The sequence below is a fragment of the Aliarcobacter cibarius genome, assembly GCF_013372265.1.
Taxonomy (GTDB): domain Bacteria; phylum Campylobacterota; class Campylobacteria; order Campylobacterales; family Arcobacteraceae; genus Aliarcobacter; species Aliarcobacter cibarius.
The window spans coordinates 1,441,788-1,499,458 of the sequence record NZ_CP054051.1 but is presented as its reverse complement, the minus strand read 5'-3'; the positions used below and the strand labels follow the sequence as shown (position 1 = coordinate 1,499,458).

Below are 57,671 nucleotides of genomic sequence, written 5' to 3'. Positions count from 1 at the left end.
ATTTAAGACCATCGCTCCAATAAGCTGAACATCGTATGGTCTCATATTTAAAACTCTTTTTGAAGCTTCTCTTGTAATTGCAAATGATTCATTTAAAACATCGTCTAATGATTTTTCTTTGTTTTGTACAGAAGTTTTTAATTTATTAAATTCACTTTTTAGTTCATCATCACTTAGTTCTTGATACCTTTTCTCTAAAAGAGTTATTTCATTTGCTCTTTTTCTATATTTGTTTACTATTCTATCATTTCTTGTGCCAAAAACTTTTGAAAAAACATTTAACATAAAATTAGTTCCTTTTCGTTATAATGAGAAAGATTATATAGAAAAAAAGGTTAAAAATGTTTTATAGAGTTTTTTTTGTTTTTAGTTTTTTAGCATTAGCTTTATTAAATGCAAGTGATATTAAAAATTTGGATAGTTTTTTTGGAAATTTTAAACAGACTATAACATCTGATTCAAAAAGCGTTATTGAGTACAACGGTAAGGTTTTTATCAAAAAAAGTGGAAAAATATTATGGCAATATGAAACACCAATTAAAAAGAATGTATACATTGATAATAATATGGCTATTGTAGATGAACCTGAGTTAGAGCAAGCTATTTTTACAAAACTTGATAATGAAATTAATATTATTAAACTTTTAAATGAAGCAAAAAAAATTGATAATGAAAATTATGTTTCTACAATAAATGGAATAAAATATAATATCAAAGCAAGTGCTGATAAAGTTTCAAAAATTACATACAAAGATGAGTTAGATAATCAGGTTGCAATTAATTTCTTAAATATTGTTCAAAATGGTGAAATTTCTGATGAAATATTTAAATTTATAATTCCTAGCAATTATGATGTTATTAGAAAGTAAAAAGTAGTTTAAGAAAAAGTAGCTATAATTTTAGCTTAGGTAAACAAGACAATAGCTTGATATTTCAAGAGGAAAGTCCGGGCTGCTGTGAAGTGTGGTTCCATTTAAATAATGGCTAGAGTAATCTAAGGGATAGTGCAACAGAGAGTAGACAGCCAATTTTATTGGTGATGGTGAAACGGTGAGGTAAGAGCTCACCAGCAAAAAAAGTAACTTTTTTGGCTTTGTAAACCCAACCTGCAGCAAGAAGATCTGGTATTTACTTCACATTTTTTGGTCTTCGCAAGAGCGTTAAAGTGATTTAACGCCTAGATAAATTATTGTCCTTGACAAAACGCGGCTTATTGTTTACCTATTATATTATAAAACTTTTCGATGATTTTTTTCTCTAATTCTTCAACACTGTTTAAAGCATCGTTATAATTTGAGAATCCCCAATTTACTAGAATACCTTCAATACCTGCATTTGTTGCAGCCATGATATCTTTATTTGAATCACCTACAAGTTGAGCATTTTGTTTTTTTATACTATATTTATCTAATAATATATTTACCATATCAGGATTTGGTTTTGGTTTTTCAACATCGTTGTATCCTACAATTGAAGAAAAATAGTTTTCAATTTCTAAATGATTTAACATTTTTCTAGCATATTCAGAGTTTGCATTTGTTGCAATACAATATTTAAAATCGCTTTTAAAATTATCTAAAAGTTTTTTAATACCATCATAAATATGTAAGTCTACCAAACAATTTTTACTATAATAATCTTCAAATAACTCTTTTATTTCAGGAGTAAAAACTTTTCTATTATAAAAAAATTCTGCACTGTTTACATTTATGTCATTTATATTTTCTAAAATAAAATCTCTCTCTAATGTTTCTAAACCCAAATTTTCTCTTACATAATTTACGGTGTTTGCTATTGCATAACCACTATTTATAAGAGTTCCATCCATATCAAAAATAATCATATTCATAAAAAAATGCCTTTAAAAAATTAATATTAGAATTATATAATTTTAAAATTAGCAAAAAGTTAATTAAAATAAGACAAATTTTATCTTATTTTAAAGTTAGATAATTTATAATTTCACTCATAGGATATTTGTATTGAATCCTCCTACTACTAAATACAATTTTTAATAGTATCCTATACTTTTTTTGAAATAAATTAATTATACGGGCTTTACAGTTTTTCCCTCTGTAAAGCCTTTTTTTATGCCAAAAAAGATACAATCTGTCTTTATTTTGGAGAATATAATATGAAAAAACTTTTACCAATATTAACTATAGTTTTAATAGCTTCAATTATTTTAATAATATTTATATCTATGGCAAAACAACAAAAAATGGTTGTTGTTAAAGAAGGAAATATTTCTCAAGTACCTTTAGAAATAGTTTTAGGAAAATATCAAGATAGTGATTGTGGAATGGTTATAAATGATTTAACTTTTGCTTCACAAGTTGTATCTATTGATGGAAAAACTTGGTTTTTTCATGATCATGGAGGGCTAGGAAATTGGTTAAATTCTAAAGATAATAAATTTAAAAATAGTATTAAAATTTTTGTTATGACGAAAGATAGTAAAAGATATATTGAAGCAAAAGATGCTTTTTTTAGTACAAACGAAGAAACACCAATGAAATTCGGGTTTGGTGCTTATGAAAATAGTAGTGAAAATTTTATAAGTTTTGATGAGATGCTTTTAAAAGTTTTAAGAAAAGAGACTTTAGCTAATCCAAATTTTAAACAACACAATCATGATAATCATAGTGAGCATAAATAGTGGAAGCAATTAGTGTAATTTCAATTATAACTATTGCGCTTTTAGGTTCTTTTGGACACTGTATAGGAATGTGTGGAGGAATTGTTGTAGCGTATTCAAGCACAAAAATAAAAAGTGAATATAACAAAGTTACACAAAGTGTAGCTCATCTTTTATATTCATTTGGGAGAGTTACAACTTATACACTTTTAGGAGCAATATTTGGTTTTGTTGGAGGAGTTGTTAGTTTTTCCAATATAACAAGTGGTGTAATGCTTTTAATTACTGGTCTTATGATGATTCTAGTTGGATTTTCTCTTTTGGGAAAAGTTAAATTTTTATCATTTTTAGAGCAAACTTGTTCAAAATCAAGTTTTTATCAAAAAAATTTTAAAGCTCTTTTGGGTAGTAATTCTTTATTTAGTTTTTATCTTTTGGGACTTTTAAATGGTCTTTTACCATGTGGTTTTGTGTATGTTTTTGCAATTACAGCTGCTAGTACAGGAAGTGCTTTTTGGGGTGCTGTTGTTATGTTTATTTTTGGAATTAGTACAATCCCAGCACTATTCTTTTTAGGATTTTTTATAGGTTTGTTCAAACAATCAAATCTTAGAGATACTTTTATAAGAATTGCTTCTATTTTAGTGATTATTTTTGGAATATATATAGCTTATCAAGGTTATGAATATATAGTTGATCCAACAAAATCAATATTGAATTGTCACATATAATAAAAATTATTAATTAAATTTTGTAAAGGAGGAAAAAATGAAAAGATATTTTAGCTTTTTTGGTATTTTAATGGCAACATCAAATGCAAAACTTAATATGTTTTACTCAAAATTTGAGAACTATTTAGAAAAATTACCAGATATAAAAAATAGTTTAATAAAAACTGAACTAAAACCAATCAAACAATATTCAACAAACAATTTATAAAATATAAGGTCAAAAATGAAAAAAACAAAAATAAGCTTAGTTGCAAGCTTTTTAATAGCAACAAATTTATACTCACAAACTACTTTAGAAGAAATTTCTATTACAAGTGCTACAAAATCTGAACAAAAATTACGAGATGTAACGGCCAATGTTGATGTTATAACTGCTCAAGAAATTGAAGATAGAAAATTTAAGACAGTTTCTGAAGCTTTACAGACAATTCCTGGAATTCAAGTATCACCAAGTGGTGGAATAGGTCAACAAACTTCTCTTTTTCTAAGAGGAATGGATTCTCATAGAACTTTAGTTTTAATAGATGGTGTAAGATATAATGATATTACAAGTCCTAATGGAACTGCAAATTTTGAGCATCTTATGATAAATGATATAGAAAGAATTGAAGTTATAAAAGGAGCTCAAAGTAGTATTTGGGGAGCAGATGCAAGTGCAGGTGTTATAAATATTATTACAAAATCTGCAAAAGATGGAACACATGGAAATGCAACTGTTGAATATGGAAGATATAATAGTAAAACTGCAAAAGCAAATATATCACACAAAGATAAAAATTTTGATGCAAAATTAAGTGCAACTAGAGTTGATACAGATGGTTTTTCAGCTAAAGTTCCAAAAGATGAGAAGTTAAGCAAATATGAAGATGATGGATATGAAAATACAACTGCAAATCTTAAATTAGGATATAACTTTGATGAAAATAATAGAGTTTCAACTTCTTATGAAATAATTGATACAAAAGTTGATTATGACAATTTTCCAGATGATAAAGCTAGTCAAGCTAAAACTAAAACATATCTAGCAAATCTTACCTATGAAAATAAAAATGATATAGCCCTTACAAAAGTTTATACAAATTATACAGATATAAAAAGAGAATATTCCTTTGGAGAATATGAAGGTAATGTAGAAGAGTATGGAGTAAATACAAGTATTGATTATTTAAACTCTTCAAATTTAACTATTGGTGGAGATTATAAAAAGTTTGAAACTAAAAAAGATGTGTTGGATGAATATAATAACAAAGGTATTTTTATAACAAATACAAATAAGTTTTTTGATGATAATACTATATTCACACAAGCTTTAAGGTATGATAAGTACAGTGATTTTGAAAATAAAACTACTGGAAAAATAGGAATTAAACAATACATTATTGATGAATTAAATGTTAGTTCAAATTATGGAACAGGTTATAATGTGCCAACTATCAGTCAACTTTTTGGTCAATGGGGTGCTAATCCTGATTTAAATCCAGAAAAAACAAAATCTTATGATTTAGGAATTGAGTATAAAGGTTTATCTATTACTTATTTCAATAATAAAGTTGAAAATATGATAGACTGGGTAACTATACCACAATCTTGGGATGGAGCTTACAATAATATAGAAGGAAAAAGTAAGATTAAAGGTGTTGAGATTGCTTATAAAAACTATATTACACAAGATGTTCTACTAAATTTTAATTATACAAATTTAAGTGCTAAAAATGATAAAGATGAATATTTAGCAAAAAGAGCTAAAAATAAAGTTGGTTTTGGAGTTGATTATTATGGTCTAAAAGATTTCCATTTTAATGTAAATGGTGAATATGTAGGTACAAGATATGATAGAATTGATCAACAAGGTGCAAAAACTGGAAATTACACAATATGGAATGCAGTTGTTGATTATGATATAAATAAAACTTTTTCAACTTATGTAAAACTTGATAATATTTTTGACAAAGATTATCAAGTTGTTGATGGTTATGCAACAAGTCAAAGAGCTGCATATTTAGGTTTAAAGGCTAGTTTCTAAAATGAAAAAACTACTATATTTTCTACTTTTTATAAATTTTTTAAATGCAAATGAGAGAATTATAACTTTAAGTCCAGCAATAAATGAGATAGCTTTTGCTCTTAATCTAGGTGATAAAATTATTGCAAATACAGAGTTTTGTGATTTTCCTGTTGAATCAAAAAATATCCAAAAAGTAGGGGGATATGGTAGTGTTAGTTTGGAAAAAGTTGTAAATTTGAATCCAACAATTATATTGAATCAAGATTATGATAAAAAATTAAACCAAAGTTTAAAAGATTTAAATTTTAAAACTTTGGTTTATAAGACAAATAGTTTAGAAGATATTAAATGCACAATAGAAGATTTAGGTGATGTTTTTAATAAAAATGAAGAAGCAAAAAAACTAAATAATGAAATAGAACATAGTTTAGAATCTTTAAAAAATATTGTAGAAAATAAAAAGGTTTTAATAGTTATTAGTCCACAAAATAGTTTATCAAATCAGATTTTTGTAGCAGGAAATTTTGTATATTTTGAAGATATTATAAAAGCTAGTAACAACATAAATGCATATCAATCAAGTTTAAAATCTCAACCTTCAATTAATAGTGAGAAATTAATTACTTTAAATCCTGATATTATTATATTATTGGCTCCGTTTTTAGAAAATGATAAAATAACTCAAGAAAAGTATATAAATATGTGGGAAAAACTTCCAACAAATGCAAGTAAGCAAAAAAACATTTATATAATAGATAAACTGTACTCAGGTATTCCAAGTCATAGAATAAGATATTTTATAGATGATTTTAAAGGTATTTTAGAAGATGTTAGAGCTAAAAAATTATAATAATTTTATTTTAAAAGATATTTCTTTTGTTTTAGAAGAAAAAGAAAATTTGCTTATTTTAGGTGAAAATGGTGCAGGTAAATCTACATTAGCAAAAGTTTTATCAAATTTAATAGATAGTTCTAATTTATTTTTTAGAAAACAGAATATAAAAGAACTTGATTCTTTTAAAAGAGCAAAATTAATAAACTATATTCCTAGTCGTTTTGAAGTTTTTGATGATTATTTAACTGTTTTTGAATTTTTGAAACTCTCTTGTATTGAAGAAAAAAACAATAAAGAGATAAAAAGTATTATATCTTTGTTAAAATTTGAAGATTTAAAAGATAGTTATTGTTCTAATCTTAGTTCAGGAGAACAACAACTTTTACAATTGGCTAGTGCAATTTTACATGATGCACAAATTACAATATTTGATGAACTAACAGCAAATTTAGATTTAAACAGATTAAAAGAGGTTTTTGGCATTTTAAATTCAAACTTTTTAAAACAAAAAATTATTATCACTCATAATTTAGATTTTGCTTATGCTTTAAAAGATTTTAAAGTACTATTTTTAGAGAAAGGTAATTTAAAGTTTTTTGATTCTCATGATAAATTTTTTACTCAAGAAAATTTAAATAAATACTACAATGAAAGTGTAAAACTTATAAATTCACATTTGGTACTTGATTTATGAAAATATTTATATATATTTTATCTTTTCTAATTATATTTATATCTCCTTTTCTAGGAGAAATAAATATATCTTTAAATCAAATATTTAGTTTAGATGATAGTATGTCTATGGTTTTTTGGGATTTGAGAGTTCCTAGAGTTATTTTGGCTTTTTTTGTTGGTTCAATTTTAGCAATTAGTGGTTTGGTATTTCAAATAGTTTTTAAAAATGAGTTAATCACTCCTTATACTTTAGGAATTGCAAGTGGAACGACTCTTTTTTCAGCTATTTCAATAGTTTTTTTTCCTCTTATTCCTCTTTTCTTTTCATCTATTCTAGGTTCATTAATAACAATATTAATATTATTTTTGATTTCAAAGAGGCTAAATAAGAAATCACTCATAAATTCTACAAATTCAATGCTTTTAATAGGTATCGCATTATCATATTTTTACAGTTCAGCTTTGATGTTAATATTTTTTATTAGTAATCTACAAGAAAATTATAGTATTGTAAGATTTACTCTAGGAAGCTTGGATACTGTTGGATTTATTCCAACTTTAATTGTTGGATTTACAGTTTTTTTTGTGTTTATATTTATTTTTAGGATTAAAAATAGCATAAATTTACTTCTTATTTCAAATGATGTTGCATTTTTAAAAGGTTTGAATGTTGATAAAACAATTTTAACTATTTTGATATTTATTACAATTTGTGTTGGAATTTGTATAAGTTTTACAGGTCCTATAGGTTTTGTAGGGTTAGTAATACCTCATATAGTAAAACTAATTTATAAAAAGAGTGCAACAAAGTTATTTATTCCGACACTATTTTTTGGAGGGGTATTTTTAGCAGCTTGTGATTTGATTTCAAGAATTTTACCAACGGCTTCAGCTCTTCCAATAGGAGTTGTAACTTCTTTTATAGGCGCACCGTTTTTTGTTTATTTATTGATAAGAAAAAAAGAGGTTTAACCTCTTTTTGTAACTTTTCTTTTTTTAGTAGATTTTGAAGCTTTTGGTTTATCTTCTGTTTGTCTTTTTTTTGATAGGATTTTTTTATCTTTAAGCGATTTTGGTTTTGGTTGTTTTGCTCTTGGTTTTTTCTCTTTTGTTTCAAAACCTTTTAATTCTTCTCTTGGAATTTTAAGCATTAATTCTTTTTCAATTTCGCTCATAAATTTATAATCTTTTACACTTAAAAGAGTAATAGCAGTTCCATCATTTCCAGCTCTAGCTGTTCTTCCAACTCTATGCGTAAAATCATTTATTGTTTCAGGTAAAGCAAAATTTATTACACAAGGAAGATTTTCTATATCAATTCCTCTAGCTGCAATATCTGTACAAACTAAAACTCTTAATTCTTTCTCTTTAAATTTTCTTAAAGCTAATGCACGGCTACTTTGTCTTATGTCACCATGAATACAAGAAGCTTTTAATCCATCAAGATTCAAGTTTTCTACTAAGCTATCAGCTTCTAATTTTTTATTTACAAAAACTAAGGCTTGAGATATATTTTTTGAACCAATTAAAAAAGATAAAAGCTCAGTTTTTTTATCTTCATCTACAAGTATTATTTGGTGTTCGATTTTTTCTACATGATCTCTTTGATTTGTAACTTCAATAACAACAGGATCTGTTAAAAATTCTTTAGCTAATTTTTTTACAGTTGAATTTATAGTTGCACTAAACATTGAAATTTGTCTATTTTTCCCAATATGTGGTAATATTTTCTCAACTTCTTCTAGAAAACCCATATCAAGCATAGTATCAAGTTCGTCAATAACAACACTTGAAACACTCGATAAATTTATAGTATTATTTTTTAAATGTTCTAATAATCTTCCTGTTGTAGCAACAACGATATCAACTCCATTTGCTAGTTTTTTTTCTTGTTCTTTACTTGAAATTCCACCAAATATAGCAACTCTTTTAATATCTAAATATTTAGAATAATCATCTATGGCATTTACTATTTGTTTTGCTAATTCTCTTGTTGGAACTAAAATTAAAGCTCTTAAAACACTATTTTTATTTTTCTCTTTTACTAAATCTTCTAGAATAGGAATTAAAAATGCACAACTTTTTCCTGTTCCACTTTTAGCAACTCCTATTATGTCTCTTCTTTTTAAAGCAATTGGTATTGCTTTTTCCTGAATAGGTGTAGGATTTACGTATCCTAAATCATTAATTGCTTTTAAAATATTTTCATCTAATTTTAAGTTCTGAAAAGTTTTTATGAAAAATCCTTTTGTTTAAATATGTTTAAATTATATCTAAATTGAAATTAGATTTGAATTTCATTATAATGTTAAAAATTTTATAAGAAAGTTTATTATGGAAAGAGAATTTTTTATTTCATTTACTTTTATATTTATAATAGTTATTATAATTTTAATTTGCTGGATAATTAAATTAAAAGATGAAACTAAGAAGAAAAATGATGTACAAGAAAAACTTGAATTAAGTGAAGAAAAATATAGAGTTCTTTTTGATATTGCACCAGTTTTATTAGATGCTTTTGATGAAAATGGAAAAGTTATTTTGTGGAATAAAGAGTGTGAAAAGGTTTTTGGTTGGACACTTAATGAGTTACAAGAACATAAAAAGCCAATTTCTTTATTTTATGATGATGAAAATATACAAAATCAAGTTCTTGAAGATTTAACGAAAGAGAGTAAAGAATATAAAGTATGGTTTCCAAAAAGAAAAGATGGTAAAAATCTTGTTGTAAAATGGGCAAATATAAGATTACCAAATGGAGAGTTAATTCATATGGGATACGATATTACAGAACAAAAAGAAAATGAAAAATTATTAGAACAGAATACTTTAACTCTAGAATTTGCAAAAAACGAATTAGAAATTTTAAATAATAGTTTGGAAAAAAGAATAAAAAGTGAAATAGAAAAAAGTACAAAACAACAAGCATTGATAATGGAACAGAGTAAGCTTGTTCAAATGGGAGAAATGATACAAAATATTGCACATCAATGGAGGCAACCACTCTCTCAAATAAACTCTACGCTAATGCTTTTAGATGTATACTTGAATAAAAAAAATTGTATGAATGATGTTGTTGAAGAAAAAATATCTGAAATAGAAGAACTTACAAGTTATTTATCCCATACAATAGATGATTTTCAGAACTTTTTTAAACCAAATAAACATAAAACACTTTTCAAGATATCCGATGCATTGCATAAATCTTTAAATATTGTAAAAGGGCAAATAGATTTTCATAAAATAGAAATTGTTGATAATATAAATAAAGATTTAGAAATAAATGGACAAAAAGAGGAGTTACAACAAGTTCTTTTAGTTTTAATAAATAATGCAATTGATGCATTGGTTTTAAACAAAATATCAAATCCAAAAATAGTTTTTGGTAACATATTGGAAAATAACATTTTAACAATTATAGTAGAAGATAATGCATTAGGAATAAAAGAAGAAAATATAAAAAGAATATTTGAACCTTACTTTACAACAAAGTATAAATCAAAAGGAACAGGAGTAGGTCTTTACATAGCAAAAATGATTTTACAAAATAGTTTGTATGGAGATCTAAGTGTAGAAAATATAAATGATGGTGCAAGATTTAAAATAAAATTAGAAGGGGTACTATGAATAATAAATATCCATATAATATATTAGTAGTAGAAGATGAAGAACAATCAAGAGAAAATTTTGTTTCGTATTTATTAATGTTTTATGAAAATGTTTTTGAAGCAAGTAATGGAGAAAGAGCACTAGAAGTATATAAAAGAGAAAAACCACACATTATATTACTTGATATAAATATTCCTAAAGTAAGTGGTTTGGAAGTTGCTAGACAAATTAGAGAAAAAGATTTGATGACAAAAATAATAATTTTAACAGCTCATAGTGAAAAATCTTTTTTACTCGAAGCCATGAGTCTTAGACTTACTAAATATCTTTTTAAACCTGTTAATAGAAAAGATTTAAAACAAGCATTGGATTTGGCAATTACTGAATTAGAAAAATTTGATATTATAGTTAATGATGAAATAGAAGTAAATGAATTTTATACATATTCATTTAATAAGAAATCTTTGAAATATAAAGGTAATGAAATAAGCCTAACTCAAAAAGAGCAACTTTTTTTTGAATATTTGTTAAAGAATAGAAATAAAGTTTGTTCTTATCATGAACTACTATCTTATACTGAAGTAGCTACTCTAGATGGTTTAAAGAATTTAGTAAAAAGATTAAAAAAGAAGTTAAATGATGAATTAATAACAAATATTTCAGGAATAGGTTATAAAAAAAGTTAATTTGTATTTATTTTAGGATTAATATAGAGTTATAAAAGTCTTTATAAACAGTCTTTTTAGGAAATGAATTAAGTGAATAAGAACAATTTCCAAAATTTAAGCGACATTTAAGCGTATAGCTCTTGACAACTGAGAAAAATCCTATTATAATTCCCGTCCAATTTGACCGAGAGAGGTTAAGTTAAGATCTTTAAAAAATGAAGTAAGTTTGTAAAGATAATAATCTTTGTAAACCGAATATGTTAATCTTAAATATTCAATACAAAAAAATAATGAACAAGAAGTCAAATTCTTGTCTATAAATTTGAGTGATAATTTTGTAATTTAGTAATAAAAAACAAAAATGTCAGTTTCATACACTACATAATGATTAATTAGATTAATCAATAATTTATGGAGAGTTTGATCCTGGCTCAGAGTGAACGCTGGCGGCGTGCTTAACACATGCAAGTCGAACGAGAACGGGTTATAGCTTGCTATAATTGTCAGCTAAGTGGCGCACGGGTGAGTAATGTATAGGTAATATGCCTCTTACTAAGGGATAACAAATGGAAACGTTTGCTAATACCTTATACTCCTTACTAACTAAAGTTAGTAAGGGAAAGATTTATTGGTAAGAGATTAGCCTGTATTGTATCAGTTAGTTGGTGGGGTAATGGCCTACCAAGACAATGACGCATAACTGGTTTGAGAGGATGATCAGTCACACTGGAACTGAGACACGGTCCAGACTCCTACGGGAGGCAGCAGTGGGGAATATTGCACAATGGACGAAAGTCTGATGCAGCAACGCCGCGTGGAGGATGACACATTTCGGTGCGTAAACTCCTTTTATATAAGAAGATAATGACGGTATTATATGAATAAGCACCGGCTAACTCCGTGCCAGCAGCCGCGGTAATACGGGGGGTGCAAGCGTTACTCGGAATCACTGGGCGTAAAGAGCATGTAGGCGGATTAATAAGTTTGAAGTGAAATCCTATAGCTTAACTATAGAACTGCTTTGAAAACTGTTAGTCTAGAATGTGGGAGAGGTAGATGGAATTTCTGGTGTAGGGGTAAAATCCGTAGAGATCAGAAGGAATACCGATTGCGAAGGCGATCTACTGGAACATTATTGACGCTGAGATGCGAAAGCGTGGGGAGCAAACAGGATTAGATACCCTGGTAGTCCACGCCCTAAACGATGTACACTAGTTGTTGTGAGACTTGATCTTGCAGTAATGCAGTTAACACATTAAGTGTACCGCCTGGGGAGTACGGTCGCAAGATTAAAACTCAAAGGAATAGACGGGGACCCGCACAAGCGGTGGAGCATGTGGTTTAATTCGACGATACACGAAGAACCTTACCTGGACTTGACATAGTAAGAACTTTCTAGAGATAGATTGGTGTCTGCTTGCAGAAACTTATATACAGGTGCTGCACGGCTGTCGTCAGCTCGTGTCGTGAGATGTTGGGTTAAGTCCCGCAACGAGCGCAACCCTCGTCCTTAGTTGCTAACAGTTCGGCTGAGAACTCTAAGGAGACTGCCTACGCAAGTAGGAGGAAGGTGAGGACGACGTCAAGTCATCATGGCCCTTACGTCCAGGGCTACACACGTGCTACAATGGGATATACAATGAGCCGCAATACGGTGACGTGGAGCAAATCTTATAAAATATCTCCCAGTTCGGATTGTAGTCTGCAACTCGACTACATGAAGTTGGAATCGCTAGTAATCGTAGATCAGCTATGCTACGGTGAATACGTTCCCGGGTCTTGTACTCACCGCCCGTCACACCATGGGAGTTGAACTCATTCGAAGCGGGGATGCTAAAGTAGCTACCTTCCACAGTGGATTCAGCGACTGGGGTGAAGTCGTAACAAGGTAACCGTAGGAGAACCTGCGGTTGGATCACCTCCTTTCAGAGAAATAAGTTAAGATTTGTTTCTTAACTATTCAGAAAAACAAAGAATATTTAAGATAATATGTTCGGTTTATAAAGATTATTTGAAAAAATAGGTGAAGGGGCCTATAGCTCAGCTGGCTAGAGCGCTCGACTGATAATCGTGAGGTCTCAGGTTCAAGTCCTGATAGGCCCACCATAAATAATCTGGGGAATTAGCTCAGCTGGGAGAGCGCCTGCTTTGCACGCAGGAGGTCAGCGGTTCGATCCCGCTATTCTCCACCATCTATTAAACTTAAGAGTGTAAGAGCTTTTAAAGTTTTAATATAAGTTTTATAATATGATTATAAGATTTATATTAGAACTTAATAAAATAGGTTTCTAAATGATATTTAAAAATATAATGTTAAAGTCTTTAAAATTTTTTCGTAAATTTGAATAGCGATATTTAAATTTAAATAAAAAAATTTCATATCTAAAAAATTTAATAGAGATATTAAATATAACTATAGATAACACAACTATATTATTGAACAATATGTTTAATAAGATAGTAGCCAAAGAATATTATCAAATTTAGAAGTTTTAGTTAAACTAGAATTTTTAGGCAAGAAAAAAGGAACCTGAATAAAATCGTAAGATTTTTTTAGGCTCCGTTTATAAGCTATTAAGGGCTAATGGTGGATGCCTTGACTGTAAGAGGCGATGAAAGACGTATTAGGCTGCGATAAGCCTCGGGGAGCTGCCAAAGAGCTTTGATCCGGGGATTTCTGAATGGGGCAACCCAATATAATGAGAATTATATTACCCTACGGGGAGCGAACCTGGTGAAGTGAAACATCTCAGTAGCCAGAGGAAGAGAAATCAATTGAGATTCCGTCAGTAGCGGCGAGCGAACGCGGATTAGGACAAACCCAATGCTTGCATTGGGGGTTGTAGGACTATAATGTGTAGTTAAAGAGAATAGATGAATTAGTTGGAAAGCTAGAGCATAGAAGGTGATACTCCTGTAATTAAAATTCTCAATAACGCTAATAGTATCCTGAGTAGGTCGGAACACGTGATATTTTGACTGAAGCTGGGGGGACCACCCTCCAATCCTAAATACTACTTACAGATCGATAGTGAACAAGTACCGTGAGGGAAAGGTGAAAAGTACTGCAGCGAGCAGAGTGAAATAGAACCTGAAACCATTAGCTTACAATCATTCAGAGCCCTATGATTTATCAGGGTGATGGACTGCCTTTTGCATAATGAGCCTGCGAGTTGTGGTGTCTGGCAAGGTTAAGCCAAGTGCGAAGCCGTAGCGAAAGCGAGTCTTAATAGGGCGACATAGTCAGATGCTGCAGACCCGAAACGAAGTGATCTATCCATGAGCAGGTTGAAGCTGGTGTAAGAGCCAGTGGAGGACCGAACCCGCTGACGTTGAAAAGTCTTGGGATGACTTGTGGATAGGGGTGAAAGGCCAATCAAACTTCGTGATAGCTGGTTCTCTCCGAAATATATTTAGGTATAGCCTTGTGTTGTAGCATATAGGGGTAGAGCACTGAATGGGCTAGGGCTGCTTACCGCGGTACCAAACCCTATCAAACTATGAATACTATATGTGGAATCACAGGAGTCAGGCGGTGGGTGATAAAATCCGTCGTCAAGAGGGGAACAACCCAGACTAACAGCTAAGGTCCCTAAGTTACATCTAAGTGGAAAACGATGTGGAGTTACTGTGACAACCAGGAGGTTGGCTTAGAAGCAGCCATCCTTTAAAGAAAGCGTAACAGCTCACTGGTCTAGTGATTCTGCGCGGAAAATATAACGGGGCTAAGATGTACACCGAAGCTTTAGATTCAATTTTTAATTGAGTGGTAGGAGAGCGTTCTATTCAGCGTTGAAGGTATACCGGTAAGGAGTGCTGGAGCGGATAGAAGTGAGCATGCAGGCATGAGTAGCGTTAAAACAGGTGAGAATCCTGTTCGCCGAAAACCCAAGGTTTCCTACGCGATGCTCGTCATCGTAGGGTTAGTCGGGTCCTAAGTCGAGTCCGAAAGGGGTAGACGATGGCAAATTGGTTAATATTCCAATACCAACATATAAGCGCGATGTGGGGACGCATAGAGTTAATCGAGGTCACGGATGGAAGTGTGGCTCGAAGGATGTAGGTTGTTAAGTAGGCAAATCCGCTTAACGTTAGACCGAGATCTTACAGGCTCTTGACACTCTTCGGAGGAGATGGAGAATCGATGATACTGTCGTGCCAAGAAAAGCCACTAAGTATATTATATGTTGCCCGTACCGTAAACCGACACAGGTGGGTGGGATGAGTATTCTAAGGCGCGTGGAAGAACCCTCTTTAAGGAACTCTGCAAACTAGCACCGTATCTTCGGTATAAGGTGTGCCTACTTTGGTATATGGACTTGCTCCAAAAAGCTAAAGAGGTTGCAACAAAGAGTCCCTCCCGACTGTTTACCAAAAACACAGCACTTTGCTAACACGTAAGTGGATGTATAAGGTGTGACGCCTGCCCGGTGCTCGAAGGTTAATTGATGATGTCAGCGCAAGCGAAGCATTTGATCGAAGCCCGAGTAAACGGCGGCCGTAACTATAACGGTCCTAAGGTAGCGAAATTCCTTGTCAGTTAAATACTGACCTGCATGAATGGCGTAACGAGATGGGAGCTGTCTCAAAGAGGGATCCAGTGAAATTGTAGTGGAGGTGAAAATTCCTCCTACCCGCGGAAAGACGGAAAGACCCCGTGCACCTTTACTACAGCTTGACACTGTAGCTTGGATATTCATGTGCAGGATAGGTGGGAGGCTATGATGACTAGACGCCAGTAGAGTCGGAGCCATCCTTGAGATACCACCCTTGAATATTTGAGTTACTAACTGCGATGAGTTAACCTCATTCAGGACAATGTCTGGTGGGTAGTTTGACTGGGGCGGTCGCCTCCTAAATAGTAACGGAGGCTTACAAAGGTTAGTTCAGATGGGTTGGAAATCCATCGTTGAGTATAATGGCATAAACTAGCTTGACTGTGAGACCAACAAGTCGAACAGAGACGAAAGTCGGTCATAGTGATCCGGTGGTTCTGCGTGGAAGGGCCATCGCTCAAAGGATAAAAGGTACGCCGGGGATAACAGGCTGATCTCCCCCAAGAGCTCACATCGACGGGGAGGTTTGGCACCTCGATGTCGGCTCATCGCATCCTGGGGCTGTAGTCGGTCCCAAGGGTATGGCTGTTCGCCATTTAAAGCGGTACGCGAGCTGGGTTCAGAACGTCGTGAGACAGTTCGGTCCCTATCTTCCGTGGGCGTAGGAAAGTTGAAGAGATTTGTCCCTAGTACGAGAGGACCGGGATGAACCAACCACTGGTGTACCAATTGTTCTGCCAAGAGCATCGTTGGGTAGCCACGTTGGGATGTGATAAGAGCTGAAAGCATCTAAGCTCGAAGCCAACTCTAAGATGAACTTTCCCTGAAGTTCCCAGCAAGACTAGCTGGTTGATAGGCTGGATGTGTAATGGGTGTAAGCCCTTTAGCTGACCAGTACTAATAGAACGTTTGGCTTATTTTAAACAATTTTCTTTGGTTTACTATCTTATTAAGCATATTTATTATGTTTAATTAGTGTTTATTAATATAGATACAAATATGAAATACAAATAAAGACTTTAACATTAGATTCTCAAAATCACAATTTGAGTGTTAAGAGTTTATTCAAGCTTTTAACACTCGAATTTGCTGGTGGTTAAAGAGAAGTGGAAATACCCAGCCCCATTCCGAACCTGGTAGTCAAGCACTTCATCGCCGATAATACTGCAGGGTCCCCTTGTGGAAACGTAGGTCGCTGCCAGCTCTTTGAGTTTTTTCCCAAAAGCTTATCTTTTTACATCTGATTCTAGGTGTTTGAAGGTAAGCTTTTTTTTTATCTAATATTTATTTATCCCTATGCATCTTACTTCGCACCTAAATATCTCTTTTTTTTATCTTATTACTTTCTTTATTTCACTTTTTTATTACTTTAACCTTTTTATTGCCTAAGCTTTTGTATAATAATTCTTAAATTGTCAAGGATTTTTATTGAAAAAATTATATTATAGTTACGATATGTTTAAAAATGACACTATGAAATTGTTACAAATGTGTAATAATTTTGATGCAGATGTAATTTTAGCAATTGCTAGAGGTGGATTAACACTATCTCATCTTATGTCACAAGCATTAAATAAAAGGAATGTTTTTATTATAAATACAATTTCTTATGATAGAAAAGTTCAAAAGGATATGGTTGAGATATTTAATTTTCCAAATTTAACAGGTTTTAAAAGAGTTTTAGTTGTAGATGATATTATTGATAGTGGTAAAACAGTAAAAGAGGTTTTAAATATTTTAAAAATTCACTATCCCAATATTGAATTTAAAGTAGCATCTTTGTTTTATAAAGATACAGCTATTATCAAACCTGACTATTCAGTTAATAAGACAGATACTTGGATTGAGTTTTTTTGGGAAGTAGATTTAGATATAAAGGATAATAATTGATACTAAGTAAAAGTGTTAAAAATTTTTTAGCTATTGCAAGTTTGTTTATGGCAAGTGCAATAGCTTTTGGAGCTTTTGGAGCACATGGGTTAAAAAAAATATTAGATCCAGATATGTTAAGGATATTTCATACGGGTGTTGAATATCAATTTTATAATACATTTGGATTATTTTTTGCAACATTTATATATTCTTTGAAAGAAAATTCAAGAAAAATAAAAATAAGTCTTTATTTAATAGTAATAGGTACTTTGATATTTAGTGTTTCATTATATGTGCTTACAATTTTAAATATGCCAATTCTAGGAGCAATAACACCAATTGGTGGGACTTTACAAATAATTGCTTATTTGTTATTATTTTTTGGAATTTTAAAAGATTAAGGAGAAAATTATTATGGCAGTAAAAGAACATTCTTTAGATATTTCAGCAAAGCTTGATATGCAAGAGATGAAAAATGCAGTAATTCAAGCACAAAAAGAGATTGAAAATAGATATGATTTTAAAGGTATTTCAAAAGATATAGATTTAAATATTGGTGCTAAAAGTTTAACTTTAGTGAGTGCTAGTGACAATAAAATTGATGCTATGTTAGATATTATGATATCAAAAATGAATAAAAGAGGTATAAGTATTAACTCCTTAGAAGAGGTAAAAAAAGAAGATAGTAGTGGTGGGAATAGAAAATATACTTATAAAATAATAGATAGTATTGAAAAAGATGAAGCAAAAAAAATTCAAACTGAAATAAAAAATCTTAAATTAAAAGTAACAGCTTTAAATCAAGGAGATACTATTAGGGTCACTGGAAAGAATATTGATGATTTACAGACTATTATGAAACATTTAAAAACTTTAGATTTAAAAGCTCCTTTAGTATTTGATAACTTTAAATAATGAAGATTTTACTTCTTGAAGATGATATAGCCTTAAATGATATTTTGAGTGATTTTTTAAGTGATAATGATTTCGAAGTAACATCATGTGAAAATGGTGAAGATGCTCTAGAAAAACTTATAGAAAATAGATTTGATTTAGCAATTTTAGATATTAATACTCCAAGTTTATCAGGACTTGAAGTATTGATAGAACTTAGAAATAGATATAAGAATAATATACCAATAATCATAATAACAGCATATCATGATATAAGTAATCTTAAAAAAGCTTTTGAAAATAGAGCTGATGATTATATTAGAAAACCTTTTGATTTAGAAGAATTAAAAATTAGAATATCAAAATTAAATAGAGAATTTTTGCTAAAAGAAGATAATTTCTTTTTAGATGATAACACTATTTTTAAACCAGAACTTTCTCAAATTATTAAAAATGATAAGATTATAAATATTGCACAAAAAGAGAAAGACATTTTAAGATATTTTATAAACCATAAGTCAAGAGTTATTTCAAATGATGAGTTATTTCAAAATATTTGGAATTATAATGAAGCTCCAAGTGATGCTACAATAAGAGTTTATATAAAAACTATAAGAGAAATTATTGGTAAAAATAGAATTAGTACAATCAGAGGAGTTGGTTATAAATTTGAATAAAGAAGAGAAGAAAGCTTTTCTAGGTTTTTTAACTATTTATATAACTTCTACTATTTTTTTATTAGGTACAATTATATATATTTACTATATGAATGAAGTAAAATCTCTAAAAAATAGTTGTAGTATGGAACTTTACAACTCATCTATGAAAATAAAGAGTGAAATTGTAGATAAATATATTAAAAATGAAAAGTTTAAACCAATTAAGCTTGATAATGTTGATATAAAATATGCACTTTTTGATAAAAATAAAAATATCATATTTTCATATTTAGATGAAGATTTTAATATAGATTTTACAAAGAAAAATTTCTCAAATTCAAAATATAACTATTTTATTACAACAATAAATGAAGATGAAATAGAAATAAAATATATTGTAATGGAAAGTTGTCAAGAATACAATAATATTATAAATTTAAAATATATAATTATAAGTGTACTTGTTTTTAGTGTTATTTTTATAGGATTTATTGGTTATTTACTATCTTTGATACTTTTAAAACCTATTAGAAAAAGAGTTTTAGACATGGATAAATTTATAAAAGATTCTGCACATGAATTAAATACTCCTATAACAGTTCTTTTAAGTTCTGTTTCTATGCTAAAAAATGGTAAAAATCCTGAAAAAATGATGAAATATATTTCAAGTAGTTCAAAACAGATTTCACAAATATATAATGATATTCAGTTTGCAACATTTAATGAATTTAAGAATAATCATATTATAACGTTTGATTTAAGAGATTTATTAGTTGAAAGTATAGATTTTTTTACAGATATTGCAGTTTTGAAAAATATAGAAATTATTCAAAAATTGGATACTTGTATTGTAAAGATGGATAAAACTAAAGCTCAAAGAGTTTTGAATAATCTTATTTCAAATGCAATAAAATATAGTAAAAAAGATTCTAAAATAAATATTGAATTAAATAATTCTATTTTAATGGTTGAAGATTTTGGAATAGGTATTAAAGAAGATGAGATAAAAGAGATTTTTTTACGTTATAAAAGAGGTCAAAATAGTGAAGGTGGTTTTGGAATTGGTCTTGATATTGTAAATACTATTTGTCAAGAGTATAATTTAGTTTTAAATTTAGAATCAAAAGAGAAGATAGGTAGTAAATTTTTTATTGATTTCTCAAATGTTTGTATAAATATTTAGAAAACTATATTAATTTATAATTTGTTAAAATAACAGAAAAGATAAGAAATAAAATGATAAATATTATTGAAGATTTAGAAATAGGTGAATTAGAAGAGACAAATTATATAAAGCCTATTAAAGTGAAATTTACTTTGAATGGTGTTAAAAAAACGTGGGAAGCAGTAAGAAGCCATGATAGTGTAGCAATATTGCTTTATAATGTTGAAAAAAAGGCTTTTTTACTTGTAAAACAGTTTAGAATTCCTGTGTATTTAAATGATAAAAGTATTAAATATACATATGAACTTTGTGCAGGATTAGTTGATAAGAATAAGTCTATTGAAGAGATAGCGGTAGAAGAGATTGATGAAGAGTGTGGATATAAAGTAAAGATTGAAGATCTTAAAAAAATCACATCATTTTTTACAAATGTTGGAGTTAGCGGAGCAAAACAACATCTTTTTTTTACAATTGTGAATGACAGTCAGAAAATTCATAATGGTGGTGGGATAAATGATGAACAAATTGAACTTTTCTTTTTAGATGAGAATAAAATAGATGATTTACTCTTTGATGAATCAAAAGCAAAAACACCAGGTTTAATGTTTTCTCTTTATTGGTTTTTGAAAAATAAAGATAAATTAGGATTATAAAGTATGAAAAAAAGTATAATAATTTTAGCAATAGTATCGTCTTTGTTTGCTCAAGAAAATATTACTCCAGCAACTGAAGAGATAGATATAAATAACTCTTTTATTACTAAGTATGAGTATGGAAAAATGCTATTTAATAATCCAAGAGGTATTGGATGTAATAATTGCCATGGAGATGATGCAAGAGGGAAAAAAATAGTTGATTTTAAGCATACAATAAACGAACATACAACAAATAATAAAAAAGAGTTTATTTGTAGTTTAGTTGCTCCTGATATAAAGTATGTTGATTATGAAATTTTCTCAAAAAAAGTGAATTCTAAGAAAAATGAGAATTTAAAATTTGAGAAAGATCAAGTTTGTGATAAACTAATCTACCAAGCTAACGTTATGCCAACATATTTCTTGGTAGAAGATGAGATAGAAGCAATATATTACTATATTCAAAATATGAAATAAAATTATCTAGAGAAAGCAACTCCTATACCTACATTTGTAATTTCTCTATCGTAATCAATCAAACTTTGTCCATATCCATGAAAAAGTTGAAAAAGACCAAAAGTATTTTTTGATGCAATAAATTCAGGAAGTGGGAAAGTCCAATTGAATTCAGCCGCACCTTTATTTGTTTTATCAAATCTTAAGTTATTTCTTAAGAGTAATTCAAAAGTATGTTGTTTATAAGCATACAAAAAGTTTATATCACCATAACCATAATATTGAGAAAAATCAGGATTATCATCATCTGAATTTGATTCAGGTATTCTATACCAAACTCTAGGAGTTATAAATAGATTTGATAGTTGAAAATACCCTTCTAAATATATTCTATTTAAAGATCTACTTAAATCATCTTTTTTACCATTAGACGAGTGCATAAAAGATGCTTTTATTGCTTTGAAATATTCATTTTCTTTTACTGGTACTTGTATAAAAACTTCAGGTTCATAATTTGTTTCTCTAAAAGGAGCAGAGTGTTTTGTTGTTTGCCAATAAGATTTTTGTGTATATCCAACACTAATATTTTCATCTAGACCTAAAAGATTTTCTGACAATGGTTTTTCTATACTGATTTGAAATGCTGTTTCAAAATCATGTCTATCATCAATATCATTAAATGTATATGTAGCAGGAAGAATATAGTTTTTTTTGTAAGGATAGATTCCAAAATCTTTAGTTATAAGTTGCTCAACACTTTTTTCTGTTTCTTCATCATCAACGCTATCTATATTTCTTTCAAAGAATGCTTTTTTAAAATCTGTTTTATTTTCTTGTGTTTTTTGAGTTTTATTTAACTCATCTATATATTTTTCTTCTTTATTGTTGTTTATGATAGCAGCTTTTTTGTATAAAATCATAGCCTCTTTGAAATTACCTTCATCCTCGAGTTTTTGTGCTTCAATTAAAATGTTTTCATTAGAAGCCAAACAAATTGTAGATATCAAAATTGATAAAAGTTTCTTCATTTTTATAATTCCATAATTTTTTTGAAATTGTACTTTAATTTTAGTTTATAGTTTATAAAAGCCACAAAGTGATATAATCCGCCTTAATTTTTATAAAGAAGGTAATTAAATGCTAGTAGCACCATCTATTCTATCGGCTGATTTTGGAAATTTAGAAAAAGAAATAAAAGCAATTTGTGAAGCTGGTTGTGATTTAGTTCATGTAGATGTAATGGATGGACATTTTGTACCAAATTTAACTATTGGACCAGTTGTAGTACAACCTGTTGCAAAAGCTAGTACAAAACCTTTAGATATACATTTGATGGTTGAAAATAACAATTTTTTTGTTGATTTATTTGCTCCTTTAAAACCAAAATACTTATCTTTTCATTTAGAGAGTGAAAAACATCCTCATAGACTTATTCAAAAAATTAGAAGTCTTGAAATTAGTCCTGCAATTACTCTAAATCCTCATACAAGAGTTGAAGATATTGAATATCTATTAGAAGATTTGGATATGGTACTTTTAATGTCTGTAAACCCTGGATTTGGTGGACAAAAGTTTATTCCAAGTGTAATTGAAAAAGCTAAAAAATTAAAAGAACTTATAAATAAAAGAAATCCAAAATGTTTAATAGAGGTTGATGGTGGAGTTAGCGACAAAAACATTAAAGAGCTAAAAGATGCTGGAGTTGATATTGTTGTTGCTGGAAGTTATGTTTTTGGAAGTGATAGTTATAAAAAAGCTATAGATAGTTTAAAAATCTAAAAGAGTAAAAAATGAGAGTAAAAATTTGTGGTATTACAAATCTTGAAGATGCTTTAGATGCTATTAATTCGGGAGCAGATGCTTTAGGATTTGTTTTTTATGAGCCATCTCCAAGATATATAAAACCTATTGATGCAAGAAATATAGTTGAAGAATTACCACCTTTTATTCAAAGTGTAGGACTTTTTGTAAATGAAACAACAGAGTTCATAAATAAAATTTCTAAAGAATCTAAAATGCAATTAGTACAAATAATTGATGATGAAAATATTGTAAATTATGATAAATTAGAAGTTAAGCATCTTAAAGTTTTAAGAGTAAGAAATAAAGAAGATTTACAAAATTTAAAAGATGAATACTATTTAGTAGATGCATTTGTTGATGAATTTGGTGGGGCTGGAAAGAGATTAGCTTTAGATTTATTTAAAAACATAGATTGCTCAAAATTTATTTTAGCAGGTGGTTTAAATAAAGATAATTTAAAAGAATTAAATAATTTTGGTTTTTTTGGAGTTGATGTAAGCAGTGCAGTAGAAAAAGAAAAAGGTAAAAAAGATAAAAATAAGATGTCCCAATTCGTGAAAGCTGCACATGAAATCGCCTAAAAGAAGATATGTTTTAAAACCTACAAAACCAACTTTTTTAGATATTTTAAGAAGATTAAAAAAAGAACCTATTGAATTTAATGAATTTTTAAAGCTTTTAGAAGAAATAAGTGATAAATTTTATGAAAATAGTGAGTTAGAATTTGAGTTACTTTTAATAAATGGCTTACCAATAGATATTAAAAATAATTTTGTATATTTAAAAACAACTCAAACAAGTTTAGATGAACAAAGTTTTTGTTTTGTTGATATAGAGACAAATGGCGGAAGTCCAAAGCAAGGATATCAAATTATTGAGTTAGGTGCTGTTAAGTATAAAAATGGGAAGATTATTGATAAATTTGAATCATTAGTTTATGCCAAAGATGTTGCACCATATATTCAAGAAGTTACTAATATTACTTTAGATATGTTGCAAAATGCTCCAAGATTAGAAAAAGTGTTAAAAGAGTTTAAAACCTTTTTAGGTGATGATGTATTCGTTGCACATGATATAAAATTTGATTATAACTTTATATCTGATAGTTTTGAAAAATATAGTTTAGGAAAACTTTTAAATAGAAAAATATGTACTATTGATTTATCAAAAAGAACAATATTGTCTCCAAAATATGGACTTAGTACTTTAAAAGAGCTTTTAAATATTGATGTTGAAAATCATCATAGAGCTTATTATGATGCACTTACAACAAAGATTATTTTTGAAAATTGTCTAAGAAATATAGATAGAGAAAAAGTAAAAACTACTGAAGATTTGATAGCATTTTCAAAATCAAATAATATTATTAAATCAAATATCTAACATTTTTGGATATTTGAAAAATTCTAAATTTCCACTATTTTTTTCTATTTTATCCCAAGAATTTACATTGAAATTTATTTTAACAAGACCACTTGTAGGAATATTTTCATCAAAATTTTCTAATAAAAAATCTACTAAATCATTTAATCCAGGATTATGGCCAATCAAAAAAACTATATTATATTTTTTATTTATATTTTGAATTATTTTTAGTATATTTGAATAAGGTGCTTCATAAATTGAATCTTCAAATATTATTTTATTTTTATAATTAAATTCATCTACAAAATAGTTAAGAGTTTGTTTTGTTCTTTTAGATGGAGAAGATATTATTAAATCAGGAGTTTTTACTAACTTTCTCAATATTTTTGCCATTTTTGGAGCATTTTTTTCTCCTCTTTTGTTTAAAGGTCTATCGAAATCTTTTAAACTACTATCTTTCCATGAGGATTTTGCATGTCGTATTAAAATTAGCTCTTTCATTTTATTATATATCCTTATTTAGTAAGTATAATTTAGACTTATTTTATATCAATTATGTTTTAAAACACTTATTGATATAATCATTTTTTAGGATTTAACTTTGCTTTTAAAGTTTTTGGAAGATGAGCAAAGACCATCGTACTATTTTTCACAAAAGAATCGTTTTTAAAAATGGCTATTTCTAAATTCATTTTTTCTGTATTAAAATTTAATAGTTTTATTGTTTCGTCTTTTTGTAAAAATTGTAGATTTGAGTTTCTTAAGTCTATTATTTTTTTATTTGCCAAATTAGTTCCTGAAATAAATTTCAAATATTTTACTAAAATAGGGTTAAAAATATGAATCAAGAGGTTATAAAAGCAATTCCTTCAAATAGATTGCAGTTTTTTCCAGTTATGATGTTTGCAACAGTTATGGGGCTTGGAGGTTTAACTTTAGTTTTTGAAAGATTAAATCATGTTTTTTTATTTTCTTCTATGTTTGCTACAACTTTTTTAATTATAGCTACAACTTTATTTTTTGTAATTCTTTTTACCTATTTCTTAAAAATTATAAAATACAAAGAAGAAGTACTAAAAGAGTTAAATCATCCTATAAGAATTAATTTTTTTGCAGCAAGTTCAATATCAATGTTAATTTTATCAGCTGCATTTAGAGAGTATAATTTAGAAACTTCATTAAGTTTTTTTTATTTTGGAGCAATTCTACATATATTTTTCACATATTATACTATTCGATTTTGGATAAATAATAATTTAGAAATAGTTCATTCTAATCCAGCTTGGTTTATTCCTATTGTTGGGAATTTAATAGTTCCTATTGCTGGAGTTGGTTTTTTAGATAATGCTATTTTAATTTTTTATTTTTCGATTGGTATGTTTTTCTGGATAATATTATTTTCAATAATTTTAAATAGAATAATTTTTCACAATCCATTTGCTCCAAAATTTATGCCAACAATGTTTATTTTAATAGCACCTCCTGCAATAGGATTTATCTCATATATAAAATTAACTGGAAATTTAGATTTTTTTGCACAAATTTTATTTAGTTTAGCTCTATTTTTTACTATTTTAGTTGCATTTATGTATAAAAATTTTGTAAAAATAAAATTCTTTATTTCATGGTGGGCTTTTACTTTTCCATTAGCAGCTGTAACTTTAAGTTCAATTTTAATTTATGAATTGACAAAAAAAGATTTTTATATGTATTTATCTTATACTTTAGCAATGATTACAACTTTAATTGTAACTTTGGTTGCAGTTGCTACAATAAAGCATATGGCAAAAAAAGAGATATGTATAATGGAATAGGGTATAATCTCTATTTATTTAAAACTGTTTATTGAAGGATTATTTATGGAATATAGATATATTGGAAAAACTGGACTTAGAGTTAGTTCTATTTGTATGGGAACAATGACTTTTGGTTCAACTACAAATGAAAAAGAGGCTTTTAAAATTCTTGATGCTTCATATGATAGAGGTATAAATTTTTATGATACAGCTGAACTCTATCCTGTAACTCCTAGAAAAGAAACAGTTGGTATAACTGAAGAAATAGTTGGTAAATGGCTTAAAACAAAATCAAGAGATAGTGTAATTATGGCAACAAAAATTGCTGGAGCTGCTAGTGGTTGGTTTGTTCCACCAATTAGACATGGACTTACAGCAATTGATAGTTTTCATATAAAAAAAGCTATTGAAGGAAGTCTTAAAAGATTGCAAACAGAATATATTGACCTTTATCAAATGCATTGGCCTGATACTATAGTTCCTATAGAAGAGAGTTTAAAAGCTTTTGACGAGCTAGTAAAAGAGGGAAAAGTAAGATATATAGGAACATCAAATGATAGTGCTTATGGACTTACAAAAGCAAATGAAATAAGTAAATACAAAAATATTGCTAGATTTGAATCTATTCAAAATAATTTTTCACTTTTAAATCCAAGATTTCATGATGAATTAGCAAATGTTTGCAGGCATGAAAATATTTCTCTTCTACCATATTCACCAATGGCAGGGGGAGTTTTAAGTGGAAAATATAATAATGATTTTTTCCATGATGATGTTAGATTTGCAATATATTTAAAAGAGAAAAATAAAAGAGTTCAAGCAATGGCTCATAGATTTGTAAATTCTAAAACTTTAGAAGCTACAAGAAAATATTTAGAGCTTGCAAAAGAATATGGAGTGTCACCAGTTACTTTGGCTGTATCATATTCTAAACATTTTGATTTTGTAGCTTCAACTATAATTGGTGCTAGAGTTTTTGAACAACTAGAAGATAGTTTTAAAGCTTTTGATTTTAGAATTTCTGATGAATTATTAAAGAAAATAGAACATATTCAAAAAGAAATTCTTTATCCTATGGGATAAATTAAATAAAAATAAATAAAGTAGGTATCTTATATGAAATTTTCAGAGTTTATAGTTTGCGATGAAATAAATCAAAGTTTAAAGGAAAATAATTATAAAACTCCTACTTTAATTCAGTCAAAAGTTATTAAAGCAGTTTTTGAAAAAGTTGATGTAATTGCAAAAGCTCAAACAGGAAGTGGTAAAACAGCTAGTTTTGTTTTACCTATTTTAGAACTGTTTTCAAAACAAAATGATTCAAAAAAAGCTAAAATAAAAACTTTAGTACTAACTCCTACTAGAGAATTGGCACTACAAATTTCTGACACTTTTGAAATTTTTTCTAAATATTTAAATAAAAAGCCAAAAATTGTATCTTTAATCGGTGGAGAAGGTATTTCAAAACAACTTATAGATGTACAAAAAGGTTGTGATATAGTAGTTGCAACAACTGGAAGATTGATTGATATATTAGAGAAGAAGCAGATCAATTTAAATTATTTAGAGTTCTTTATTTTAGATGAAGCTGATAAAATGCTAGATTTTGGATTTGAAGAAGAACTAGATAATCTTTTAAAAATAATTCCTTCAACTAGACAAAATTTACTATTTTCTGCAACTTATCCAGATAAAGTTAAAAATATTATTTCAAGAATTACACAAAATCCAGTTTATATATCAATAGAAGAGCCACCAGTTGTAGAAAACATAAATCAAAGAGTAATATTAGTTAATAAAGAAAAAAAAAGTTTACTTTTAAGAGAATTAATATCTGAAAATAAGTGGGATAAAATTTTAGTATTTGTTGCAAATAAACGTTCATGTGATAATATCGCTTTTAAATTCAGAAAAAATGGATTAAATGCAATTTCTTTTCATTCTGATTTAACGCAAGAGGAGAGAAATAATACTTTAAAAGATTTTAAAGAGAATAAAATCAATATTTTATTCGCAACAGATATTGTTTCTAGAGGGATTCACGTTGAAGATATTTCCTGTGTAATAAATTTTGATTTACCAAGAGCAAGCGAAGATTATATTCATAGAATTGGTCGAACAGCACGAGCTGGAAAAACAGGTGTCGCTATTTCATTTATAGGTTTAGAAGATTTTGAACATTTCTCTTTGATTGAAAAAAGATGTAATATTTCTATAAAAAAAGAGCAGATAAAAGATTTTGAACTAATTGGGAGTCCAGTTAAAAAAGAGAAAGGTTTAGCACCAATTAAAGGGAAAAGAAAGAGTAAAAAAGACAAATTAAGAGAGTTAGCAAAAAAAGATGCTTAAGGCCTATTGAACTAAGGCCTTTAAACTTTTAATAGTAAAGAGTTTTAAATTTTCGTTTTTCATATTTTTTAATTCTGTGCTAAAACCATTTTTTGAGAAAATAACTATAATATCAGCTGATATACCTTCTTCTTTAATATCTTCCAAAAACTTATTTAGCTCACTTTTTTTCACTTTGTTATCACTATGTTTACAAAATCCCACTAATGTTTTATTAGAAACAGTTTTTGCTACTAAAGGTATTTGAATTTTTTCATCCCAATATTGACCATGTTGTTTTATTGGATCATCAGAAAAGTTATTTTTTATAAATGATAGTGCTAATTCTTCAAAAATAAAATCACTAAAATCAGATTCTCTATTTTGGAATTTTGTTTTAAACTCTTCATAGTTTCCTTCTTTTATTCCTTTGTATATAGGAGATACAAAAGCAAACCAAAATCTAAGAAATGGATTTGCAAAAAGCAATTTTTTTGCTACTTTAGAATCATTTCTTTTTCCTACTAGAAAGTGTTCAGAAGAATCTATATCAATAATCTCTTTTTCATACAAAGAGTCTACACATTTCATTCCTTCTTCAAAACTTACATGAGCTCTTTTAAAAGCATTTGTTGTTTTTCTATCACCAAGAGCAATTCCACTTAATATTGCATGTTCAACATGATAACCACCAGTTAGATGATTTATTTCACTTCTTAAATGATTGTAATTATTTAAAATGTTAGTCTCTATTAGTTCTAAAATTGGTTTTGAAGTATCAATTTGTATATCAAGTCCACCAAATATAGAGAAGTATTTTATAGCTATTTGCATATCAGAAATATTATTTGTTTTACAAAAAATAGCAAATTGCTCTTTTATAGATTTATCTAAAATTATCATTGTGTTTTGTTTTCCTTAATTTAAAGTTGCATTGTACAATAATTAGTGTGATATACCAATAAATAGAACTTTTATATAAGAGTTATTTTAGTTTTATAGTATAACTTTTTGGCAACATTCCTGTACAAACCGTACCCTCTATAAGTTTACCATTCTTTTTTGCTATAAAACCAGTACTTTTAACATCTGATTGAGAACATTCAAAAAAATTATATCCAGTTGTCTTTATATCTGAATATCCTTCTTTCTTCAAAAAACTTTTAGCGCCTTCTTCATCAGTACAACCTAAAAATAATATTATTGTTAAAATAGATAATATTAGTTTTTTCATGGTAAATCCCTTTTGTTAGTTTCGAATTAGACTTTAACAAACTCACTATTAAGGCACTTGAAGAAATTAAATCTTCTAAAAGTATTATATAGATTAATTTTTAATAAAGCAAGATAAATATAAAGAGTTATAAGTATAAATTTAAAAATAATATTTTATGAAAATTAAAAGATAATGCTGAAAATATAATAATTTTTATATAATTTAATTTATTAAATGCTAGAAATAGTTTTATGTTTAAGATAATATTATAAGTATTTTTAATAAAATGATTATTATTTTTTAGAAATTGGGGTTATAAATATGACTATAGGGAGAAAATTTACCTTAACAAATGTAGTTGTTACGGTTATTGTTTTAATTGTGGGTTTTTTTATATTAAATAAATATAAAAATGATCTAAGAGATGAGATTTACAGTGATGTAATTGTAAATTTGAATTCATTAAGTGAACTTAGAATTGGTTCAAAGCTTGATGTAGGTATATCAAATGCAACTTCAATAGCAAATGATTCAAATATTCAAGAGGCTCTTAATTTAAAAGATAGAGATTTAGCTATTAAAACAATTGGTAGTTTAAGTTCAAAAATGAAAGAACAAACGCCTTTTAAAAATATTCAAATACATATTCATACATCAGATAATCATTCATTTTTAAGATCTTGGAAACCTTCAGAATTTGGTGATGACTTAAGTTCATTTAGACCAAGTGTTGTAAAAGTAAATAGTGAGAAAAAAGCTATAAATGGTTTTGAAATTGGTAATGATGGATTAAGTTTAAGAGCTGTTGTTCCTATTTTCAAAGATAAAAATTATGTGGGTTCTTTAGAATTTATGCAAGGAATTAATTCTGTTGCTAATGATTTTGATAAAGAAGGAAGAGGTTTTCTACTTCTAATGGATAGTAATCTAGCTACTTCTAAAATAAAAGAAGAAGATAAATTAAATAATTATTTAATTTCGCAAAAGTTTAGAAATGATAATTTTATGCTAGATGTAAAAACTATTGATTTTATTAAACTTTTAAACGATAAATTTTTCATTTCAGCAAATTATTTTTATACATATATTGATGTTAAAGATTTTTCTGGTAAAAAATTAGGAATAGCTTTAGTTGCAGAGCCTATACAAAATGTTGAACAATCTATTTCTCAAGCATCAAATATTATCTATGCGGCTTTAATTATTTTAACATTAGCTTTATTATTTACTATGATAAATACACTACTTAGTATGAAAAGAAATATATTAACTCCTATATTAAATTTAAAAAATACAATTGATGAAATTAAAAATAATTCATCAGAAACTACAAGAATAGAAGTTAAATCAAATGATGAAATAGGAGATGTTGTTACAAGCTTTAATCAATATTTAGATTCAATTGAAAAAGGTTTAATTCAAGATCAAAAAGTAATTGATGAAGCAAAAGATATTATTGAAAAAGTAAATGCGGGATTATTTAATGATAGTATAAAAGGAAAAGCTCATTCAAAAAGAGTTAATTCTTTAGTTGATGAAATTAATAGTATGATTAGAAAAACTCAAGGGAACTTAACATTAGTTAGTGAGTCTTTAGTTGCTCTTTCTCATGCAAAATTTGATCATAAAGTTCCTAGTATTTCTAATGTAACAGGTGTTATTGCATCATTATTAAGTGGAATTAAAGTTACTCAATCTAGTATAAATGAGATTATGTGTTTAATTGAAAAATCAACTATAGATTTAACAATGAGTTCTAAAGAGTTAGCGACAGCTTCTAGAAGTTTAAGTGAATCTTCAAATATTCAAGCAGCAAGCCTTGAAGAAACAGCTGCTGCTATTGAAGAGATAAGTTCGACAATTTCAAGAAGCAGTGAAAATGCTTCAAATATGGCTAAATATGCTCAAAATGTTACAAAATCTACAAATTTAGGAATAGATTTAGCTAGACAAACAGCAGTTTCTATGGATGAAATAAATAAAGAAGTCTTACAAATAAATGAAGCTATATCAATTATTGATAATATTGCATTCCAAACAAATATTCTTTCATTAAATGCAGCAGTAGAAGCAGCAACAGCAGGAGAAGCTGGAAAAGGATTTGCTGTTGTTGCTGGTGAGGTTAGAAATTTAGCAACAAGAAGTGCTGATGCTGCAAATGAAATTAAGAAAATAGTTGAAGCAGCAACTTTAAAAGCTAAAAATGGAAAAACAATAACTTCAAATATGATTGAAGGTTTTAATGAATTAAAAGAAAATATTGATACTACTATTAAGTTGATAGAAGATGTTGCAACTGCTAGTAAAGAACAACAGCAGGCTATGAGTCAAATAAATGATACAGTAAATAGTTTAGATCAAGCAACACAAAAAAATGCAATCTTAGCAACAACAATCAATGATATGGCTGCAAAAACATCTCAATTAGCAGTTAGTTTGGATGAAACAATTCATCAAACAAGTTTTGATAAAGATGCACATAAAAGAATTTGTGATGGAAGTATGATTATTGAAATAAATAAATTAAAATCTGATCATATAAATTTTAAAAATTATAATTTCTCTGTTTGTAAAGAAGGTGAAATATCAACAGTTACAGGTTCAAAAGAGTGTAACTTAGGAAAATGGATGGCAGCAAATGCAAATGAAGAATTTGCAAAAACTAATGAGTGGCAAATATTAATAGAATCTCATAATTTAGTTCATAAATTAATGCAAGATACTATTGTTTTATATTCTGAATCAAAACCAAATAGTGATATTTTTGCAGTTACAAATGAGATAGAAAAACATACTGATATTGTATTTGATATGTTGAATAGAATAAGAGAAATAAACTGTCAAAATTTACAAAACTAAACCATAGAAAAAATTCTATGGTTTAATTTATCTTTTTTAAGTTCTATAAAATTTAAACAATTGTAAAATAAGTCTCGATTTTTTTGTATGTATTACAAAAAATATTAAATTCAAAGGAGCGTTTAGCATGAATAATCAAATTAAAGTTGCGATTGTTGGATATGGGAATTTAGGAAGAGGTGTTGAGCTTTCTATTTCAAAAAATCCTGATATGAGTTTAGTGGCTGTTTTTTCAAGAAGAGATCCACAAAGTGTAACTACTATAAACACTCCAGTTTATTCAATAAATAACATTTTAGAATTTAAAGATAAAATCGATGTTTTAATTTTATGTGGTGGTTCAAAAGATGATTTACCTATTCAAGGACCACAATTTGCTGAACATTTCAATGTTGTTGATAGCTACGATAACCATGCAGAAATTCCTCAATATTTCGCAAGTGTTGATAAAGTAGCATCAAAAAATAAAAAAGTAGGGATGATTTCAATTGGATGGGATCCAGGAATGTTTTCTATAAATAGATTATTTGGTGAAGCTTTATTACCAGACGGAGATACTTATACATTCTGGGGTAAAGGTTTAAGTCAAGGACATTCTGATGCAATTAGAAGAGTTGAAGGTGTAAAAGCTGGTGTTCAATACACAATTCCATCAACTAGTGCAATAGAAAAAGTAAGAAGTGGAAGTAGACCAACTTTAACTACAAAAGAGAAACATGCAAGAGAGTGTTTTGTAGTATTAAAAGATGGAGCAGACGCTAAAAAAGTAGAAAATGAAATAAAAACTATGCCAAATTACTTTGAACCATATGATACTACTGTAAATTTCATATCTCAAGAAGAGTTTGATAAAAACCATAATACTATGCCTCATGGTGGGTTTGTAATTAGAAGTGGAATCAGTAGTACAGGAGTTAATCAAGTAATTGAATATTCATTAAAACTTGATAGTAATCCAGAATTTACTGCAAGTGTTTTAGTTGCGTATGCTAGAGCTACTTATAGATTGGCACAAAAAGGTGATTTTGGAGCAAAAACAGCTTTTGATGTAGCACCAAATTTACTTTCACCAAAAACTTCTTTAGAATTAATAACTGAAATTTTATAATAATCTGTCCTTTAGGACAGGTTTTATCCAACAAATACTCTTTATTTTAAATCTAATTATTTTTAGTTAAAATACGAAAAATACTACATATTCAAGGTAATCATTTGTATAATAGATCTGATAGTCAGCTTTCAAGCTTTAATATAAAAAGCTTTTTTATTGAGTGGATATTTCTTATATTTTTTCTTCTTATTTTATCTATTTTTGTATCTTTTATGTTATTTCATCAAAATGAAGATATTCTAAAAAGAGAAGAAGATAGATTATTAACTCAAGCAAAAATTCTAAATGATAATTTATTAAATCAAATTAATTCAATAGAGCAGGCATTATTATCTACAAGAGTAATAATAGAAAAAGATGGTTTAAGTGATAAAAAATCAAAAGATCATGTAGAAGAACATCTTAAAACATATGTAAAAGTTTTACCATATTTAAGAGCTTTTGTTGCACTTGATAAAAATGGAGAAGTTATAGCAACAAGTAGAGAAGATATTTTAGGATTTAATTATTCAAGTAGAGAATATTTTTCAAATATTAAAAATAATCCTTCAAAAGGTAAACTCTACGTAAATAGACCATATAAAACGCTATTAGGGGCTTGGACTATAAATTTAGCACTTATGTTAAGTGATGAAAAAGGAGATTTTAATGGGGTTATTTTTGCTGTATTTGAACCTTTACAGTTAATGAAAACATTAGAATCTGTTTTTTATGCAAATGATATGAGAAGTTCAATTATTCATGGAGATGGTACTTTATTTTTAATGGCTCCAAAAAAAGATGAAGTTTTAGGTATAAAAATTAATACTGAGAATTCTTTTTTATATAAGCATAAACTAGGTAATAAGTTAAATAGTATTTATAAAGGTAAAACTTTTATAGCAAATGATAATAGACTAGTTGCATTTTATACTGTAAACCCACAAAATATTGATGTTGATTCATCTTTATATATAACTGTTAGTAGAGATTTAAATGCTTTATACGTGAATATAAGAACTGAAATTTATATAGTTGTTGCATTGATGATTATTTTAATTTTAAGCTCAATTATTGGTTTATATCTTCTTCAAAGAAAAAGATATTTTTCAAGAATAAAAGAGATAGAGCAAGAAGAAGAAAAACGAAAAATTCTCGAAACATATGCATATATAGATAGTATGACACAAATTGCAAATAGAAGATATTTTGATCAGTTTTTAGATAAAGAGTGGAGATATTGTCAAAGAAATAAAAAGAATTTGTGTATTGTTTTGATTGATATTGATAATTTTAAATTATACAATGATAGATATGGACATCAAGCAGGAGATGAGTGTTTGAAAAAAGTAGCTAGAGTTTTAGATGATAATTTGAATAGATCACACGATTTTATAGCAAGATATGGAGGAGAGGAGTTTATTTGTATTTTACCAAATACGAATATTGAAGATGCAAAGGTAATTTGTGAGAAATTAAGAGTTGAAATTGAGAACTTGAAAATTTCTCATGAAGATTCTAAAACTTCTAATGTTGTAACAATAAGTATAGGAATTTCTTGTACTATTCCTAATGAGAATATTGAAATGAATGATTTAATAAGAAAGGCTGATAATGCCCTTTATCTATCCAAAAAAGCTGGTAGAAATAAGCTAAGTGTAGAATTATAATTAAAAGGAGATTATTCTCCTTTTAAACCTTTTCTCATTGCTTCAATTAGCTTATTGTCGGCTTTTGTGTTAGTAAAATATTCAAATGCTAATACACCTTGATATAAAAGCATATCTTCTTTACTGCATATTTTCTAATAACTTACATTTTTCTACAAATACCCTATATTTAGGGCTTTTTAAAGTTAATAACGAGTATAATTTTTGCATATAAATACATTTTTTTACATAATTATACTAGATTAGGGTAGAAATAGGGTAGATAAAAAGTGAGGCAAAAATGGCACGTTTTAAATCTAAAAGATATTTAGGTGTTTATTATCAAACTTTAAAAAATAGTGATAAAGCATATTATATAACTTATAAAGAAAATAATAAGAAAGTATGGCTTAAAATTGGATTGCATAGTGAAGGAGTAAGAGAACAATTATGTCATCAAAAAAGAAATGAAATTAATACTAAAATGAGATTAGGCGAAGATTTACCAGAAGTAGCTAAAAGAAAAGCAGAAACACTCAATGAAGTAGCTAAAAATTTTTTTGATGAAAAAGCTTTGCATAATAAACGAAATAAAGGAACTAGAGCAAGAGTTGAAAAACATATACAAAATACATTAGGGGATATACCATTAAATAAAATTACAAAGGAACAAATAAACAAAATTCAAAAAGAGCTTTCAGATAAATTATCACCAGCTTCAGTAAATTTTGTTATAGGGCAATTAAACGCAATATTTAACTGGGCAATAGAAAATGAATTACTTGATAAAAATCCTTGCAAGTTTGTAAGAAATATAAAAATAGATAACACAAGACTTCGTTATTTAGAACTTGAAGAAATTAAAATATTAAAAAAAAGATTGGAAAATGATAAGCTATTATACTATTTTGTAATACTTGGACTTTCAACAGGAGGAAGACTCCAAACACTATGTAATATAAAAGTTAACGATTTTAAAGAAAATGGAACAATAAGATTATATGACTTTAAAAATGAAAGTGAATATTATGGATTTATAGATAAAGATTTATATGCAGAAATTAAGTTATTTATAGAGTCTATCAACAAAAAAGATAATGATTTTATATTCCAAAATACAAAAATTGAAAATTATATGAATCAATATTATTATAGGCAACTACAACCAATATTTGATGAATTATTTAATAATAAAGTTAAAAATTTAACTGCACAAGATAAAGTTGTTATTCATACTCTAAGACACACATTTGCATCACATTTAGCAATTAACAATACACCAATATTAACAATAAAAAAATTAATGAATCATAGTGATATTAAGACTACAATGCGATATGCTAAATTAAGTAAAAGTAATGGAGAAGATGAGGTTATTAGATTAACAAAAACTTTAATTAGTTTATAATGTAGAGTATATATTATAAATAATAATGATATAAATTTGAGTTACTTTTTTGTCAATAAATTATTTTTATAAATAAAAATAGAAAATTTGATTTGATTATTTTTTTCTTTAAGGTATAATTTAAGTAATACACAATACTCAATACACAAAGGAAAATTATGGAACTATCTATAAAATTACAAGAATTATCTCAAAGAATTATTGGTTTAAAAGATAATGTTTTAACCGAAGAAGCAACAAAACACTCTTTTATTATGCCATTTATTAGTGCGTTAGGATATGATATTTTTAATCCAACTGTTGTTGTACCTGAATTTACTGCTGATATAAGTAAAAAGAAAAATGAAAAAGTTGATTATGCGATTATGCACAATAACCAACCACTTATTTTAATTGAAGCAAAATCTCATACAGAAAATTTAGATATTCACGCAACTCAATTAGAAAGATATTTTACTGTTACTGAATCAAGATTTGCAATTCTTACAAATGGTATTGAATATAGATTTTTTACAGATTTAGAAAAACCGAATAAAATGGATACAACACCATTTTTTACATTTAATATATTAAATATGAAAGATAGAGATTTAAGAGAACTTGAAAAATTTACAAGTACAAATTTGGATATAAATAAAATACTTACAAGTGCTGAAACTAAAAAATATGTTAGTGCCATTAAAAATATTTTTAAAGAAGAAGTAAAAAATCCTAGTGAAGAATTTGTAAGAATATTTGCTTCAAAATTAACAGAAAAAGCTTTAAGACAAAATATTTTAGATGAATTTAAAGCCTATGTAAAAACAGCATTTAGCGAAATTGTTATGGATATGGCTCACGATAAAATAAATTCTTTGAAAAGTAAACTAACTGTTGAAATAAATGATAATCAAGAACAAGCGGAAATAGTTGTAGAAGATAGTGGAATAGAAACAACAGAAGAAGAATTACAAGGATTCTTTATTGTTAAATCAATAATAGCAGAAAAATTAGGATTAGAAAGAATATTTGCAAGAGATACAAAAAGCTATTTTGGAATTTTATTAGATGATAATAATAGAAAATGGATTTGTAGATTAATGTTTAATACTAGACAAAAATATCTATCTTTACATATTGAAGACAAAAAAGAAGAAAAATTTACACTAGATAAAGTTGAAGATATTTATAAATATAAAAATGAAATCTTAGCTATTGTAAATAGATTAGATAGTGAAAAAATATAAATAAATATCTAGATAAATAAATATCTAGATGAACTTTAGATTGAACATTTAAAATGTATAGGAAGTTAAGATGAAATATTTTTTATTGATGATTTTAATATTTATAAATTCATTATTTGCTAATCAGCAAGTTAAAAAGAAGGTAGAAGAAGATAAAAAAATAATAAATGCTTGTAATTCAGGAGATGCAATAGCATGCAATTCATTAGGAAATATTTATTTTGACTTATCTAGTGATAAAGCAAATGTTTTTATAGGAATATTATTGCACAAAAAAGCTTGTAAGCTAGGAAATGAAGAATCTTGTAAAATTATTAATGATTATGAGGATAAAAAATATAAATCTTTATTTACTGATAATGAAACAAAAATTTTAAATTTTATGATAAAAGAAGAATTAACATTTTTTTTACAAGGAAATGAACCTATCTCAATTTTTAAAGAATATTATAATTCAAAAAGAACTCACATTGCTGCCACATCAAATGATATTCAATTAGATTATGAGAAAAATGAAGTTGGGGCTGATTTAAAATATAAAAATAAAGATATTGTAGTTTCAGGAGAAGTATCAAGAATTTCTAAAGATGCTTTTGATTCTATTTATTTAGATTTAAAAGGTGGAACAAATCAGTTTATGCCTCCTAAAGCTTATATTGAAAAAGAGTATATTGAATGGGTTTCAAAGCTTTCAAAAAAAGATAAAATAAAATTATTTTGTGAAAAGTCTTCTATGGTTATGGGTAGCGCAATTTTAAATAATTGTAAACCACTTGATGCTGTTATTGAAGAAAAAACCAATAATATAATTGATTTAATTGATAAAAAAGAAATTAGTGCACTTAATGAAGATTTATTTATTATGGGTTTTACGATAAAAGAATTATCAAAATCTTTAAAAAACAATAGTAAATGTTACACTTCTAATGATATGAATAGTTGCATCAAAGAGTTAAATTCTGTTATGCCTAAATTTCAAAAAAATTTTAGTGATTTGAAAGGGCTTTTTAAGTAGTTAAATTAAAAGAAATATTGTTTTTTCTGGTAGGAAGAATCCTATCAGAATATTGTTTTTACGGATTGTTGAGATTTCTTTAATTGATACTCAACTATATTTTGTACTGGGAACATAAAACTTTTTTTCCCATTTCCTTCAATATAATTGGGACAGTCAGAGCAAGATTTTCTCCTTTCATCTAGTGTTCTGCTACTAATACCTAATACTTCGGCAGTTTGATTAGAATTTAGTAGTAATCCATATTTTGAAATTAGTGTTTGTATCATTGTTAAAATAAGTTCTTTGTTATTGTCTAAATTCATATTAATTCTTCTCCTTTATAATTTTTTATTAATCCTCTTTTTAGAGCTTCTTTATGTGCCACATAGTGGATACTTTCATCTATTTTTGAAAGATTCTTTCTAGTTTCTGTTTTGTCAAGATATACCAATAATTCATAATCATTTAAATTTGAAACTATTTTATTTGGTCTAATTGGTTTTATTAAATCACCATTATTTAAAAGTCTAAATTCTTCTTTTTCATTTTTATTTTCATCTATAAAATCAACTAAAATATAATCTTTTTTTAGTTGTGTAATTGTTGTCTTTTTAGTTAAAGTATCTTTTGCTTTATAATATAAATCTTTTAAATAGTCATCTGTTAATGGTAAATTATTTATATATGCTTTTCTAATTATTCCAATATATTCAATTTCAAATTTTTGTTCACTATAAACTAATATATTTCTTTTCACTCTTTCAAGTGGTAATTGATTTTGCAAGAAAGAATCTATTTTATAATTCTCTTTTATGTAATTCCATATAGGTAAAGTTTCTGCTCTGTTTTTTGTGTTGTTCTGAATGTCTTTCTCTGTAATGTTTGAAATATCTACTAATCTAATATCTTCCATTGATTGTTTAAATAGGTTTTCTGCATTTAAAAATAAATCTTCAATAGTACTTATATTAAATTGTTTTAAATGTGTTCTATGTAGCTCAAATTCAATATTAAATATTGGTTTAGTAATGTCAAAATCATTATTTAAAAAATATTCATTCATTAAATCTTTTTTACTTGATTTTTTTAACTCTAAAGTTTTATTGTAAATCCTTAATTTAAAAGGCTCTTTGCCAATGTAAATAGTTTCAGTTGTATTTGCACTTCCAATTTCACTAATTGTTGCATACTTTCTTTTTCTAGTAACAAACATCTCTTTAGTAATAAATGATAAATCACTTTGAATAAAAACATTTAAATCTGCTCTAGTTATTGGAAAGTAGCTAGTTATATAATCTTTTAGTAAAATATTATTTATAAATTCAATAATGCTTTTTATTCCAATAGTATATATGCTAAATGCTAGAAGTTGAACTCTAATGTCATTTAAACTTCTGTTTTTAAATTTATCTTTGAAACCAATTTTAAAATTATCATTCATATCTTTAAACCAATGAAATCCTTCTGCAACTCCAAGAAATATTAGTGGAGTATCATTAATTGTAATAATTAAATCTTTGTTTTCAAAGGCAATATCTTTTTTTAAAAACTTTCCTCTTTGATTTTCTAGTTGGTCTAAAACCTCTAGATATAAATCATCATAATTTTGATTTGATTCACAAAAATAATATAGTGAATCAATACCACTTAGTATTTTAGTATCAGTCATTTTTTCCTCTAATATTTTTATTTTTACGTTTAGAAAGGGGTGTTACTAAATACCCCCTTCACCTAGACGGGCAAAGCCCTAAATGGTACTAAATACCAAAGAAGGTAATATTACCACTAGCAAAGAAAGAACACTTAACATCAACTTGCTCACCAATTTTATTTTCGAAATCAACTAACTTGTTGTTAGGAATCGTAATGTCAAATAACTCATTTTTTCTTTCATTGTTATTTAAAATAGTTTGACACATTAATTGAAGTTTTACTTTTCCTTCTTTTGTTTCACCAGTTTCTTTATTAGTAAAATCTGCAGTCTTAAAAATATTTATTAATTGACCTTGTACTATAACGTTCATAATTTTCCTTTAGTTATATATTTAATTTGATTGACTGAAATATTTCAGCAACTTATCTCGTATCTAACTAATCGATTAGTGTTTTATGTTGCAACGAAGGAATTATTACAAAAATGTAAATGAAATATTGGTAGTTTTTTTCCAGAATTTCAGGAAAATTTGCGAAGTTTTTTAAGAATGTACAGTAATTACTAGTTTATAACGTATTTTAATTGATGATACATATTCTGAAAATTATTAATATTAGAAATATATAAATTTTTTTTAGCCAATTCTGTTTTATTGAATTTTAAAGGAGTTTCTTCTAAACCTTTTTTTACTCCATGCAATAACTTATTTAATAAATTAAATTCTGAAATATACAAATTTGTATATTTTTTATTTGTTGAATAGTCGTATATTGTATAATCATGATAAATTGATATTTTTCTAACATTATGAGATTTTCTGTAATCCAAATTTATATCTATGCCTAATCTTGCAAATAAGTGTGATACTTTATCTGTTAGAGGTTTTTTATTTATTTTTAGATTATTATTTACATGGTTAAATATTTTTAAAGCACTAGATTTATAGATCTTTTTACTATTTAATAAATATCCATTTAATATATAAAAAATACTATGAAAATAATCTATATTATTAGTAAAAAATTCACTATTTTTTTTGTTGTATTCATAACTTTTTTCTTTATTTAGCTTATATGATTTTTCTTTTTCTGATTCACTAAAAGAATTATATAGTACTAACAAATCAAGAAAACCTTTATATTTTGCAAGGGCATCTGTTTTATCTATTTTAAAATCTTCAAAAAGTCCTATAGCATATTCAATTTTTAATATTTGATTTTCATCATCCAATATTTTTGCTTTTTCTAATTCATTTTTTAGTGTATTTATTTGCTTATCCGTATTTTGTATATCATGTTCTATAGATTCTAAAATGTGATTTTTTGAACGATATTCTTCTAATTCTAAAGATACTGTTTGCATATCATTTATTATTGAAAATATACCTAATATGATATTTACTAAATCATCATTATTAGAATGAAGAGAATGAATACTATTTATTTGTTCTTTAGTTAAAAAGTAGTTTAAATCATGAATCCTATTTTCATCTATAGTATCAAAATTTATATGCTTAAAACTCGTTATTTCTGTATATAAATTATAAACTTTGATTATTAAATTATCAATCTCTTCTTCTTTATTTTTATATTTTTTATCTAATAGAATAATATCTCTTATCTCAGGTTTTAAATCTAACATTTAATGAATCTTTTGTGTATTAAATTTGGAATCTATCGTTTATTGGGGTAGAAATAGGGTAGAAAAATCTTTTTTAAGATTCTCCTTTTAAACCTTTTCTCATTGCTTCAACTAGCTTATTATCGGCTTTTGTGTTAGTAAAATATTCAAATGCTAAGACACCTTGGTACAAAAGCATATCTTCGCCATCTTTAATTTCATTATGAAAACTCTTTGCTAATACTAAAAATGGAGTTATTCTTCCATAAATACAATCAAAAGCAAAAGAACTAGATTTTAGAACATTTTCTAGTAGCTCTTTTGGTGCAGGAAGTTCTTCATCTTTTAAACCAGCACTTGTTGAATTTACAACTAAATCAAATTTTTCATTTACAAAATCATCAAAACTAAAAGATTTTATACCATGATTTTTGAAGAAATCTAGTTTAGATTTACTTCTATTTAGAACTGTTACATCAACATTTTCTTCTTGAAGAGCTAAAGATATAGCTTTTGCAGTTCCTCCAGCTCCCAAAATTAAAACTTTATTTATTTTTCCAAAACTTTGTATTGCTTTTAGAAATCCAGGTGCATCCGTATTGTAAGCAATAACTTGATTGTTTTGTAAAACATAAGTATTTACAGCTTCTATTTTTTGAGCAATTCCTTTCACAACATCTGCTTGTAAAAAAGCTTTTTCTTTGTGAGGAACTGTTATATTTGCTCCACTAAATTCATTTTTAATAAATTCATTTTTTAGTGAATTTCCATCAACTAAATGAAATTTTTCATAAATTGCATCAAAATTTATATGTTTAAATCCTGCATTTTGCATTTGTGGAGATTTTGAGTGAACTACTGGGTCCCCAAATATTACAAATTTTTTACTCATATTAAGCCTTTTTTGCTATAAAATTAAATATTGGGAAATTTCTATTTTCTCTTTCGTAAATGTATACAATTTCAAAAATAAAATTGCTAAATCCTATTTTTGTACATACATTTATTAGTTCATCTTTTGAAAAACCAAAATGATAAACTCCTTCATTATTGTATTTTGCATGAAATGTTCCATCTTCTTTATCCAAATCATTTATGCAGATATAACCAGCATTTTTTAAAGATTCAAAACTTTTTTGAAAGAACAATTCAATATTTTCTATATGATGAAGAGACATAGAAGATATTATTAAATCAAAACTGTTTTTTGGTAAATTATCATGTAAAATGTCATGTTTTTGAGCTTTAATATTTTTTAAATTTTTATCTTTTGCTTTTTTATTAAATTCTTCAACCATTCCATTTGAGCTGTCTAAACCTAAAACTTCATTTGAATCATCTTTTAATGCAAATCCTACAAGTCCCGTTCCACAACCATAGTCTAAAATACTTTTTATTTTAGAGAAGTCTAGATGTTTTTTTAGATTATCTATGCAAGCATCAGTTTTATCAAGTGTTGTTTGCTTTTTATCCCAATCTTTTGCTTTCTCATCAAATCTACTCAAAATTCTTCCTTAAAGGTTTTTTAGGCAAGATTATACCAAAAGCATATTAAGAAGAGAAAATGGGCATAAAATATTTTTTTAGTGATATAAGTGATGGAAATTTAGCTTTCCATGTTGGTGATAAAAAAGAGAATGTAGAAAAAAATAGAGAAAAATTGGCTATCAAATATGGCTATGATAATCATAAATTAGTATATATGAATCAAGTTCATGGTAATAATATTGTAATTGTTGATGAAAATAGTCCTAAATTGATTGAAGATTGTGATGCAATTATCACAAAAACTAGAAATCTTCCTCTTATGGTTATGGTTGCTGATTGTATTCCAGTTTTACTTTTTGATGAAAAAGTAGGTTTAATTTCAGCAATTCATGCAGGAAGAAATTCAACATTTTTAGAAATTGTAAAAAAAACTGCACAAATTTTTATTGAAAAGTTTTCTAGTAATCCAGAAGATATCAAAGCAATTTTAGGTCCGTCAATTCAAAAATGTTGTTATGAAATAAGTGCTGAAATGGCAAAAATAGTTGAAAATTCTTTTGGTAAGAGTTTTGTTGATAATAGAAATATAGATTTACAGAATATAAATATGATGCAACTAAATAGTTTAGGAATAAAAGATGTTTATATTTCAGATGTTTGTACAAAATGTAGTAATAAACCTTATTTTTCATATAGAGATGATAATAAATGTGGAAGATTTGCAGCTGTAATTGAATTGAAATAATAATTATTATTTTTGAAGCATTAATGTATAAAATGGTAGAATTCACTCAAAATTGCCTAAAAATGGAAAAATATGGAAGAGTATATACTTAAAATTTCTACAGAAGATGCAAAAGGATTGATTTATAATATTTCAAAAGTTCTTTTTGCAAATAATTTAAATATTGAACAAAATGCAGAATATGTAGATCCTGATACAAAAGAATTTTTTATGAGAAGTATAATTAGTGGAAAAGTTATGCAAAATATACTTCTAAAAGAGTTAAAAGAGGTTTTACCTGAAGGTTCTAGTATAACTTTAAACAAAAAAATAAAAAAAGATGTTGTTTTGCTTGCTACAAAAGAGTCTCATGTTTTGGGAGATTTATTAATAAGATACACATCAAATGAGTTAAATGCAAATATAAAAGCGGTTATTGCAAATCATGAAGATTTAAGATCTCTTGTAGAAAAATTTGATATACCATTTTATTGTATAAGTGCAGAAAATTTAAGTAAAGAACAACATGAAGATTTAGTTTCTAAAAAAATAGATGAATTTAATCCAGAACTTATAGTTTTAGCAAAATATATGAGAATTTTAACACCAAACTTTGTAGATAAGTATAAAGGAAAAGTTTTAAATATTCATCACTCATTTCTACCAGCATTTATTGGAGCAAATCCTTATAAACAAGCACATGAAAGAGGTGTTAAAATTATAGGAGCAACAGCTCATTATGTGACAAATGACTTGGATGAAGGACCAATTATTTTCCAGGATGTTGTAAGAGTTGATCACTCATACTCTTGGGAAGATATGAGAAACGCAGGAAGAAATGTTGAAAAAGTAGTTCTTTCAAATGCTTTTGAATTACTTTTAAATGATAGAGTATTCATTCATAGAAATAAAACGGTGATTTTATAATGTTTAATATAGTATTACACGAACCACGAATTCCTGGAAATGTTGGAACAATTGGAAGATTGGCATTTGCTTTAAATTGTAAACTTCATTTAATAAAACCTTATGGTTTTGGTGAAATCACTGAAAAAGAGGTAAGAAGAGCAGGTTTAGATTATTGGTATAATCTTGAAGTATATGAATATGAAAATATAGAAGATTTCTGGCAAAAACATCCTTTAAGTTCTAGACATTTTTTTGCTACGACAAAAACAACAAATGTCTATTTTGAACAAGAATTAAAAGAGGGTGATTATTTTTATTTTGGAAGAGAAGATGCTGGTTTACCTAAAGAGATTTTAGAAAAAAGTTTAGATACAAATATTACAATTCCTATGACAAACAACGCTAGAAGTTTAAATATTGCTAATAGTGTTTCAATAGTTTGTTATGAAGCCTTAAGACAAAACTTCCTTGCTTTTAAAAGTTAAATTATTTATCTTTTAAAAGCTCTTCAGCACTTTCAATAAGTTTATTTATAGCAAACAATTTTTTGTTTAATTGAATTCTTTTATTATCGTCATCTTTTTTAAGTTCTTTGATCTCTTTTTTAACATCTACTTTTTTTTCTTTTAATTCTTCAATTAGTTTTAAAACTTTCTCTTCTTGAGAATTTTTGAGTCTATCTTTTTTAAAATATTTAGATATTTTGTCAATGATTTTACTTAGCTTCATCTCTTTTTTCTCCTATCTTCTTTAATAGATCATTATTTAAAAATAAAATATTTGCCACTTCAACAAGCTTTTTTTGAATAGAATAACCAGTAGCACTATCGTTCATATAAGATGTTGCCATAGTTGCTTTTATTTTATCTTCTCTAATTAATGCATCTATCTCTTCTGAGCTTGCTAAATCGTTTTGTGTTAATTCACTCTTTATAAGTTCAAATTGAGTTAATTTCTCAACATCACTCTCTAAAATTGATAAAGCATTAATATCTATCAAAATTTCTGCTAGCTCTTTTCTTAAAATATTATACTCTTCTTTTATGAAATCATTTTTACTTTTTAAATAGTAATTTATATTTTTTTGTATATCTCTTGTATCTTTTAGAACTTCAACAATCAAAGAAGCAGCTCTTTTTAATTCTCCAACTTCTTTGTGTTGAAAATCAAACATATGCTCTTGAGCAAATGAAGAGTAGTGAATAATTTCACTATATAAAGATTTTAGATTTTTTTGATAAATTTCATCAATATTTGTATCGATAATAGAAACTTCATCATTTAATCTAGTTGCTAAAGTCTCTTTTGTAAGACCTGTTGTATGTAGATTTAAAGCATGAAGCATAGCTTTTTGGCAATTTTCATATAAATTAATTATCTCTTTTCTAAGTGAAATTAAAGCTGCATCAGGGTTTGATAAAACAGAAGGTGTTAAGTATTTTGGTTTTGAAGCAGATGATACTTTTTTCTGTATTAATCTTTCAGATAATTTTACAAGTAGAGGTATAAAAGGTGTTAAAATTATAACACCTGTTACAGAAAATATAGTATGAAATAGTGCTAGTTTCATACCATAGTTACTTTCACTAACACCTAAATAAGGCGCTATAAAGTCTGTTAAACCTTGGAATTGATATATGAAAATTGTTATAAAGATAGCCGATATTAAATTGAATAAAAAGTGTATAAGAGCAACTCTTTTACCATTTTCATTTGATGTGAATGAAGCTAAAATAGTTGTTAACGTTGTACCAACATTCGCTCCAATTGCTAAAGCTAAAGCATTTATATAAGTTATACTATCTGCATTTAAAGCTGTAATAACTATAGCTAAAGTTGCAGCACTAGATTGAATGATAACAGTTGCTAGTGCTCCAATTAGGATGTATACAATTATTCCTAAATATCCTTCAATTGCATATGATGCAAGATCAATTGACTCTTTCATTATGTCAAAACCATCTTTCATATACGAAATTCCAAGGAATATGAAACCTAATCCTAAAAGAACATTACCTCCACCTTTAGAAGCATTATTTTTACCAAATCTTAAAATTACTCCAAAAACCAACATAGGAAATGCATAGGCAGATATTTTTACATCAACTCCTAGACTAGAAACTATCCAAGCAGTTGTTGTACTTCCTATATTTGATCCAAAAACTATACCTATACCTTGAACTAAAGTTAAAAGTTCAGCACTTAAAAAAGATACTACGATTAAAGTGATAATTGTTGAACTTTGAACTATAGAAGTTGATAAAAATCCAGTTAATATTGCATACAAAGTGTTACTAGTAAATTTTTGCAATAGTTTTTCAAGTAGCCCCCCTGATAGTTGCTTGAATCCATCTTGCATAAAAAACATACCAACGATAAATATTGAAATACCACTTAAAATAACTGTAAAGTTCTCATATTTTAAAACAATATATCCAAGTATTATTAAACCAACTAACCAAAAAATATTTTTTTGCACATCTTTCCTTGTCTAAAAAATAACTAAAGTATAGCTAATTTGTTATAAATAAGTCGATATTGGGTAGAATAAAATAATTTTTACTTAGAAAAATGAGGTTTTGATGTATAAAATTTTGATTTTGGAAGATGATACCCTTTTTGCAAATAGTTTAGAAGATTTTTTAACTTCTGAAGAGTTTTTAGTAGATATTGCAAAAGATGGAGAAGAAGCTTTAAGTTTAAACTATGAACATAATTATGACTTATATATATTTGATATAAATGTTCCAAAAATAGATGGATTAGAGCTTTTAAAACTTCTAAGGCAAAATAATGACAAGACAGCAACTATCTTTTTAACTTCATATAAAGATAAGGATACTTTAAAAGATGCTTTTTTAAAAGGTTGTGATGATTATATTAGAAAACCTGTAGATTTGGATGAATTACTTTTTAGAATTAAAGCCGTATTAAAAAGAAATAAAAAAGAGTTTGAAACAATAGTTTTATCTGAGAATATTGTTTTTAATCCAGTTTCAAAAAGAGTTTTTGAATCAGGAGTTGATATGAATTTACCTATAAAAGTTTTAGAGTTATTAGAGTTGTTTTTAGAAAATAAAAATGAAATTGTTTCTAAAGATATGATTATTTCAAAGCTTTGGAGTGCTAGTCAAGCTTATAGTGAAGGTTCAATAAGAGTTTATATAAATCAGGTTAAAAAATTATTTGAAAATAAAGATGCAATAATAAATGTAAAAGGGATAGGATATAAACTTGAATTCTAAAAAAGTTGATTTTTTAATCTCTATTTCCACTGTTTTTGTATTTACTTTATCAGTAATTTTGTATTTGAATTTTCTTTTTAGTTCAAAACTAAGTTTTACAAAAGAACAATATTTTGTTTTTTTGATAATTTTACTACTTTTGGGACTTTTTATATTTCTTCTTTTTTCAAACTCTTTTATAAAATCTATTTTTAGAAGTGAAGAAAAGTTAGAAAAAGATATAAAAAATACTATTCATGAGCTTAATATTCCAGCATCAACAATAAAAATGAATGTTCAACTTTTAAAAAAAAATTTAAAAGATGAGAAAGATTTGGCTAGATTAGATCGAATTAGTAAAGCAAATGATAATCTTTTGAAACTGTATGAAAATTTAGAATATGAGTTTAAAAAAGAGATAAATAAAATAGAACTTGAACAGTTTTTTTTAGAAGATATAATAAAAACATCTCTAGATAAATTTGAAGATATAAAAAAAGATACAGCTATAGAAAAAGATATAAAAAACCATTTACTTTATACAGATTATAATGGTTTTTTAATAGTTTTAGATAATCTTTTCTCAAATGCAATAAAATATAATAGAGCGATAAATCCATATATAAAAGTTGAATTAAAAGATACAGTTTTATCAATTTTTAATTTTGGTGAAAAAATAGATACAAAAAATATTATGTTGGTTTTTGATAGATATTTTCAAGAAAATTCGCAAAATAGTGGTTTTGGTTTAGGTTTGGCAATAGTAAAAGAGTTTTGTGATAAACACAAGATTTTAATAAATATTGAAACTTTAGAAGATGGAACAAAAATAAATTTAAATCTTAAAAATATTTTTGTAAATAAGGATAAATAGTGAATATAAAACTTGAATATCATCAAAATATCAATGGAATAATTGAAAAAAAAGATTTGGAATTCCCAAAAAACTTATTAAAAGAGCCATATAACTTAAACTCACTTTTTGTTAGTATGGTCGATGGGCAATCTATGGAACCAGATATTTTACATGGTTCTTTGGTTATTGCAGATTTAAGTCAAAAAGAGTTTGAAGATGAATCTATATATTTAATCTACAAAGATAATAATATGTGGATAAAAAAATCAAAATTCATCGATAACAATAGGTATTTCGTATCTATAAACCCAAAATATTCACATTTAACTTATAAATTTGAAGATTGTAGAGTAATCGCAAAAGTTCTTTTAACTTTTAAAAACTTATAATAATTAAAATTATTCACAAAGGAGACAAGATGGAAGCAACATTGGCATTTGCAATTGCAATAATATTTTTTGCAATTGTAATTATTGCAAAGGGTGTAAAAATAGTTTCTCAATCAGATTTATATGTAGTGGAGAGACTTGGAAAATTTCATAAAGTTTTACATGGTGGTTTTCATATAATTATCCCAGTAATTGATAGTGTTAGAGCTATTTTAACCTCAAGAGAACAACTTGTAGATATTGAAAAACAAGCTGTTATTACAAAAGATAATGTAAACATATCTATTGATGGAATTGTTTTTTGTAAAGTTGAAGATGCAACAATGGCTACATATAATGTAGTAAATTTTAAAAATGCTATTGCAAATTTAGCAATGACAACTTTAAGAGCAGAGATTGGAGGAATGGATTTAGATGATACTTTATCAAATAGAGAGACTTTAAATGCAAAACTTCAAACTGAACTTGGAAATGCTGCTACGAATTGGGGAATTAAAGTAACAAGAGTTGAAATAGCTGATATTTCAGTTCCTCCAACTATTGAAAAAGCTATGAATATGCAAATGGAAGCAGAAAGAGAAAAAAGAGCAATTCAAACAAAAGCAGAAGCTCAAAAAGAGGCTCAAATTAGGGAAGCAGAAGCTTTTAAACAAAGTGAAATTTTAAAAGCAGAAGCAATAGAAAGAATGGCTGATGCAAAAAGATACGAACAAGAACAAACTGCAGCCGGACAACAAGAAGCTATGAGACTTATAAATATTTCTATGATGGAAAATGAAAAAGCAGCAGAATTTTTACTTGCAAAAGATAGAGTTGCAGCTTTTCAAGCTTTAGCAAAAAGTAATAGTACAAATAAGATGATTTTACCTTATGATGTTACTCAAATGATTGGTTCTACATCGGTTTTAGGAGATGCCTTTTTTAAAGGGATAAGTGATCAAAAGGCTAATAATGCTTAGTATTATGGATTTTTATACTTTAATTGCAATAGGTATAGCACTTATTGCTTTTGAGGTTTTTATATACTCTTTTATTCTTATTTGGTTTGCCTTTGGGTTTATTATTGTAGGAGTATTAACTCTATTTCTAAATTTTTCTACTCTTTATTGGCAATTAGCCACAGTTTGTATTATTTCTTTACTTTTACTAGTATCTTTTAGAAAGAGTTTTTTAAAACGATTCTCAAAACCTGAAAAAGAGATTTCAGATAATTTTTTTAATGAAAAAGGTTTTGGAATAATAAAAAATAGAAAATTACTTTATAAAGCTACTTATTGGGAAATTGATGAATCAATTGATTTAGATGATTTCAATGAAGAAGAAAAAGTAGAAGTAATTGAAATAAAAGCTAACAAAGCAGTAATTAAAAAGAGATAATCTCTCTTTTTATATAAAAATCCTAAATAAAAGTCTCACAATTCTCATAATTATCAATTCTTACATATCTAATATTAATAAAAATAATTAACTATTAAAAAGATTAACAACAAATTAACAAAGCCGAGTAATAATTTTATCAATTTTTTTATAGGAGTATATAATTATGAAATTACGGTATTCAGTATTTGCCTGTTTAGCATTAAACATAAACATAATTGCAAGTGAGCAAGCAACAGTTCTTGAACAAATGTCTGTAACTGCAACTAAGATTGAAAAAGCTACAAAGGATGTTAGTGAAAGTATTGCAGTTGTTGATCAAAAGACAATCGAAGATAAAAATATTTTAAATGTTCAGGATGCTTTGCAAACTATTCCAGGGGTTATAGCTGAATCAACTTCAAATTCACCAAGTCCAAAGCTAATAATTAGAGGTGCTGGATTAAAAGCAAGATTTGGAGTAAGAGAGATTATGGTTATGAAAGATGGTGTACCAATGACCGATCCAGACTCTTTTACAAGGTTTGATTTTATTGATATGCAAGATGTTTCAAGTATAGAAGTTCAAAAAGGACCAGGTTCTATTAATGCTGTAAATTCAACAGGTGGAGTTATTCAATTAATAACAAAATCTGTATTTGATGAAGATAAAAATAGTATAAAATTAGGAGTTGGAAACGAAGAACAAAGAAATGTTAATTTAAAAGTAAGAGGTAAAATTAGTGAAAATGACTTTACATCTTTAACTTTTAGTAAGAGAAAAATAGATAACTCTTGGAGAGATAATAATGAGTTTGATACTACACAAGCAACATTAAAATATGGTCATATTTTTAAAGATGATTCAATTATTGAGAATGAGTTGTCTTATACAGAATCAAATTTAAATCTTCCAGCTTCTATGACAAAAGATGAATTTAAAGAGTTTAAAAAAAGTGGAGAACAGCATGATACTTCAAATCAATGGCAACATAGTGCTAGGGATTCAAAAATATTAGCATTTAGTAGTAAGTATGAAAAAGAAGTTGGAGATATTACATATAAACCAAGATTTTATTTTAATACTTGGGAGCATTTTCATCCAGTTACAGGTTTAATAAATGATAGTGATGATAATAAAGTATTTGGAATAGATTTAGAGTTTAATGCTGCTCATAAACTTTTCGATCAAGATGCTATGCTTGTAGGTGGATTAACTTTTAAAATAGATAAAACAGATGATTCAAAAAAATATCAATATGGAGATGTTGAAACAAAATCAGTAACAACCGGATGGGGACGAAATAGAACTACAGCAAATCAAATAGTAAAAACTTTATCAAATAAAAAAGGTGCCCTAGCAAACACAGAAGATTCAGAAACATTACTTTATGGAGCATATTTGATGGAAAGCTTCAAAGTAAATGACAAATTAGGATTTGATGTAAGTAGTAGAGTTGACAAATTAAAGTTTGATATAAATGGAAATGAGATTACTAAATATGATTACTCTTCAAAAAGTTATAAAGATGGTATAGGTGATTATGAAATTGATAACTCATTTACACTTTTATCAGCAAAATTTGGAACAACTTATGCTTTAACTGATTTTACAAATGTGTATGCTTCTATTGCAAATGCTAATCAAGCTCCAACTACTAGTGAATTAAGTGATAATAATGATTTAGATAAATCACAAAGCACAAATTATGAAGTGGGATTAAAAACAAGAACTGAAGATTTATCTTATGATTTAGCTTTGTATCAAAACTATGTTGATGATGAGATTATTCAAATAAAAGATGCAAATGGGAATTCTATTTATGATAACGCAGGAAAAACAGATAAAAAAGGTTTAGAATTTAACATAACATATAATTTAACATCAAATTTAGAGATTGGAGGATCTTATGCATATAGTAATTTTAAATTTGATAAATTTAACGAATCAGCAAGAGGTGATTTAGTTTCAAGAGATGGAAACTACATACCATTTATTCCAAAAAATCAATACTCAATTTTTACTGCTTATAATTTAAATGGATTTAAAACAAGATTAACAGCACGAACTTATGGAAGTTACTATATGGATAATGCAAATACTGAAAAATATGAAGGTTATGATTTAATCACAGATTTTATGATTGGATATGAGATGAAAAATCATAATATTCAATTAAACATCAACAATTTATTTGATAAATATTATGCTTCAGAAGCTTCAAAAGATGTTTATAATGTTGAATCATATAAAGCTGCTAGTCCTAGAATGGCAATGCTAACTTATAGTTATAAGTTTTAGGAAATGGCTATGGAAAATTTCATAAAACGAGATAAAAATGATATTTTTGGAATTCCTTTTTTTAACATAATATTTAAAAATAGATTTTTTCAAAGACTTATTCAAATAATAGTTCTTTTTTTGTTTTGTTATGCAATATATTTTGGAATCATAAATCCTACGAAAGAAGAAAATTTGTTTACAACAGCACTTTTTTGGGGATTGTTTTGGCCATTTTTTATGGTTACAACATTGGCTACTTTTGGAAGAATATTTTGTGGAGTTTGCCCACATGGATTTATTGGAAAATATATTACTAAATTTGGTTTAAAAAAAGATATGCCAAAAATGTTAAAGAATCCTCTTATTGGAGTTCTTTTACTATTCTTTGGTTGGTGGTTTGTATACTATATGTTCCCAGAATTTTTCAAAACACCATATTCAACTGCAATGATGTTCTTAGTAATGACAGTATTTGCAGTAATTTTTTACTACATTTATGACAAAATGGCTTATTGTAAATATATTTGTCCAATAGGAACTGTTACAAAAGTTTTTTCAAAAGTAGGTTTTACTAAGTTAGAAACATATAAAAGTGAGTGTCAAAGTTGTAGAACTTTTGATTGTGCAAAAGCTTGTAGCTATGATCTAAAACCTTTTACTTTCGAAAAAAAGAACTCTATGGAAGATTGTACTTTATGTATGGATTGTGCAAGTAGTTGTGAAAATGTAGCTTTCAAATTTAAAAAACCATCAAATACATTGTTTAATAAATTTAAAACTTCAAAAGCTGAGGTTTGGGCATTGATTTTATTAACAGCAGCAATTAGTATTACTATGAGTTTTCATCATGCTTTAAGTCGAAGTGCAATATTTGAAGAGTTTTTTTGGACAAAAACAGCTAGATATTTTGAAAATATTATAGATTTTGGGGGAATTGATACTGTTGGTTTATTTGCTTTTTTATATGCAGTTTTAATCTCAATATTTTTAAGTGTAGGAGGAATATTTATAGCTTCAAAAATTATGAGAGTTGATTTTTCTAATACATTTTATACTTTGGGATATGCTTTTGCACCTTTATTTATTATTGGGGGATTGTCACATATTGGAGAGTTTTTCTTTTACTCTTACGCATCAAATATTGTAAATGGTTTTAACCAAGTTTTTAATTTAGGGTTTGAAAATATGAAACCTTTAGCAACTAGAAAAGATGAATGGGTTCATATATTTAATATTTTTACCCATTTTGGATACATTTGGGCATTTGTAATTATGTATTTTAGATTAAAATTAATAAATACTAAAAGATATTTAAAGCTTATAGCTTTTCCATTTGCTTCAGCTTTAATAATTTTTTATATGAGTCTAAATTTTTATAAAGTTTATGTATTTAAAACTTATGGAGCAAACGTAATACATAATCATTCAAATCATCAAATGAAAACTGAAACTCAAAAAAGTATAAACTAATTTAGTAATTTGTTATAATCTTCTAAAAATTAATAATAGAAAGATTTTAACATTGAAAATTTTACATTTTAGTGATACGCATCTAGGTTTTAATGACCTAGATGTAATAAATGAAAACAATATAAATCAACGAGAAGCAGATTTTTATGATGCTTTCTCTCAAGTTGTTGACCAAATAAAAGTAATTAAACCTGATTTTATAATACACACAGGAGATTTATTTCATAGAGCAAGTCCAAGTAATAGAGCAATAACATTTGCACTTGAAAAGTTCAATGAGATAAATAGTTTAGATATTCCATTTATATTAATAGCTGGAAATCACTCAACTCCAAGAACAAATCTTAGTTCTCCTATTTTAAAGATATTTGAAAATTTCAAAAATATTTATGTTTCATATAATCAAGAGTACAAAAAAATAGAGTTTGAAGATGTAATATTTCATACCTTACCACATATGAATGATGAAAGTACTGCAATCGAGCAAATAAACCTTTGTGAATCAAATATAGATGAAAACAAAAAAAATATCATGATGATGCATTGTAGTGTTGGTGCTTGGTATTTAATGAGTGAATTTGGAGAGTGGGTTTATCCATCAAATAAAGAGTATATATTTGAAAAGATGAGTTATGTAGCTCTTGGACATTGGCATGGGTTTGGAAATGTTGGAAAGTATGATAATGTTTATTATAGTGGGAGTAGTGAGCGAACAAGTTTAAATGATAAAAGAAACTCAAAAGGTTTTATAGTTGCAACTATTGAAGATGATTTAAATATAGAATATAAAGAAATAAATATAAGAGCTATAAGACAAAAAGAGATAGATTGTGAAGATTTTGAATCTTCAATCCAAGCTTTAGATACAAGTGATTGCCAAAATGCAATAGTTGAGGTAAAACTAACAAATCTTACACCACTTTCTTCAATAGATATTCAAAACAAACAAATCAAAGAGTTATTTCCAGATGCTTTAACTGTAACTATAAAAAGAGAGTTTAAAAAAGAGAGTACACAATCAAATATTGATAATCTTGAAGCTATTTCACTTGAAGAGTATTTCTTAGAACATATCAAACAAAATAGTGAAAACAAGGAGTATGAAAGATTAAAACAAAAAACTCAAGAACTATTTTCTTTATATGAAGAGGTAAGTTATGATACTAACTAAATTAAAACTAGAAAACTTTAAAAAATACAGATTTTTTGAAATCTCTTTTGATTTAGGACTTATTGGAATTATAGGTAAAAACGGTAGTGGGAAATCAACTATCTTTGAAGCTATATTGTTTGCCTTATATGGGGAACTAAAAAACAAAGGTGATAAAGAAGTTGTAAGAAATGCAAATGCTTTAGAAAAAGATATTGTAAGTGTTGAACTAGAGTTTGAAATAGAAGAAACTATATATAAGATAGTTAGAGAGTTTAGAGGAAAAACTCTAAGTGCAAATGCAAAACTATATAAAAATGAAGAACTTATAACTACTGGAGCAAAAGAGGTAACAATAGCTATAGTAAATTTAACAAAGATGAGTAAAGATGCCTTTATGCATACACTCTTTGCTAGTCAAAAAGAGTTAACTAGTTTAAGTAATAGTAAACCAGAAGATAGAAAGAAGATGATTAGAAAACTTTTAGGTCTTGAAAAGATTGATTTTGTAGAAAAAGAGTTAATAGAAAAGAGTAGGGAACTAAAAAGAGAGATTGATGCTTTTAAAGAAGTACTATTAAGTAGTGAAGATATAACTATAAAAAAAGAGAACATAGTTGAACAAACAGTTCAAAAAGAGGAGTTTTTAAAAGATATAGATAAACAAAGTTTAGTTTTAGATGAGTTAAATAAAAAAGTTTTTATTATAAAACAAGAGTTAGAACAACTAACAAAAACAAAAGAGCAAAAACAAATTTTAAAAGCTAGATGTGAAATTCTAACAAACAGTATTAGCTCTCATCAAAAAACTCAAGAAAAGCTACAGAATGAATTAAATGCCTTATATACGAAACAAGAAGAACTAAAAGGTTTACAAACTATCAAACAAGAGTATATAACTTTACATGAAACTCTAAAAGAACAAGATAAATTAAAAGAATATAGTCTAAGAAAAGATGGATTACTACTTGAACAAAAAGAGTTAAGAGAACAATACACAAAAGCAAAAGATAGTATTAAAGTCTTAGAGTTTGAAACAAAAGAGCATTTAGAACTAGTAGAAAAAGAAAAAGAGTTAGATAATAGTATAGAGAAATATAAACTGTTATTAACAAACAAAGGGTTAGATGAAAAAAGATTAATACAAGAAATAGCAGGTGAAGAAAAACTAATAGCAGATATAAAAAAGAAAATTGAAAATATTACAATATTAGGGAAAGAGTCAAATTGTCCAACATGTACAAGACCTCTTTTAGATGAGTATGATAGTGTTATATTCTCTTTGGAGCAAATAGTAATAAAAGTAGAAAATGAAAAGATTGATATATCAAAAGAACAATTAGCAAACATAAAAGAAGAAAAAGAAAAATTAGAAGAAATACAAAAAGCAAATATAAAAGAGCATTTTGAAA

The 57,671-nt window shown here is 26.9% G+C and carries 57 protein-coding genes, 2 tRNA genes, 3 rRNA genes, 1 other RNA gene and 1 pseudogene (2 of these 64 cut by a window edge); 47 read left to right on the top strand and 17 right to left on the bottom strand.

Features of this window, described 5'->3' with window-relative positions; genetic code table 11:
• Window positions 1-285, bottom strand: the 5' portion of a protein-coding gene (gene secA, locus ACBT_RS07475) for a preprotein translocase subunit SecA (RefSeq protein ID WP_024776209.1). Its footprint begins 2,334 nt before the window's first position; the window shows 285 of its 2,619 coding nt (coding positions 1-285); it begins with the start codon at window positions 283-285; the stop codon falls past the left edge of the window.
• A 56-nt stretch (window positions 286-341) separates the two neighbouring features.
• On the opposite strand from secA, the gene lolA reads away from it, so the two are divergent.
• Window positions 342-869 carry a LolA-like outer membrane lipoprotein chaperone gene (gene lolA / locus ACBT_RS07470; RefSeq protein ID WP_024776210.1) on the top strand — a complete coding sequence of 176 codons (528 nt, stop codon included), beginning with the start codon at window positions 342-344 and terminating at the stop codon, window positions 867-869.
• A gap of 36 nt (window positions 870-905) precedes the next feature.
• An RNA gene (rnpB, locus tag ACBT_RS07465) (RNase P RNA component class A) lies at window positions 906-1,228 on the top strand.
• Window positions 1,229-1,288: 60 nt separating this feature from the next.
• On the opposite strand, the pseudogene ACBT_RS11835 reads toward rnpB, so the two are convergent.
• Window positions 1,289-1,843 (bottom strand): annotated as a pseudogene (locus tag ACBT_RS11835) (HAD family hydrolase); the annotation flags it as partial.
• A 291-nt stretch (window positions 1,844-2,134) separates the two neighbouring features.
• On the opposite strand from ACBT_RS11835, the gene ACBT_RS07455 reads away from it, so the two are divergent.
• Genes ACBT_RS07455 through ACBT_RS07425 form a run of 7 tightly spaced genes read left to right on the top strand, consistent with a single transcriptional unit; the run spans window position 2,135 to window position 7,856 of the window.
• Window positions 2,135-2,659 (top strand): FHA domain-containing protein, encoded by a 525-nt coding sequence (locus tag ACBT_RS07455; protein ID WP_024776212.1) that lies wholly within the window; start codon window positions 2,135-2,137, stop codon window positions 2,657-2,659.
• A complete protein-coding gene (locus ACBT_RS07450; RefSeq protein WP_024776213.1) occupies window positions 2,659-3,369 on the top strand; it encodes a sulfite exporter TauE/SafE family protein in 711 nt (236 codons plus the stop codon). Before ACBT_RS07455 ends, ACBT_RS07450 begins: the two co-directional genes overlap by 1 nt.
• 37 nt (window positions 3,370-3,406) lie before the next feature.
• Complete coding sequence (locus ACBT_RS07445) at window positions 3,407-3,577, top strand: hypothetical protein (RefSeq protein WP_169729053.1); 171 nt, start codon at window positions 3,407-3,409, stop codon at window positions 3,575-3,577.
• A 15-nt stretch (window positions 3,578-3,592) separates the two neighbouring features.
• Window positions 3,593-5,392, top strand: coding sequence for a TonB-dependent receptor plug domain-containing protein (locus ACBT_RS07440; RefSeq protein ID WP_024776214.1), 1,800 nt, complete (start codon window positions 3,593-3,595; stop codon window positions 5,390-5,392).
• A 1-nt stretch (window position 5,393) separates the two neighbouring features.
• A complete protein-coding gene (locus ACBT_RS07435; protein WP_024776215.1) occupies window positions 5,394-6,224 on the top strand; it encodes an ABC transporter substrate-binding protein in 831 nt (276 codons plus the stop codon).
• On the top strand, window positions 6,202-6,903 hold the full coding sequence (locus tag ACBT_RS07430) for an ATP-binding cassette domain-containing protein (RefSeq protein ID WP_024776216.1): 702 nt from the start codon (window positions 6,202-6,204) through the stop codon (window positions 6,901-6,903). The genes ACBT_RS07435 and ACBT_RS07430 overlap by 23 nt, the downstream gene beginning before the upstream one ends.
• A complete protein-coding gene (locus tag ACBT_RS07425; protein WP_024776217.1) occupies window positions 6,900-7,856 on the top strand; it encodes a FecCD family ABC transporter permease in 957 nt (318 codons plus the stop codon). The genes ACBT_RS07430 and ACBT_RS07425 overlap by 4 nt, the downstream gene beginning before the upstream one ends.
• Here the strand turns inward: ACBT_RS07425 and ACBT_RS07420 are convergent.
• Window positions 7,853-8,995, bottom strand: a complete 1,143-nt coding sequence (locus ACBT_RS07420; RefSeq protein ID WP_235619544.1) for a DEAD/DEAH box helicase — start codon at window positions 8,993-8,995, stop codon at window positions 7,853-7,855. The genes ACBT_RS07425 and ACBT_RS07420 overlap by 4 nt on opposite strands.
• Window positions 8,996-9,218: 223 nt before the next feature.
• Here ACBT_RS07420 and ACBT_RS07415 point away from each other — a divergent pair, with 223 nt between their 5' ends.
• From ACBT_RS07415 to ACBT_RS07350, 14 genes are all read left to right on the top strand, one after another.
• Window positions 9,219-10,511 carry a PAS domain-containing sensor histidine kinase gene (locus tag ACBT_RS07415; protein ID WP_024776220.1) on the top strand — a complete coding sequence of 431 codons (1,293 nt, stop codon included), beginning with the start codon at window positions 9,219-9,221 and terminating at the stop codon, window positions 10,509-10,511.
• Window positions 10,508-11,179, top strand: a complete 672-nt coding sequence (locus tag ACBT_RS07410) for a response regulator transcription factor (protein WP_024776221.1) — start codon at window positions 10,508-10,510, stop codon at window positions 11,177-11,179. The genes ACBT_RS07415 and ACBT_RS07410 overlap by 4 nt, the downstream gene beginning before the upstream one ends.
• Before the next feature lie 390 nt (window positions 11,180-11,569).
• Window positions 11,570-13,087, top strand: a 16S ribosomal RNA gene (locus ACBT_RS07405).
• Between the two features lie 103 nt (window positions 13,088-13,190).
• Window positions 13,191-13,267 (top strand) — tRNA-Ile (locus ACBT_RS07400).
• A 10-nt stretch (window positions 13,268-13,277) separates the two neighbouring features.
• Window positions 13,278-13,353, top strand: a tRNA-Ala gene (locus tag ACBT_RS07395).
• Window positions 13,354-13,725: 372 nt separating this feature from the next.
• A 23S ribosomal RNA gene (locus ACBT_RS07390) occupies window positions 13,726-16,639 on the top strand.
• 166 nt (window positions 16,640-16,805) lie between these two features.
• Window positions 16,806-16,921 (top strand): 5S ribosomal RNA (gene rrf, locus ACBT_RS07385).
• Together the 16S, 23S and 5S rRNA genes with 2 tRNA genes alongside form the textbook arrangement of a ribosomal RNA operon.
• A 224-nt stretch (window positions 16,922-17,145) precedes the next feature.
• The gene (locus tag ACBT_RS07380; protein ID WP_024775153.1) at window positions 17,146-17,607 is read left to right on the top strand and encodes a phosphoribosyltransferase; all 462 of its coding nucleotides are present in this window, start codon (window positions 17,146-17,148) and stop codon (window positions 17,605-17,607) included.
• Window positions 17,604-17,990, top strand: coding sequence for a DUF423 domain-containing protein (locus tag ACBT_RS07375; RefSeq protein WP_024775152.1), 387 nt, complete (start codon window positions 17,604-17,606; stop codon window positions 17,988-17,990). The genes ACBT_RS07380 and ACBT_RS07375 overlap by 4 nt, the downstream gene beginning before the upstream one ends.
• A 13-nt stretch (window positions 17,991-18,003) precedes the next feature.
• Window positions 18,004-18,504, top strand: coding sequence for a YajQ family cyclic di-GMP-binding protein (locus tag ACBT_RS07370; RefSeq protein ID WP_024775151.1), 501 nt, complete (start codon window positions 18,004-18,006; stop codon window positions 18,502-18,504).
• On the top strand, window positions 18,504-19,160 hold the full coding sequence (locus tag ACBT_RS07365) for a response regulator transcription factor (RefSeq protein WP_024775150.1): 657 nt from the start codon (window positions 18,504-18,506) through the stop codon (window positions 19,158-19,160). Before ACBT_RS07370 ends, ACBT_RS07365 begins: the two co-directional genes overlap by 1 nt.
• On the top strand, window positions 19,108-20,325 hold the full coding sequence (locus ACBT_RS07360; protein WP_024775149.1) for a sensor histidine kinase: 1,218 nt from the start codon (window positions 19,108-19,110) through the stop codon (window positions 20,323-20,325). The genes ACBT_RS07365 and ACBT_RS07360 overlap by 53 nt, the downstream gene beginning before the upstream one ends.
• A gap of 53 nt (window positions 20,326-20,378) precedes the next feature.
• The gene (locus ACBT_RS07355; RefSeq protein ID WP_024775148.1) at window positions 20,379-20,960 is read left to right on the top strand and encodes an NUDIX domain-containing protein; all 582 of its coding nucleotides are present in this window, start codon (window positions 20,379-20,381) and stop codon (window positions 20,958-20,960) included.
• Between the two features lie 3 nt (window positions 20,961-20,963).
• Entirely contained in the window at window positions 20,964-21,419 is a 456-nt protein-coding gene (locus ACBT_RS07350; RefSeq protein WP_024775147.1) for a c-type cytochrome, read from the top strand.
• A gap of 2 nt (window positions 21,420-21,421) precedes the next feature.
• Here the strand turns inward: ACBT_RS07350 and ACBT_RS07345 are convergent, their stop codons facing one another.
• A complete protein-coding gene (locus ACBT_RS07345) occupies window positions 21,422-22,426 on the bottom strand; it encodes a phospholipase A (protein ID WP_024775146.1) in 1,005 nt (334 codons plus the stop codon).
• Window positions 22,427-22,535: 109 nt separating this feature from the next.
• Between ACBT_RS07345 and rpe the strand changes: the two genes are divergently transcribed.
• The 3 genes from rpe to ACBT_RS07330 are packed head-to-tail and all read left to right on the top strand — an operon-like array spanning window position 22,536 to window position 24,584.
• Entirely contained in the window at window positions 22,536-23,177 is a 642-nt protein-coding gene (gene rpe, locus ACBT_RS07340; RefSeq protein ID WP_024775145.1) for a ribulose-phosphate 3-epimerase, read from the top strand.
• A gap of 11 nt (window positions 23,178-23,188) precedes the next feature.
• The gene (locus ACBT_RS07335) at window positions 23,189-23,782 is read left to right on the top strand and encodes a phosphoribosylanthranilate isomerase (RefSeq protein WP_024775144.1); all 594 of its coding nucleotides are present in this window, start codon (window positions 23,189-23,191) and stop codon (window positions 23,780-23,782) included.
• Window positions 23,769-24,584, top strand: coding sequence for a 3'-5' exonuclease (locus tag ACBT_RS07330; protein WP_024775143.1), 816 nt, complete (start codon window positions 23,769-23,771; stop codon window positions 24,582-24,584). Before ACBT_RS07335 ends, ACBT_RS07330 begins: the two co-directional genes overlap by 14 nt.
• On the opposite strand, the gene ACBT_RS07325 is transcribed toward ACBT_RS07330, so the two are convergent.
• Together ACBT_RS07325 and ACBT_RS07320 are read right to left on the bottom strand one after the other, a co-directional pair.
• Window positions 24,573-25,067, bottom strand: coding sequence for a SixA phosphatase family protein (locus tag ACBT_RS07325; protein WP_024775142.1), 495 nt, complete (start codon window positions 25,065-25,067; stop codon window positions 24,573-24,575). The two genes, ACBT_RS07330 and ACBT_RS07325, sit on opposite strands and share 12 nt — an antisense overlap.
• 80 nt (window positions 25,068-25,147) lie before the next feature.
• Window positions 25,148-25,354: a hypothetical protein gene (locus ACBT_RS07320; RefSeq protein ID WP_024775141.1), complete on the bottom strand. Its 207-nt coding sequence runs from the start codon at window positions 25,352-25,354 to the stop codon at window positions 25,148-25,150.
• A gap of 51 nt (window positions 25,355-25,405) precedes the next feature.
• Between ACBT_RS07320 and ACBT_RS07315 the strand changes: the two genes are divergently transcribed.
• The 3 genes from ACBT_RS07315 to ACBT_RS07305 are packed head-to-tail and all read left to right on the top strand — an operon-like array spanning window position 25,406 to window position 28,711.
• Entirely contained in the window at window positions 25,406-26,380 is a 975-nt protein-coding gene (locus ACBT_RS07315; protein ID WP_024775140.1) for an SLAC1 anion channel family protein, read from the top strand.
• A 45-nt stretch (window positions 26,381-26,425) separates the two neighbouring features.
• Window positions 26,426-27,445, top strand: coding sequence for an aldo/keto reductase (locus tag ACBT_RS07310; protein WP_024775139.1), 1,020 nt, complete (start codon window positions 26,426-26,428; stop codon window positions 27,443-27,445).
• Between the two features lie 33 nt (window positions 27,446-27,478).
• The gene (locus tag ACBT_RS07305) at window positions 27,479-28,711 is read left to right on the top strand and encodes a DEAD/DEAH box helicase (protein WP_024775138.1); all 1,233 of its coding nucleotides are present in this window, start codon (window positions 27,479-27,481) and stop codon (window positions 28,709-28,711) included.
• A 3-nt stretch (window positions 28,712-28,714) separates the two neighbouring features.
• Here the strand turns inward: ACBT_RS07305 and ACBT_RS07300 are convergent, their stop codons facing one another.
• Together ACBT_RS07300 and ACBT_RS07295 are read right to left on the bottom strand one after the other, a co-directional pair.
• Window positions 28,715-29,593 carry a DUF234 domain-containing protein gene (locus ACBT_RS07300; protein WP_024775137.1) on the bottom strand — a complete coding sequence of 293 codons (879 nt, stop codon included), beginning with the start codon at window positions 29,591-29,593 and terminating at the stop codon, window positions 28,715-28,717.
• An 82-nt stretch (window positions 29,594-29,675) separates the two neighbouring features.
• Window positions 29,676-29,924, bottom strand: coding sequence for a hypothetical protein (locus tag ACBT_RS07295; RefSeq protein ID WP_024775136.1), 249 nt, complete (start codon window positions 29,922-29,924; stop codon window positions 29,676-29,678).
• A gap of 303 nt (window positions 29,925-30,227) precedes the next feature.
• On the opposite strand from ACBT_RS07295, the gene ACBT_RS07290 reads away from it, so the two are divergent.
• The 3 genes from ACBT_RS07290 (at window position 30,228) to ACBT_RS07280 (ending at window position 35,525) form a co-directional block, all read left to right on the top strand.
• Window positions 30,228-32,765: a methyl-accepting chemotaxis protein gene (locus ACBT_RS07290; RefSeq protein ID WP_024775135.1), complete on the top strand. Its 2,538-nt coding sequence runs from the start codon at window positions 30,228-30,230 to the stop codon at window positions 32,763-32,765.
• Between the two features lie 127 nt (window positions 32,766-32,892).
• A complete protein-coding gene (locus tag ACBT_RS07285; RefSeq protein WP_024775134.1) occupies window positions 32,893-33,873 on the top strand; it encodes a diaminopimelate dehydrogenase in 981 nt (326 codons plus the stop codon).
• Between the two features lie 104 nt (window positions 33,874-33,977).
• A complete protein-coding gene (locus ACBT_RS07280; RefSeq protein ID WP_024775133.1) occupies window positions 33,978-35,525 on the top strand; it encodes a diguanylate cyclase in 1,548 nt (515 codons plus the stop codon).
• Between the two features lie 11 nt (window positions 35,526-35,536).
• On the opposite strand, the gene ACBT_RS11830 is transcribed toward ACBT_RS07280, so the two are convergent.
• Window positions 35,537-35,638 carry a hypothetical protein gene (locus tag ACBT_RS11830; protein ID WP_193210000.1) on the bottom strand — a complete coding sequence of 34 codons (102 nt, stop codon included), beginning with the start codon at window positions 35,636-35,638 and terminating at the stop codon, window positions 35,537-35,539.
• Between the two features lie 167 nt (window positions 35,639-35,805).
• Here ACBT_RS11830 and ACBT_RS07270 point away from each other — a divergent pair, with 167 nt between their 5' ends.
• The 3 genes from ACBT_RS07270 to ACBT_RS07260 all read left to right on the top strand — a co-directional run bounded on the left by ACBT_RS07270 (window position 35,806) and on the right by ACBT_RS07260 (window position 39,153).
• Window positions 35,806-36,912: a tyrosine-type recombinase/integrase gene (locus ACBT_RS07270; RefSeq protein ID WP_024775132.1), complete on the top strand. Its 1,107-nt coding sequence runs from the start codon at window positions 35,806-35,808 to the stop codon at window positions 36,910-36,912.
• A 158-nt stretch (window positions 36,913-37,070) separates the two neighbouring features.
• Window positions 37,071-38,138, top strand: a complete 1,068-nt coding sequence (locus ACBT_RS07265; protein ID WP_024775131.1) for a type I restriction endonuclease — start codon at window positions 37,071-37,073, stop codon at window positions 38,136-38,138.
• A gap of 70 nt (window positions 38,139-38,208) precedes the next feature.
• The gene (locus ACBT_RS07260; RefSeq protein ID WP_024775130.1) at window positions 38,209-39,153 is read left to right on the top strand and encodes an OB-fold protein; all 945 of its coding nucleotides are present in this window, start codon (window positions 38,209-38,211) and stop codon (window positions 39,151-39,153) included.
• A 44-nt stretch (window positions 39,154-39,197) separates the two neighbouring features.
• On the opposite strand, the gene ACBT_RS07255 is transcribed toward ACBT_RS07260, so the two are convergent.
• The 6 genes from ACBT_RS07255 to ACBT_RS07230 form a co-directional block, all read right to left on the bottom strand.
• Window positions 39,198-39,458, bottom strand: coding sequence for a hypothetical protein (locus ACBT_RS07255; RefSeq protein WP_024775129.1), 261 nt, complete (start codon window positions 39,456-39,458; stop codon window positions 39,198-39,200).
• On the bottom strand, window positions 39,455-40,804 hold the full coding sequence (locus ACBT_RS07250; protein ID WP_024775128.1) for a hypothetical protein: 1,350 nt from the start codon (window positions 40,802-40,804) through the stop codon (window positions 39,455-39,457). Before ACBT_RS07250 ends, ACBT_RS07255 begins: the two co-directional genes overlap by 4 nt.
• 88 nt (window positions 40,805-40,892) lie before the next feature.
• Complete coding sequence (locus ACBT_RS07245; protein ID WP_024775127.1) at window positions 40,893-41,159, bottom strand: hypothetical protein; 267 nt, start codon at window positions 41,157-41,159, stop codon at window positions 40,893-40,895.
• A gap of 191 nt (window positions 41,160-41,350) precedes the next feature.
• Window positions 41,351-42,430 (bottom strand): hypothetical protein, encoded by a 1,080-nt coding sequence (locus ACBT_RS07240; protein WP_024775126.1) that lies wholly within the window; start codon window positions 42,428-42,430, stop codon window positions 41,351-41,353.
• Window positions 42,431-42,503: 73 nt separating this feature from the next.
• On the bottom strand, window positions 42,504-43,301 hold the full coding sequence (locus tag ACBT_RS07235) for a shikimate dehydrogenase (protein ID WP_024775125.1): 798 nt from the start codon (window positions 43,299-43,301) through the stop codon (window positions 42,504-42,506).
• Window position 43,302: 1 nt separating this feature from the next.
• On the bottom strand, window positions 43,303-43,914 hold the full coding sequence (locus ACBT_RS07230; protein WP_024775124.1) for a class I SAM-dependent DNA methyltransferase: 612 nt from the start codon (window positions 43,912-43,914) through the stop codon (window positions 43,303-43,305).
• Window positions 43,915-43,973: 59 nt separating this feature from the next.
• Between ACBT_RS07230 and pgeF the strand changes: the two genes are divergently transcribed.
• From pgeF to ACBT_RS07215, 3 genes are all read left to right on the top strand, one after another.
• Window positions 43,974-44,642, top strand: coding sequence for a peptidoglycan editing factor PgeF (gene pgeF, locus ACBT_RS07225; RefSeq protein ID WP_024775123.1), 669 nt, complete (start codon window positions 43,974-43,976; stop codon window positions 44,640-44,642).
• 72 nt (window positions 44,643-44,714) lie between these two features.
• Complete coding sequence (purU, locus tag ACBT_RS07220; RefSeq protein WP_024775122.1) at window positions 44,715-45,548, top strand: formyltetrahydrofolate deformylase; 834 nt, start codon at window positions 44,715-44,717, stop codon at window positions 45,546-45,548.
• Window positions 45,548-46,015: a tRNA (cytidine(34)-2'-O)-methyltransferase gene (locus ACBT_RS07215; protein WP_024775121.1), complete on the top strand. Its 468-nt coding sequence runs from the start codon at window positions 45,548-45,550 to the stop codon at window positions 46,013-46,015. Before purU ends, ACBT_RS07215 begins: the two co-directional genes overlap by 1 nt.
• Window position 46,016: 1 nt before the next feature.
• Here ACBT_RS07215 and ACBT_RS07210 read toward each other — a convergent pair whose 3' ends face one another.
• The gene (locus ACBT_RS07210) at window positions 46,017-46,259 is read right to left on the bottom strand and encodes a hypothetical protein (protein WP_024775120.1); all 243 of its coding nucleotides are present in this window, start codon (window positions 46,257-46,259) and stop codon (window positions 46,017-46,019) included.
• Window positions 46,246-48,009 carry a Na/Pi cotransporter family protein gene (locus ACBT_RS07205; protein WP_024775119.1) on the bottom strand — a complete coding sequence of 588 codons (1,764 nt, stop codon included), beginning with the start codon at window positions 48,007-48,009 and terminating at the stop codon, window positions 46,246-46,248. Before ACBT_RS07205 ends, ACBT_RS07210 begins: the two co-directional genes overlap by 14 nt.
• Window positions 48,010-48,112: 103 nt before the next feature.
• On the opposite strand from ACBT_RS07205, the gene ACBT_RS07200 reads away from it, so the two are divergent.
• The 9 genes from ACBT_RS07200 to ACBT_RS07160 all read left to right on the top strand — a co-directional run.
• On the top strand, window positions 48,113-48,775 hold the full coding sequence (locus ACBT_RS07200; protein ID WP_024775118.1) for a response regulator transcription factor: 663 nt from the start codon (window positions 48,113-48,115) through the stop codon (window positions 48,773-48,775).
• Entirely contained in the window at window positions 48,765-49,628 is an 864-nt protein-coding gene (locus ACBT_RS07195) for a sensor histidine kinase (RefSeq protein ID WP_024775117.1), read from the top strand. Before ACBT_RS07200 ends, ACBT_RS07195 begins: the two co-directional genes overlap by 11 nt.
• The gene (locus tag ACBT_RS07190) at window positions 49,628-49,999 is read left to right on the top strand and encodes a S24 family peptidase (RefSeq protein ID WP_024775116.1); all 372 of its coding nucleotides are present in this window, start codon (window positions 49,628-49,630) and stop codon (window positions 49,997-49,999) included. Before ACBT_RS07195 ends, ACBT_RS07190 begins: the two co-directional genes overlap by 1 nt.
• A gap of 29 nt (window positions 50,000-50,028) precedes the next feature.
• Window positions 50,029-50,958 (top strand): SPFH domain-containing protein, encoded by a 930-nt coding sequence (locus ACBT_RS07185; RefSeq protein WP_024775115.1) that lies wholly within the window; start codon window positions 50,029-50,031, stop codon window positions 50,956-50,958.
• Window positions 50,951-51,376 carry an NfeD family protein gene (locus ACBT_RS07180; protein ID WP_228130296.1) on the top strand — a complete coding sequence of 142 codons (426 nt, stop codon included), beginning with the start codon at window positions 50,951-50,953 and terminating at the stop codon, window positions 51,374-51,376. Before ACBT_RS07185 ends, ACBT_RS07180 begins: the two co-directional genes overlap by 8 nt.
• 166 nt (window positions 51,377-51,542) lie before the next feature.
• A complete protein-coding gene (locus tag ACBT_RS07175) occupies window positions 51,543-53,657 on the top strand; it encodes a TonB-dependent receptor (RefSeq protein ID WP_024775113.1) in 2,115 nt (704 codons plus the stop codon).
• A gap of 9 nt (window positions 53,658-53,666) precedes the next feature.
• On the top strand, window positions 53,667-55,109 hold the full coding sequence (locus ACBT_RS07170) for a 4Fe-4S binding protein (protein ID WP_024775112.1): 1,443 nt from the start codon (window positions 53,667-53,669) through the stop codon (window positions 55,107-55,109).
• Window positions 55,110-55,161: 52 nt separating this feature from the next.
• The gene (locus ACBT_RS07165) at window positions 55,162-56,280 is read left to right on the top strand and encodes a metallophosphoesterase family protein (RefSeq protein WP_024775111.1); all 1,119 of its coding nucleotides are present in this window, start codon (window positions 55,162-55,164) and stop codon (window positions 56,278-56,280) included.
• Window positions 56,267-57,671, top strand: partial view of an AAA family ATPase gene (locus ACBT_RS07160; protein ID WP_024775110.1) — the 5' portion only. 965 nt of this gene lie beyond the right edge of the window; only the first 1,405 of its 2,370 coding nucleotides appear in the window; the start codon lies at window positions 56,267-56,269; its stop codon lies beyond the right edge, outside the window. Before ACBT_RS07165 ends, ACBT_RS07160 begins: the two co-directional genes overlap by 14 nt.

Coding starts and splice junctions, on each gene's coding strand:
- lolA (WP_024776210.1), top strand. CDS start 342: ATGTTTTATAGAGTTTTTTTTGTTTTTAGTTTTTTAGCATTAGCTTTA.
- ACBT_RS07455 (WP_024776212.1), top strand. CDS start 2,135: ATGAAAAAACTTTTACCAATATTAACTATAGTTTTAATAGCTTCAATT.
- ACBT_RS07445 (WP_169729053.1), top strand. CDS start 3,407: ATGAAAAGATATTTTAGCTTTTTTGGTATTTTAATGGCAACATCAAAT.
- ACBT_RS07440 (WP_024776214.1), top strand. CDS start 3,593: ATGAAAAAAACAAAAATAAGCTTAGTTGCAAGCTTTTTAATAGCAACA.
- ACBT_RS07435 (WP_024776215.1), top strand. CDS start 5,394: ATGAAAAAACTACTATATTTTCTACTTTTTATAAATTTTTTAAATGCA.
- ACBT_RS07430 (WP_024776216.1), top strand. CDS start 6,202: ATGTTAGAGCTAAAAAATTATAATAATTTTATTTTAAAAGATATTTCT.
- ACBT_RS07425 (WP_024776217.1), top strand. CDS start 6,900: ATGAAAATATTTATATATATTTTATCTTTTCTAATTATATTTATATCT.
- ACBT_RS07415 (WP_024776220.1), top strand. CDS start 9,219: ATGGAAAGAGAATTTTTTATTTCATTTACTTTTATATTTATAATAGTT.
- ACBT_RS07410 (WP_024776221.1), top strand. CDS start 10,508: ATGAATAATAAATATCCATATAATATATTAGTAGTAGAAGATGAAGAA.
- ACBT_RS07370 (WP_024775151.1), top strand. CDS start 18,004: ATGGCAGTAAAAGAACATTCTTTAGATATTTCAGCAAAGCTTGATATG.
- ACBT_RS07365 (WP_024775150.1), top strand. CDS start 18,504: ATGAAGATTTTACTTCTTGAAGATGATATAGCCTTAAATGATATTTTG.
- ACBT_RS07355 (WP_024775148.1), top strand. CDS start 20,379: ATGATAAATATTATTGAAGATTTAGAAATAGGTGAATTAGAAGAGACA.
- ACBT_RS07350 (WP_024775147.1), top strand. CDS start 20,964: ATGAAAAAAAGTATAATAATTTTAGCAATAGTATCGTCTTTGTTTGCT.
- ACBT_RS07345 (WP_024775146.1), bottom strand. CDS start 22,426: ATGAAGAAACTTTTATCAATTTTGATATCTACAATTTGTTTGGCTTCT.
- rpe (WP_024775145.1), top strand. CDS start 22,536: ATGCTAGTAGCACCATCTATTCTATCGGCTGATTTTGGAAATTTAGAA.
- ACBT_RS07335 (WP_024775144.1), top strand. CDS start 23,189: ATGAGAGTAAAAATTTGTGGTATTACAAATCTTGAAGATGCTTTAGAT.
- ACBT_RS07330 (WP_024775143.1), top strand. CDS start 23,769: ATGAAATCGCCTAAAAGAAGATATGTTTTAAAACCTACAAAACCAACT.
- ACBT_RS07325 (WP_024775142.1), bottom strand. CDS start 25,067: ATGAAAGAGCTAATTTTAATACGACATGCAAAATCCTCATGGAAAGAT.
- ACBT_RS07315 (WP_024775140.1), top strand. CDS start 25,406: ATGAATCAAGAGGTTATAAAAGCAATTCCTTCAAATAGATTGCAGTTT.
- ACBT_RS07310 (WP_024775139.1), top strand. CDS start 26,426: ATGGAATATAGATATATTGGAAAAACTGGACTTAGAGTTAGTTCTATT.
- ACBT_RS07305 (WP_024775138.1), top strand. CDS start 27,479: ATGAAATTTTCAGAGTTTATAGTTTGCGATGAAATAAATCAAAGTTTA.
- ACBT_RS07300 (WP_024775137.1), bottom strand. CDS start 29,593: ATGATAATTTTAGATAAATCTATAAAAGAGCAATTTGCTATTTTTTGT.
- ACBT_RS07295 (WP_024775136.1), bottom strand. CDS start 29,924: ATGAAAAAACTAATATTATCTATTTTAACAATAATATTATTTTTAGGT.
- ACBT_RS07290 (WP_024775135.1), top strand. CDS start 30,228: ATGACTATAGGGAGAAAATTTACCTTAACAAATGTAGTTGTTACGGTT.
- ACBT_RS07285 (WP_024775134.1), top strand. CDS start 32,893: ATGAATAATCAAATTAAAGTTGCGATTGTTGGATATGGGAATTTAGGA.
- ACBT_RS11830 (WP_193210000.1), bottom strand. CDS start 35,638: ATGCTTTTATATCAAGGTGTATTAGCATTTGAATATTTTACTAACACA.
- ACBT_RS07270 (WP_024775132.1), top strand. CDS start 35,806: ATGGCACGTTTTAAATCTAAAAGATATTTAGGTGTTTATTATCAAACT.
- ACBT_RS07265 (WP_024775131.1), top strand. CDS start 37,071: ATGGAACTATCTATAAAATTACAAGAATTATCTCAAAGAATTATTGGT.
- ACBT_RS07260 (WP_024775130.1), top strand. CDS start 38,209: ATGAAATATTTTTTATTGATGATTTTAATATTTATAAATTCATTATTT.
- ACBT_RS07255 (WP_024775129.1), bottom strand. CDS start 39,458: ATGAATTTAGACAATAACAAAGAACTTATTTTAACAATGATACAAACA.
- ACBT_RS07250 (WP_024775128.1), bottom strand. CDS start 40,804: ATGACTGATACTAAAATACTAAGTGGTATTGATTCACTATATTATTTT.
- ACBT_RS07245 (WP_024775127.1), bottom strand. CDS start 41,159: ATGAACGTTATAGTACAAGGTCAATTAATAAATATTTTTAAGACTGCA.
- ACBT_RS07240 (WP_024775126.1), bottom strand. CDS start 42,430: ATGTTAGATTTAAAACCTGAGATAAGAGATATTATTCTATTAGATAAA.
- ACBT_RS07235 (WP_024775125.1), bottom strand. CDS start 43,301: ATGAGTAAAAAATTTGTAATATTTGGGGACCCAGTAGTTCACTCAAAA.
- pgeF (WP_024775123.1), top strand. CDS start 43,974: ATGGGCATAAAATATTTTTTTAGTGATATAAGTGATGGAAATTTAGCT.
- purU (WP_024775122.1), top strand. CDS start 44,715: ATGGAAGAGTATATACTTAAAATTTCTACAGAAGATGCAAAAGGATTG.
- ACBT_RS07215 (WP_024775121.1), top strand. CDS start 45,548: ATGTTTAATATAGTATTACACGAACCACGAATTCCTGGAAATGTTGGA.
- ACBT_RS07210 (WP_024775120.1), bottom strand. CDS start 46,259: ATGAAGCTAAGTAAAATCATTGACAAAATATCTAAATATTTTAAAAAA.
- ACBT_RS07200 (WP_024775118.1), top strand. CDS start 48,113: ATGTATAAAATTTTGATTTTGGAAGATGATACCCTTTTTGCAAATAGT.
- ACBT_RS07185 (WP_024775115.1), top strand. CDS start 50,029: ATGGAAGCAACATTGGCATTTGCAATTGCAATAATATTTTTTGCAATT.
- ACBT_RS07180 (WP_228130296.1), top strand. CDS start 50,951: ATGCTTAGTATTATGGATTTTTATACTTTAATTGCAATAGGTATAGCA.
- ACBT_RS07175 (WP_024775113.1), top strand. CDS start 51,543: ATGAAATTACGGTATTCAGTATTTGCCTGTTTAGCATTAAACATAAAC.
- ACBT_RS07170 (WP_024775112.1), top strand. CDS start 53,667: ATGGAAAATTTCATAAAACGAGATAAAAATGATATTTTTGGAATTCCT.